This is a genomic window from Martinezella lusitana, assembly GCF_010668395.1.
In the GTDB taxonomy this organism is placed as follows: domain Bacteria; phylum Pseudomonadota; class Alphaproteobacteria; order Rhizobiales; family Rhizobiaceae; genus Rhizobium; species Rhizobium lusitanum_A.
On the sequence record NZ_WUEY01000004.1, the window covers coordinates 509,416 to 565,286 of the forward strand.

The 55,871-nt window shown below is 62.1% G+C and carries 56 protein-coding genes and 2 tRNA genes (2 of these 58 only partly in view); 23 read left to right on the plus strand and 35 right to left on the minus strand.

Annotated elements, in window-relative coordinates; translation table 11 throughout:
• The 3 genes from GR212_RS12470 to GR212_RS12480 form a co-directional block, all read right to left on the minus strand.
• Window positions 1-246: the 5' end (the start) of an ABC transporter substrate-binding protein gene (locus tag GR212_RS12470; RefSeq protein ID WP_163986870.1), read on the minus strand. Its footprint begins 1,071 nt before the window's first position; the window shows 246 of its 1,317 coding nt (coding positions 1-246); the start codon lies at window positions 244-246; its stop codon lies off the left edge, out of view.
• Window positions 247-392: 146 nt separating this feature from the next.
• On the minus strand, window positions 393-1,346 hold the full coding sequence (locus GR212_RS12475; RefSeq protein WP_163986871.1) for a sugar-binding transcriptional regulator: 954 nt from the start codon (window positions 1,344-1,346) through the stop codon (window positions 393-395).
• Between the two features lie 68 nt (window positions 1,347-1,414).
• Window positions 1,415-1,870: an RbsD/FucU family protein gene (locus tag GR212_RS12480; protein WP_163986872.1), complete on the minus strand. Its 456-nt coding sequence runs from the start codon at window positions 1,868-1,870 to the stop codon at window positions 1,415-1,417.
• A 225-nt stretch (window positions 1,871-2,095) separates the two neighbouring features.
• Here GR212_RS12480 and GR212_RS12485 point away from each other — a divergent pair, with 225 nt between their 5' ends.
• The 5 genes from GR212_RS12485 to GR212_RS12505 all read left to right on the plus strand — a co-directional run bounded on the left by GR212_RS12485 (window position 2,096) and on the right by GR212_RS12505 (window position 6,899).
• Window positions 2,096-2,755, plus strand: coding sequence for a response regulator (locus GR212_RS12485; RefSeq protein ID WP_163986873.1), 660 nt, complete (start codon window positions 2,096-2,098; stop codon window positions 2,753-2,755).
• Complete coding sequence (locus GR212_RS12490; RefSeq protein WP_163986874.1) at window positions 2,752-4,104, plus strand: ATP-binding protein; 1,353 nt, start codon at window positions 2,752-2,754, stop codon at window positions 4,102-4,104. Before GR212_RS12485 ends, GR212_RS12490 begins: the two co-directional genes overlap by 4 nt.
• 87 nt (window positions 4,105-4,191) lie before the next feature.
• Complete coding sequence (locus GR212_RS12495; protein WP_163986875.1) at window positions 4,192-5,118, plus strand: ROK family protein; 927 nt, start codon at window positions 4,192-4,194, stop codon at window positions 5,116-5,118.
• The gene (locus GR212_RS12500; RefSeq protein ID WP_163986876.1) at window positions 5,108-5,818 is read left to right on the plus strand and encodes a copper homeostasis protein CutC; all 711 of its coding nucleotides are present in this window, start codon (window positions 5,108-5,110) and stop codon (window positions 5,816-5,818) included. Before GR212_RS12495 ends, GR212_RS12500 begins: the two co-directional genes overlap by 11 nt.
• 214 nt (window positions 5,819-6,032) lie before the next feature.
• Window positions 6,033-6,899, plus strand: a complete 867-nt coding sequence (locus GR212_RS12505; RefSeq protein ID WP_246725742.1) for a DUF6030 family protein — start codon at window positions 6,033-6,035, stop codon at window positions 6,897-6,899.
• Here the strand turns inward: GR212_RS12505 and GR212_RS12510 are convergent.
• Window positions 6,896-7,054, minus strand: a complete 159-nt coding sequence (locus tag GR212_RS12510; RefSeq protein ID WP_163986878.1) for a hypothetical protein — start codon at window positions 7,052-7,054, stop codon at window positions 6,896-6,898. The two genes, GR212_RS12505 and GR212_RS12510, sit on opposite strands and share 4 nt — an antisense overlap.
• Window positions 7,055-7,109: 55 nt before the next feature.
• Between GR212_RS12510 and GR212_RS12515 the strand changes: the two genes are divergently transcribed.
• Window positions 7,110-8,561: a DHA2 family efflux MFS transporter permease subunit gene (locus GR212_RS12515; RefSeq protein WP_163986879.1), complete on the plus strand. Its 1,452-nt coding sequence runs from the start codon at window positions 7,110-7,112 to the stop codon at window positions 8,559-8,561.
• 13 nt (window positions 8,562-8,574) lie between these two features.
• Here GR212_RS12515 and GR212_RS12520 read toward each other — a convergent pair whose 3' ends face one another.
• Genes GR212_RS12520 through GR212_RS12530 form a run of 3 tightly spaced genes read right to left on the minus strand, consistent with a single transcriptional unit; the run spans window position 8,575 to window position 13,358 of the window.
• Complete coding sequence (locus GR212_RS12520; RefSeq protein ID WP_163986880.1) at window positions 8,575-10,125, minus strand: SpoVR family protein; 1,551 nt, start codon at window positions 10,123-10,125, stop codon at window positions 8,575-8,577.
• Complete coding sequence (locus GR212_RS12525; protein WP_163986881.1) at window positions 10,122-11,393, minus strand: YeaH/YhbH family protein; 1,272 nt, start codon at window positions 11,391-11,393, stop codon at window positions 10,122-10,124. The genes GR212_RS12520 and GR212_RS12525 overlap by 4 nt, the downstream gene beginning before the upstream one ends.
• A gap of 18 nt (window positions 11,394-11,411) precedes the next feature.
• Window positions 11,412-13,358 carry a PrkA family serine protein kinase gene (locus GR212_RS12530; RefSeq protein WP_163986882.1) on the minus strand — a complete coding sequence of 649 codons (1,947 nt, stop codon included), beginning with the start codon at window positions 13,356-13,358 and terminating at the stop codon, window positions 11,412-11,414.
• 452 nt (window positions 13,359-13,810) lie between these two features.
• Between GR212_RS12530 and GR212_RS12535 the strand changes: the two genes are divergently transcribed.
• The gene (locus tag GR212_RS12535; protein ID WP_163986954.1) at window positions 13,811-14,287 is read left to right on the plus strand and encodes a YbjQ family protein; all 477 of its coding nucleotides are present in this window, start codon (window positions 13,811-13,813) and stop codon (window positions 14,285-14,287) included.
• 67 nt (window positions 14,288-14,354) lie between these two features.
• On the opposite strand, the gene GR212_RS12540 is transcribed toward GR212_RS12535, so the two are convergent.
• The 10 genes from GR212_RS12540 to GR212_RS37600 form a co-directional block, all read right to left on the minus strand.
• Window positions 14,355-14,430, minus strand: a tRNA-Phe gene (locus tag GR212_RS12540).
• Between the two features lie 196 nt (window positions 14,431-14,626).
• A complete protein-coding gene (gene yacG, locus GR212_RS12545; RefSeq protein WP_163986883.1) occupies window positions 14,627-14,842 on the minus strand; it encodes a DNA gyrase inhibitor YacG in 216 nt (71 codons plus the stop codon).
• Window positions 14,843-14,847: 5 nt separating this feature from the next.
• Window positions 14,848-15,468 carry a Maf-like protein gene (locus GR212_RS12550; RefSeq protein WP_163986884.1) on the minus strand — a complete coding sequence of 207 codons (621 nt, stop codon included), beginning with the start codon at window positions 15,466-15,468 and terminating at the stop codon, window positions 14,848-14,850.
• 112 nt (window positions 15,469-15,580) lie between these two features.
• Window positions 15,581-15,799, minus strand: a complete 219-nt coding sequence (gene infA / locus GR212_RS12555) for a translation initiation factor IF-1 (protein WP_004117876.1) — start codon at window positions 15,797-15,799, stop codon at window positions 15,581-15,583.
• Window positions 15,800-15,941: 142 nt separating this feature from the next.
• Window positions 15,942-16,409: a low molecular weight phosphatase family protein gene (locus GR212_RS12560; protein ID WP_163986885.1), complete on the minus strand. Its 468-nt coding sequence runs from the start codon at window positions 16,407-16,409 to the stop codon at window positions 15,942-15,944.
• A gap of 5 nt (window positions 16,410-16,414) precedes the next feature.
• On the minus strand, window positions 16,415-16,888 hold the full coding sequence (locus GR212_RS12565; protein ID WP_163986886.1) for a UPF0262 family protein: 474 nt from the start codon (window positions 16,886-16,888) through the stop codon (window positions 16,415-16,417).
• Between the two features lie 3 nt (window positions 16,889-16,891).
• Window positions 16,892-18,190: a histidinol dehydrogenase gene (hisD, locus tag GR212_RS12570; RefSeq protein ID WP_163986887.1), complete on the minus strand. Its 1,299-nt coding sequence runs from the start codon at window positions 18,188-18,190 to the stop codon at window positions 16,892-16,894.
• Window positions 18,191-18,248: 58 nt separating this feature from the next.
• The gene (locus GR212_RS12575) at window positions 18,249-18,692 is read right to left on the minus strand and encodes a DUF2948 family protein (protein ID WP_163986888.1); all 444 of its coding nucleotides are present in this window, start codon (window positions 18,690-18,692) and stop codon (window positions 18,249-18,251) included.
• Window positions 18,693-18,926: 234 nt separating this feature from the next.
• Window positions 18,927-20,219: a UDP-N-acetylglucosamine 1-carboxyvinyltransferase gene (murA, locus tag GR212_RS12580; RefSeq protein ID WP_163986889.1), complete on the minus strand. Its 1,293-nt coding sequence runs from the start codon at window positions 20,217-20,219 to the stop codon at window positions 18,927-18,929.
• A gap of 128 nt (window positions 20,220-20,347) precedes the next feature.
• On the minus strand, window positions 20,348-20,527 hold the full coding sequence (locus tag GR212_RS37600) for a hypothetical protein (protein ID WP_163986955.1): 180 nt from the start codon (window positions 20,525-20,527) through the stop codon (window positions 20,348-20,350).
• Window positions 20,528-20,788: 261 nt separating this feature from the next.
• On the opposite strand from GR212_RS37600, the gene GR212_RS12590 reads away from it, so the two are divergent.
• Window positions 20,789-20,863, plus strand: a tRNA-Thr gene (locus GR212_RS12590).
• A gap of 32 nt (window positions 20,864-20,895) precedes the next feature.
• On the opposite strand, the gene GR212_RS12595 is transcribed toward GR212_RS12590, so the two are convergent.
• Window positions 20,896-21,441 (minus strand): hypothetical protein, encoded by a 546-nt coding sequence (locus GR212_RS12595; RefSeq protein ID WP_163986890.1) that lies wholly within the window; start codon window positions 21,439-21,441, stop codon window positions 20,896-20,898.
• A 21-nt stretch (window positions 21,442-21,462) separates the two neighbouring features.
• Window positions 21,463-22,125 carry a hypothetical protein gene (locus tag GR212_RS12600; protein WP_163986891.1) on the minus strand — a complete coding sequence of 221 codons (663 nt, stop codon included), beginning with the start codon at window positions 22,123-22,125 and terminating at the stop codon, window positions 21,463-21,465.
• A gap of 316 nt (window positions 22,126-22,441) precedes the next feature.
• Here GR212_RS12600 and GR212_RS12605 point away from each other — a divergent pair, with 316 nt between their 5' ends.
• Complete coding sequence (locus tag GR212_RS12605; RefSeq protein ID WP_163986892.1) at window positions 22,442-23,506, plus strand: D-alanine--D-alanine ligase family protein; 1,065 nt, start codon at window positions 22,442-22,444, stop codon at window positions 23,504-23,506.
• A gap of 28 nt (window positions 23,507-23,534) precedes the next feature.
• Here GR212_RS12605 and GR212_RS12610 read toward each other — a convergent pair whose 3' ends face one another.
• Window positions 23,535-23,882 (minus strand): hypothetical protein, encoded by a 348-nt coding sequence (locus GR212_RS12610; RefSeq protein ID WP_041677988.1) that lies wholly within the window; start codon window positions 23,880-23,882, stop codon window positions 23,535-23,537.
• Between the two features lie 488 nt (window positions 23,883-24,370).
• Here GR212_RS12610 and GR212_RS12615 point away from each other — a divergent pair, with 488 nt between their 5' ends.
• The 4 genes from GR212_RS12615 to GR212_RS12630 all read left to right on the plus strand — a co-directional run bounded on the left by GR212_RS12615 (window position 24,371) and on the right by GR212_RS12630 (window position 28,123).
• A complete protein-coding gene (locus tag GR212_RS12615) occupies window positions 24,371-25,552 on the plus strand; it encodes a four-carbon acid sugar kinase family protein (protein WP_163986893.1) in 1,182 nt (393 codons plus the stop codon).
• Window positions 25,549-26,562 carry a 4-hydroxythreonine-4-phosphate dehydrogenase PdxA gene (gene pdxA / locus GR212_RS12620; RefSeq protein ID WP_163986894.1) on the plus strand — a complete coding sequence of 338 codons (1,014 nt, stop codon included), beginning with the start codon at window positions 25,549-25,551 and terminating at the stop codon, window positions 26,560-26,562. The genes GR212_RS12615 and pdxA overlap by 4 nt, the downstream gene beginning before the upstream one ends.
• Window positions 26,563-26,672: 110 nt before the next feature.
• Complete coding sequence (locus tag GR212_RS12625; RefSeq protein WP_163986895.1) at window positions 26,673-27,146, plus strand: VOC family protein; 474 nt, start codon at window positions 26,673-26,675, stop codon at window positions 27,144-27,146.
• 233 nt (window positions 27,147-27,379) lie between these two features.
• The gene (locus GR212_RS12630; RefSeq protein ID WP_163986896.1) at window positions 27,380-28,123 is read left to right on the plus strand and encodes a metallophosphoesterase family protein; all 744 of its coding nucleotides are present in this window, start codon (window positions 27,380-27,382) and stop codon (window positions 28,121-28,123) included.
• Between the two features lie 41 nt (window positions 28,124-28,164).
• On the opposite strand, the gene dapF is transcribed toward GR212_RS12630, so the two are convergent.
• The 5 genes from dapF to GR212_RS12655 form a co-directional block, all read right to left on the minus strand.
• Window positions 28,165-28,983, minus strand: coding sequence for a diaminopimelate epimerase (gene dapF / locus GR212_RS12635; RefSeq protein WP_163986897.1), 819 nt, complete (start codon window positions 28,981-28,983; stop codon window positions 28,165-28,167).
• Between the two features lie 182 nt (window positions 28,984-29,165).
• A complete protein-coding gene (locus GR212_RS12640; RefSeq protein ID WP_163986898.1) occupies window positions 29,166-32,321 on the minus strand; it encodes an efflux RND transporter permease subunit in 3,156 nt (1,051 codons plus the stop codon).
• Between the two features lie 21 nt (window positions 32,322-32,342).
• Window positions 32,343-33,491, minus strand: a complete 1,149-nt coding sequence (locus GR212_RS12645; RefSeq protein ID WP_163986899.1) for an efflux RND transporter periplasmic adaptor subunit — start codon at window positions 33,489-33,491, stop codon at window positions 32,343-32,345.
• A 57-nt stretch (window positions 33,492-33,548) separates the two neighbouring features.
• The gene (locus tag GR212_RS12650; protein ID WP_163986900.1) at window positions 33,549-34,157 is read right to left on the minus strand and encodes a TetR family transcriptional regulator; all 609 of its coding nucleotides are present in this window, start codon (window positions 34,155-34,157) and stop codon (window positions 33,549-33,551) included.
• 221 nt (window positions 34,158-34,378) lie between these two features.
• Window positions 34,379-34,810 (minus strand): OsmC family protein, encoded by a 432-nt coding sequence (locus GR212_RS12655; protein WP_163986901.1) that lies wholly within the window; start codon window positions 34,808-34,810, stop codon window positions 34,379-34,381.
• Between the two features lie 366 nt (window positions 34,811-35,176).
• Between GR212_RS12655 and GR212_RS12660 the strand changes: the two genes are divergently transcribed.
• Both GR212_RS12660 and dgoD read left to right on the plus strand, forming a co-directional pair.
• Window positions 35,177-35,971 (plus strand): FCD domain-containing protein, encoded by a 795-nt coding sequence (locus tag GR212_RS12660; protein ID WP_163986902.1) that lies wholly within the window; start codon window positions 35,177-35,179, stop codon window positions 35,969-35,971.
• A gap of 31 nt (window positions 35,972-36,002) precedes the next feature.
• Window positions 36,003-37,151, plus strand: coding sequence for a galactonate dehydratase (gene dgoD / locus GR212_RS12665; RefSeq protein WP_163986903.1), 1,149 nt, complete (start codon window positions 36,003-36,005; stop codon window positions 37,149-37,151).
• A 412-nt stretch (window positions 37,152-37,563) separates the two neighbouring features.
• Here the strand turns inward: dgoD and GR212_RS12670 are convergent, their stop codons facing one another.
• The 6 genes from GR212_RS12670 to GR212_RS12695 form a co-directional block, all read right to left on the minus strand.
• Complete coding sequence (locus GR212_RS12670) at window positions 37,564-38,280, minus strand: Bax inhibitor-1/YccA family protein (RefSeq protein ID WP_163986904.1); 717 nt, start codon at window positions 38,278-38,280, stop codon at window positions 37,564-37,566.
• Window positions 38,281-38,302: 22 nt separating this feature from the next.
• Complete coding sequence (locus GR212_RS12675) at window positions 38,303-39,073, minus strand: anti-sigma factor family protein (protein ID WP_163986905.1); 771 nt, start codon at window positions 39,071-39,073, stop codon at window positions 38,303-38,305.
• Window positions 39,060-39,599 (minus strand): sigma-70 family RNA polymerase sigma factor, encoded by a 540-nt coding sequence (locus GR212_RS12680; protein WP_163986906.1) that lies wholly within the window; start codon window positions 39,597-39,599, stop codon window positions 39,060-39,062. Before GR212_RS12680 ends, GR212_RS12675 begins: the two co-directional genes overlap by 14 nt.
• A gap of 64 nt (window positions 39,600-39,663) precedes the next feature.
• Window positions 39,664-40,587, minus strand: a complete 924-nt coding sequence (locus GR212_RS12685; RefSeq protein ID WP_163986907.1) for a bestrophin family protein — start codon at window positions 40,585-40,587, stop codon at window positions 39,664-39,666.
• A gap of 122 nt (window positions 40,588-40,709) precedes the next feature.
• Window positions 40,710-41,462, minus strand: a complete 753-nt coding sequence (gene msrA, locus GR212_RS12690) for a peptide-methionine (S)-S-oxide reductase MsrA (protein WP_163986908.1) — start codon at window positions 41,460-41,462, stop codon at window positions 40,710-40,712.
• Between the two features lie 121 nt (window positions 41,463-41,583).
• Window positions 41,584-41,793, minus strand: coding sequence for a SlyX family protein (locus GR212_RS12695; protein WP_163986909.1), 210 nt, complete (start codon window positions 41,791-41,793; stop codon window positions 41,584-41,586).
• A gap of 230 nt (window positions 41,794-42,023) precedes the next feature.
• Between GR212_RS12695 and GR212_RS12700 the strand changes: the two genes are divergently transcribed.
• The 5 genes from GR212_RS12700 to GR212_RS12720 are packed head-to-tail and all read left to right on the plus strand — an operon-like array spanning window position 42,024 to window position 47,067.
• The gene (locus GR212_RS12700) at window positions 42,024-42,860 is read left to right on the plus strand and encodes a metallophosphoesterase family protein (protein ID WP_163986910.1); all 837 of its coding nucleotides are present in this window, start codon (window positions 42,024-42,026) and stop codon (window positions 42,858-42,860) included.
• On the plus strand, window positions 42,857-44,020 hold the full coding sequence (locus GR212_RS12705) for an ABC transporter ATP-binding protein (protein WP_163986911.1): 1,164 nt from the start codon (window positions 42,857-42,859) through the stop codon (window positions 44,018-44,020). Before GR212_RS12700 ends, GR212_RS12705 begins: the two co-directional genes overlap by 4 nt.
• A complete protein-coding gene (locus GR212_RS12710; protein WP_163986912.1) occupies window positions 44,013-44,936 on the plus strand; it encodes a carbohydrate ABC transporter permease in 924 nt (307 codons plus the stop codon). The genes GR212_RS12705 and GR212_RS12710 overlap by 8 nt, the downstream gene beginning before the upstream one ends.
• Window positions 44,933-45,769 (plus strand): carbohydrate ABC transporter permease, encoded by an 837-nt coding sequence (locus tag GR212_RS12715; protein WP_163986913.1) that lies wholly within the window; start codon window positions 44,933-44,935, stop codon window positions 45,767-45,769. The genes GR212_RS12710 and GR212_RS12715 overlap by 4 nt, the downstream gene beginning before the upstream one ends.
• 32 nt (window positions 45,770-45,801) lie before the next feature.
• Window positions 45,802-47,067: an ABC transporter substrate-binding protein gene (locus GR212_RS12720; protein WP_163986914.1), complete on the plus strand. Its 1,266-nt coding sequence runs from the start codon at window positions 45,802-45,804 to the stop codon at window positions 47,065-47,067.
• 70 nt (window positions 47,068-47,137) lie between these two features.
• Here GR212_RS12720 and GR212_RS12725 read toward each other — a convergent pair whose 3' ends face one another.
• On the minus strand, window positions 47,138-48,121 hold the full coding sequence (locus tag GR212_RS12725) for a LacI family DNA-binding transcriptional regulator (protein WP_163986915.1): 984 nt from the start codon (window positions 48,119-48,121) through the stop codon (window positions 47,138-47,140).
• Between the two features lie 264 nt (window positions 48,122-48,385).
• On the opposite strand from GR212_RS12725, the gene GR212_RS12730 reads away from it, so the two are divergent.
• On the plus strand, window positions 48,386-49,306 hold the full coding sequence (locus tag GR212_RS12730; RefSeq protein WP_163986916.1) for a YncE family protein: 921 nt from the start codon (window positions 48,386-48,388) through the stop codon (window positions 49,304-49,306).
• A 35-nt stretch (window positions 49,307-49,341) separates the two neighbouring features.
• Here the strand turns inward: GR212_RS12730 and GR212_RS12735 are convergent, their stop codons facing one another.
• On the minus strand, window positions 49,342-49,797 hold the full coding sequence (locus tag GR212_RS12735) for a MarR family winged helix-turn-helix transcriptional regulator (RefSeq protein WP_163986917.1): 456 nt from the start codon (window positions 49,795-49,797) through the stop codon (window positions 49,342-49,344).
• A gap of 74 nt (window positions 49,798-49,871) precedes the next feature.
• Here GR212_RS12735 and GR212_RS12740 point away from each other — a divergent pair, with 74 nt between their 5' ends.
• Window positions 49,872-51,032 (plus strand): FAD-dependent oxidoreductase, encoded by a 1,161-nt coding sequence (locus GR212_RS12740; protein ID WP_163986918.1) that lies wholly within the window; start codon window positions 49,872-49,874, stop codon window positions 51,030-51,032.
• 84 nt (window positions 51,033-51,116) lie between these two features.
• Here GR212_RS12740 and GR212_RS12745 read toward each other — a convergent pair whose 3' ends face one another.
• Window positions 51,117-52,703, minus strand: a complete 1,587-nt coding sequence (locus tag GR212_RS12745; RefSeq protein ID WP_163986919.1) for an aldehyde dehydrogenase (NADP(+)) — start codon at window positions 52,701-52,703, stop codon at window positions 51,117-51,119.
• 223 nt (window positions 52,704-52,926) lie between these two features.
• On the opposite strand from GR212_RS12745, the gene GR212_RS12750 reads away from it, so the two are divergent.
• On the plus strand, window positions 52,927-54,426 hold the full coding sequence (locus GR212_RS12750) for a mechanosensitive ion channel family protein (protein WP_163986920.1): 1,500 nt from the start codon (window positions 52,927-52,929) through the stop codon (window positions 54,424-54,426).
• Between the two features lie 8 nt (window positions 54,427-54,434).
• On the opposite strand, the gene GR212_RS12755 is transcribed toward GR212_RS12750, so the two are convergent.
• Window positions 54,435-55,871: the 3' portion of a S10 family peptidase gene (locus tag GR212_RS12755; RefSeq protein WP_163986921.1), read on the minus strand. The gene runs 96 nt beyond the window's last position; 1,437 of the gene's 1,533 nt are visible here — the last part of the coding sequence; its start codon lies off the right edge, out of view — the gene reads right to left on this strand; it ends in the stop codon at window positions 54,435-54,437.

Consider the following 55,871-nt stretch of genomic DNA (forward strand, 5'->3'; position numbering starts at 1 on the left):
CAACACGTCGTACTGGCCTGCCTTGGTGGCGATGTCGGTCGTAACCTTCTGGCGCAATACGTTTTCTTCAAGCGTGACCCATTGCAGGTCGATATCGGGATTCTTGGCTTTGAAATCGTCCGTAAGCTTCTGCATACGGATCATGTCGCCGTTGTTGACGGTTGCAATCGTGAGGGTTTCAGCGGATGCCAAGCCGGCAAACATCAGCGCCGAGCAGGCGCCCAGCAGTAAAGTTTTCAATTTCATATCTTCCTCCCAGAAGACCAAAGATGAGCATTCGCTTTGCTCATGGGCAATTACTCACTTCTTGCGACAAAATGTCAATGCGGAATCGTTGCTGCATTGCCGCGCAAACAATCTATCTATTTGTTTCTATTGTTTAAATTTTTTGCTCAAACCCTGAGCAAAAATTCGGCAACTGCCTCGTCCGTGATCAAACCATTGATCTGGTGCCCGACGACAGCGGCTTTGATGGCGTCGAATTTGCGCCGTCCCTTGGCGATTCCGATGACGGTACAGGTATCCCGCGACGGCAGGGGCGCGCTCGCGACGCGCTCGTTGACATCGTCGGGCATGAGCTTGCCGTTACCATCGAAAACCCAGCCGCAGATCTCGCCCGCGGCACCACGCTCCATCAGCGCAAGCATCTCGTCCTTTTCGAGGAAGCCGTCGAGACAGAGAGGCGCTTCGACTCCCATCTCGCCGATACCGACGAAGGTCACGTCGGCCTGCGCGCTGATATCGAGCGTTGAGCGCACCAGCGCCTGCGCATGCAGCAACTCGCGCTCCTCGGCTGATGACACCAGCACCGGCAGCGGCATCGGGAAGTGCCGTGCCTTGATGACGTCGGCCATGCTGAAAATGACGTTGTAATAGGCGGCCGAGCCGTCCGGGCCGATATTGCCGGTCAGCGACACCACCCGATGCTGCAAACATTCGATACCGGGCAACTGATCGACCGCGGCCTTGAGCGTACGGCCCGTGCCGATCGCCAGCACGATCGGATCGCTGCGTCGCAGCCAGCGCTCGATCTCTGCGGCGCCGGCTTCGGCAATGCCGATGGTGGAGGACGTGCTGTCCGGATCGCTCGGCACGACATCGACATGGCGCAGATTGAATTTCTGTTTCAGCGCTGCCGCATATTCCAGGCAGGCGGCGATCGGATGATCCAGCCGTACCTTGATCAGCCGCTCGGCGACGGCGAGCGACACCAGCCTCTGTGCCGACTGCCGGGAAATTCCCATCGCGACGGCGATCTCGTCCTGCGTCCGGCCGGCGACGTAATAGAGCCATCCGGCCCGTGCCGCATCGTCAAGCCGCCCCTGGGAATCCAGCTTCCTCGCCATCGCATTCCTTTACCGAAACAGTGCCCCGCGCAGCATTCCTGCCCGCCACCTGGACCATCCGTGCCGGGTCACTCAGTCTCCGGCGGGATGACGCCCTTGGTCAAGGTGAAACAACCGTAGAAGCGGCGTTCGCCCGTCTGAATCACACAATAGGCATCCTTGGCGCGCTCATAGAAGGCGAAGCGCTCGACCGGCGACAGCGGCCAGTGCTTGCCCTCGGCCTTGTCGATCGCGGCCTGCACTTCGCGCTGAACCTGCGGCAACTCCTCCGGGGCTCCAACCACTTCCATGCGCGTTGCGGCGTCGTCGATGAACGTATCGAGAGGCATCAGCGACAATATCGCCGCGATCGCCTCGGCGGCCGACACGTTGTCGATGCGCAGCAGCTCGCCCAGGACCGTCTGGCTCGCGATCGCCTCCGCCGGGAAATTGGTGTCGACCACGACGAGCATGTCCCCATGCCCCATCGATTGCAGCGCATAGAGCACGTCCGCATTCAGCAGCGGTGAAATTCCCTTCAGCATGATCGAAGCATCCTCCAGTAGCCTGATGCGGCCATGCCGGGCCGCTTCGTTCTCCGCGCAAACAAGTAACCATCGCGTTCCTGTCTGTCCATAGCCGCCGGGAACGTTTTCGGCAGACCGGCAGGCTGGGAACATGTGCATCCGGCTGCGGCTTATTTCGGCCGTTATTGACCCGATAGGTTCGTCGGCATTAACTGAAGCCCGGTCAATGGTTGAGAGGTGCAGGTGCGCATTCTTCTGGTGGAGGACGACGACACGATCGGCAGTGCGGTTCGCGACCATATCGCGGCAGGCCCCCACGCCGTCGACTGGGTGAAAAATCTGACAGACGCCGCCGAAGTCACGAGCGCCGTCAATTATGGCCTCATCCTGCTGGACCTGCAGCTCCCCGACGGCAGCGGCATTGATTTTCTCAAGCGGCTGCGTCGCAGGCCCGACGAGACTCCGGTCATCATCCTCACCGCGCGCGATCAGATCTCCGATCGCATCGAGGGGCTGAACAGCGGCGCCGACGATTATCTCGTCAAGCCGTTCAATCTCGGCGAACTCACCGCCCGCATCCTGGCGGTCGCCCGTCGCTATGCCGGCAGTCCGCAACCGACGCTCCGTATCGGCGACCTCGAAATCGACCAGCCGCAGCGCCGCGTTCGGCTGGGAAGCAAGGATGTGATCCTCACGGGACGCGAATGGGCGGTGCTCGACCTGCTGGTCACCCGGCCGGGCGCTATCGTCTCGAAGGACAAGATAGAGGAAGCGCTCTATGCCTTCGGCTCCGAGATCGAGAGCAACACGGTGGAAGTCTATGTCAGCCGCCTGCGCAAGAAGATCGGCAAGGACCGCATAAAGACGGCCCGCGGCGTCGGCTATTGCCTGGGTGAGCGATGACAGAAAGCAAAGAGCCAAGCCGCGCCAGCATTACCCGGCGCCTGATCACGGCCCTCACGGGCACCGTCGTCGTTTTCTGGCTGATTGCCGTGGGCATCGGCGTCTATGTGGTCAACAAGGAACTCTCCGAGACCTTCGATGGCGCATTGCAGGAAACCGCCGAACGGCTGCTGCCCCTGGTGCTCGACGATCTCGCCAATCGTGACCATTCGGGCGATCCGCAGAGCCTGGAGGAGCTCAACAGGGGGCTGAACCGCGAATATCTGACCTACCAGGTGCTGGATGCGAACGGAAAGGTCATCCTGCATTCCCACGATGCGCCGGCAACGGCCTATGACGTGCCGCTGAAGATCGGCTTCCACAACACGCCGCGATACCGGATCTATACGGAATCGTCGGCGGACGGCACGATCTTCCTGCACGTCGCCGATGCCTTCAAGAACCGTCGCGAAGCATCGCGCGAAAGCGGGGTCGCGCTGCTCTGGCCGCTGCTTGCCCTCATTCCCGCCAGCATCGTCGCCATCGGGGTCGTCGTCGGCCGCTCGCTACGGCCGATCGACCGCCTGCGCTCGCAGATCGCCACCAAGGACAGCGGCAACATGGTGCCGCTGGAAAGCGAAACGCTGCCGCGCGAACTGCAGCCGATCGCCCGCTCCGTCAACCTGCTGCTCGACCGCCTGCGCTCGGCACTCGAAGCCGAGCGGGAGTTCACCGCCAACAGCGCCCATGAGCTGCGCACCCCGATCGCGGGCGCGCTTGCCCAGACTCAGCGCCTGATCGCCGAACTGCCGCAGGGGCAGCTGACGGAGCGCGCAGGCCGCATCGAGACGTCACTCTCCAATCTCGGCCGGCTGGCGGAAAAGCTGCTGCAGCTCTCCCGCGCGCAGGCCGGTATCGGCGCGGGCGACAAGCCGATCGATCTCGTCGCGGTCATCGAAACCGTGATCGGCGACTACGACCGCGACACCGACACCGCCGGCCGCGTCTTGCTCGAGAATGGCACGACGGAAAAGCTGATCCGCAATTTCGATATCGATGCCTTCGCCATCGTCATGCGCAATCTGATCGAAAACGCCTTGATCCACGGCCCTGCCGATGACGAGGTAACCGTTGGCGTCGACGACCGGACCGTGCGCGTCATCAACGGCGGCCCTGCGCTTTCCGCCAATGAGCTTGTCGGCCTGAAGAAACGCTTCTGGCGCGGCAAGACCAAGGCGGCGGGCTCCGGCCTCGGGCTCTCCATCGTCGAGCGCATCGTCGAGCAGATCGGCGGACACCTCGACCTGCTGTCGCCGGCCACGGGCAGAACCGACGGCTTCGAAGCCAGGATCACGCTGCCGGCCGGCTGACGGCGTCAAGGTCCGCCAAAGGATTGATCTTGCAAAGACCCGCAAAGGGTGCGAGCAAGGCCGCATGTTTCCAGCAGGTCGGTATATATGATCGTTTCCTTCGACATCGGCGGCAGCGCCATCAAAGGCGGCATTGCCCGCTCCATGACGGATATCGTGCCGCTGGCGCGGCGCCCGACGCCGGGGCACGATTTTGCGCAATTCGTCGCAGTCCTGCGCGATGTCATCGCCGAAGCGGGCGAGAAGCCGGATTGCCTTTCCTTCTCCATTGCCGGCGTCGTCGATCCCGACACGCAGGCGCTCACCTGCGCCAACATCCCCTGCATTCACGGCCGGCGCCTTGCCGCCGACCTGGAAGCGGAACTCGGCTATCCCGTGCTGATCGCCAACGATGCCGATTGCTTCGCCATGGCCGAAGCCATGTCCGGTGCGGGCCGTGGCCATCGCATCGTGTTCGGCGCCATTCTCGGCACCGGCGTCGGCGGCGGTCTCGTCGCGGATGGCCGGCTGGTCAACGCGGCCGGCGGCTTTGCCGGGGAATGGGGACACGGCCCCATCATCGCGTCCTTCGCCGGCAACCCGCCGGCCGCCATTCCCGCCTATGCCTGCGGCTGCGGCCAGAAAGGCTGTGTCGATACGGTCGGCGGAGCCCGCGGCATCGAACGCCTGCACAAGACGCTGCACGGAGCGGCACTCTCCAGCGAAGACATCATCGGCCGGTGGCTGAAGGGTGACGAGGACGCTGAACGCACGATCGACGTCATGGTCGATCTGGTCGCCTCGCCGCTGGCGCTGACGATCAACATAACAGGGGCGACGATCGTCCCGGTCGGCGGTGGCCTCTCCAACGTCGAGCCGCTCCTGGCGCGTCTGGACGAGGTCGTGCGCACCCGCACCCTGCGCAAGTTCGGCCGGCCGCTCGTCGTGCCGAGCCAATGCAAGCTGGAGCCGGGCCTCATCGGCGCCGCCCTGCTGGGCCTGCAACATGCCGGAGACCGCAGCCATGCTGCTTGAGGTCTGCGTCGAGGATGTTGCCGGTCTCAAGGCTGCCGTCGCCGGCGGCGGCGACCGCATCGAGCTTTGCAGCGCGCTCCCGCTCGGCGGGCTGACGCCGAGCGCCGGGCTGATGGCCGCCGCGGCGAAGATGCCCGTTCCCGCCTATGCCATCATCCGTCCGCGCGCCGGCAGCTTCGCCTATTCCGCCGACGAGCTTGAGATCATGAAATCCGATATAGACGCGGCGCGCGACGCCGGATTGCCGGGCGTCGTCCTCGGCGCGTCATTGCCGGACGGACGGCTGGATTTCGACATGCTTGCGGCTCTTGCCGCCCGTGCCGAAGGTCTCGGCAAGACGCTGCATCGCGCCTTCGATCTTGTGCCTGACATCGAGGAGGCCGTGGAAATGGCGATTTCCCTCGGTTTCGAGCGCATCCTGACATCGGGCGGCGCCAAAACCGCCGCGGAAGGCGTCGTCGTGCTCGAACAGGCAATCACCATCGCCGCCGGCCGCATCTCCATCATGCCCGGCTCCGGCGTGACGCTGGCGACGGCCGGCCAGCTATGGCCGCGCCTCCAGATCAGCGAAATACATGCCTCCTGCTCCGCAACCGTCGCCGAGACGGACGAGCGCGTCGTCGCCCTCGGTTTTTCCACCCCCTCTGCACGCCGCACGGATGCCGCGACGGTCAAGGCGCTCAAGGCATATTTCGCCTGAGATGGGTTGCCCGGAAACGAGCCACGGAGATCGCGACGGGCTTTGGGCAAGATCATGAATCGACAAAGAAACTTTAGGATGCTCAATCGTTCATAAACGCATATGCTGTAGCCATGGATTGGCTGCGCAACATACAGTTATTGCAGCAGGGCAAGTTTCCTCGGGAGCAGCTGTGATCTGAACCATGTCGGTGGCGCCACCTCGCAAGAAAAGCATGGCTGTCTTCTGGATTGCGGCCGTTGTCATCGGCTCGATCATCCTGGCAACGGCACTTCTGGCCAACAACATGCGCAATCTCAGGGCGCTGGATGGCCGCTATCATCTCAATCTGTTTCCCCAGCCGGAACAGCAGCCGGCCCCTGTGCAGCCGAAACCTGCCCAGGCGCAGCAACCGGCACCTGCCGCTGCGGCAAACACGCCAGCCGAACAGGCGCCAATGACAGCAGCCGGAGCGCCGAGGCACGACCGCATAAAGCCGACGGGTGACGCCGCCACCCGACAATCGCCCGCAAAGAGATCCCACCTGCTGGACGCGCCGGTCGACGCTTTGCTGAGCGCTTTCGTGCGCAGCTGGCGGATATCAGGCCCGGTGCTCTGCGCCGATCTCGAAAAATTCGGCCTGTCCGTGGGGGAATGGCAGCAAAGCGAGCTGGGCGCCGGCACGTCGGAATGCAGCTACGCCCTCCAGAAAGGCGCCCCTGGCAACGCCAACGCGGCATCCTTCTTCATCATCGCCCGCGGCAAGCCGTCCGGCGAACTCGAGACTGTTCGCATTAAAGTGATCATGCCCGACAATGACGATGGAAAGGCCATCGCCGGAACCTTCGTCGATACCGTCGTCTTTCTGCTGAACGAAACGCATTGGCTGGACTTCCAGGCCTCGTTGGATGCGATCGGCGCATTGCAGGACGTGACCCTGCAGGCTTTCGGCGCAAAGCTCGCTTTTTTCAAGGAGTTCCAGAGCAACAACAGCTTCAACCTGCAGCTGGAATTGCGCAGAACGGCGCCCGAACAGATCCGCACGGCCATCGTCTTCGACAAGGCGCGCTGGACATTGCCCTCCCCCTCTTCCACCAACTAGGCCATGTGCTTCACTTGGGCGTCTGCGCGGCCCGGTTTTTGTTGCGCTGCGCCATGGATGGTGCTCATATAGGCGACGATTCCGAAGGTCGGCGGATCACCGGCCGGCAGCACCATGTTTCCCGAGAGCACGAGGCGGTTTCCGAAGGGATTCATGCAAATCGTTCAATACGCCCGCCCCCAGCCAGGCGTTGGAAAGCTATGACATCTAATGGATTCGACAAACCCCAATCCGCAGGGTCAGACGTTCGCGGTCGAACGTAACCCGAGCCTGCGCTATATCATTCCCGCCGTGGTCGCCGTGGCCTTCCTGATGGAACAGCTCGATTCGACTATCCTCATTACCGCCGTCCCCGATATTGCCAGAAGCCTCGGAACGACTCCGGTGCGCATGAACCTCGCGGTGACGACCTATATCCTGACGCTCGCCATGTTCATCCCAGTGAGCGGCTGGTTTGCAGATCGCTTCGGCGCGCGCCGCATCTTCACCCTCTCCCTCTTCATCTTCACGATCGGCTCGATCCTGTGCGGCCTGGCGACCAGCCTGCCCATGCTGATCGCGATGCGCGCGTTGCAGGGCTTCGGCGGCGCGATGATGACGCCGGTCGGGCGCCTTATCCTCATCCGCAGCTTCCCGCGCAGCCAGCTCGTGACCGCGATGACCTACATGACCCTGCCCGCCGTCATCGGCCCGGTGATCGGGCCGGTGCTCGGCGGCTTCCTGACAACCTATCTTTCCTGGCGCTGGATCTTCTGGGTGAACCTGCCCTTCGGCCTGATCGGCATGGCCATGGCGCTGCGCTATGTCGAGGATATCGAGCGCGACGCGACGATCAGGTTCGATTTTCCCGGCTTCGTCATGGTCGGCCTCGGCTGCGTGCTGCTGCAATACGGGATCGAGAATGTCGGCCGGCCGACAATCCCGATCTGGGCGATTTTCCTCGTTCTTGCCGCCGCCGGCCTGCTGCTGGTCGGCTTCATCCGCTATGCGAGGACGGCGGAATCTCCGGCCGTGGACCTCACCCTGTTCAAGCTGCGCACGTTCCGCATCGGCACGCTGGCCGGCGGCATCTGTCGCGTCGGGCTGAACGGCGTGCCCTTCCTGCTGCCGCTGATGCTGCAGGTCGGCTTCGGACTGAGCCCGATCGTCTCGGGCACGCTGACCTTCGTCAGCGCCCTCAGCGCGCTCGCCGTGCGGCCGGTGTCGGTAAAACTGCTGAAGCTATACGGATTCGACCGCATCCTGACCTGGAGCGCCGTTTTCGGGGCCGCCGTCGTTGCCGGCTTCGCCCTGATCACGCCCGACACGCCGCACTGGTTCATCATCGTCTACGTTTTCATCTTCGGGCTGGCGCGTGCGGCGCAGTTCATGACCTCCAACACCCTGTCATATTCCGATACGCCGGCCGCCCAGCTCAGTCGCGCGACCAGTCTCGGGGGCGTGCTGCAGCAATTGAGCGTCAGCTTCGGCGTTTCCGTCGCCGCCATGCTGCTCGGCGTTGTCACGCTGGATGGGTCATCGCTGACGCCGGAGAAATTCCACACGGCGTTCCTGCTGATGTCGGTGATCCCGCTGCTCGGCATACCCGCCTTCCTCAAGCTGCAGCCGGAGGACGGCGCGCAGGTGAGCGGGCACCAGCGCCGGCCCCAAAGATCGTCGTAGGTGATCGGGTCTTTTAAGCGGCGAGCGCCGAGGCGCGGGGATGAACGAGATGCTCGCGAAGCACCGTGCCGGAGCGATCGGCTTCCTGCATCAGCACGTCGTAGCTCCAGAGATCGGCCAGGTGCTGCAACACGCGCTTGGCATCCATATCGTCCAGCAGCGCGCCGTTCAGCACGGTATGCCTGACCAGAAGCCGCCTGTCGCCGGCAAGGTCGACATCGACGATCTCGATATGCGGATCGATCCAGCCGACATCGTATTGCCGCGACAGTTCCCGCCGGATGCGCAGATAGCCGCGCTCGTCGTGAATGGCCGCAACCCTTAGTCCCTCTTCCTCTTCGGGATCGTCCGTCAGCCGGAACATGCGCATCTTGCGCATCAGATGCGGGCTCAGGAACTGCGCGACGAAACTCTCGTCGCGATAATTCGCCCAGAGATCGCGCAGCACCGCCATGGCGTCTCCGGTGCCGGCGATCTCCGGGAACCACTGACGGTCCTCCTCCTTCGGCCTCGTCACGATGCGCTCGATATCCTGCATCATGGCAAAGCCGATCGCATAGGGGTTGAGGCCCGAATAGCGGGGATCGTTGAAGGTCGGCTGGAAGACCACGTTGGTATGCGATTTCAGGAACTCCAGAAAATCGCCGTCGCCGATGCCGCCGAGTTCGTGCAGCCGCGTCATGATGCGGTAATGCACGTAGGTCGCCGTACCCTCGTTCATCACCTTGGTCTGGCTCTGCGGGTAGAAATACTGCGCGACATGCCGCACGATGCGGATGATCTCGCGCTGCCAGGGCTTCAGGCGCGGCGCCATCTTTTCCAGGAAATAGAGGATGTTCTCCTGCGGCAGGCCGGCCAGCGAACGCCGCCGCTCCAGATCGAGGTCGAGGGTCTTCTTGCCATGTCCGGTGGGAACGGTGCGCCAAAGATCGTTGAAGATCTTCTCGTCATATTCGCGCCGCTCGCGCTCACGCTTCTCCTCGTCGCGCAGATCCGGCGTCTTCTTGCCGGCATAGCGGTGGACGCCGTGCGACATCAGTGCATGCGCGGCATCCAGCGTGCGCTCGACGGCGGCATGGCCGTAGCGTTCCTCGCAGCGCGCGACATAGCTCTTGGCGAAATTGAGATAGTCGAGAATGCCTTCGGCATCGGTCCAGAGCTTGAAGAGATAGTTGTTCTTGAAAAAGTGGTTGTGACCGAAGGCTGCATGCGCGATCACAAGCGCCTGCATCGTCGCCGTATTCTCCTCCATCAGGTAGGAGATGCAGGGCGAGCTGTTGATAACGATCTCATAGGCAAGGCCGCGCAGGCCCTTGCGATAGAACGCCTCGTGATGAGCGAAGTGCTTGCCGAAGGACCAGTGCCTGTAGAACAGCGGCATGCCGATCGAGGAATAGACGTCGAGCATCTGCTCGGCGGTAATGATCTCGATCTGATTGGGATAGACGTTGAGACCGAGCTCGTTGATGGCGATCTTCTCGCAGGCATTGTGGATCCGCTGGATGGTGGCGAAATCCCAGTCCGCACCCTCGAAAAGCCGTTCCATCGATGCCTTCGCCATCATCCGCTCCTTGTTTCCGCCGTCCGGCGCTGGAAGAGATCGTGAAAGACCGGATAGATCTGGCTGCGATCGCTGACACGCCGCATGGAAAGCACCGGCCAGGCCGCCTGGATCCGCTCGTAGAGCGACCAGATCGCCGAGCCTGACGAGATCGCGACGCTGCGCGATTCACCCACCTCGAGATAGGCGAAATATTGGCAGATCGGCAGGATATCGCTCGTCATGAGCGCTGCCGTCGTCGCATTGTCGGAATAGGCATTGTCGCCATCCGAAGCCTGTGCCGCATAGATGTTCCAGTCCGAGGCCGGGAAGCGATCGTGCACGATGCGCCGCATCGCCTCCAGCGCGCTCGAAACCTGCGTGCCGCCGGTCGCCGGGCTGCGGAAGAAGGTCTCCTCGTCCACCTCCTCGGCCACGTCGGTATGCCGGATGAAGACGATCTCGACACGGCGGTACTGCCGGGTCAGGAAGATGTAGAGCAGCATGTAGAAGCGCTTGGCGAGATCCTTCATGTGCTCGGTCATCGAGCCGGATACGTCCATGAGGCAGAACATGACGGCTTGCGCCACCGGTTTCGGCTCGTTCTCGAAACGCCGGTAGCGGATGTCGATCGGATCGATATAGGGGATGCGCCGGACCTTCGATTCCAGCATCTTGATCTCGGCTTCGAGCTGCGCGCGGCGCTTTTCGTCCGTGCACTGTTCCGCCTCTTCGATGAGCTTCTCGACCGTTTCCGGCTTCGGCCGATGCAGCGCCACGCGACGCATCATCGCCAGCCGCATGGTGCGGTTGATGGCAAGGTTGGCGGGCGATCCCGTCACCGAATAGCCTGAGCGTACCGGGTTGATCTGATCGGCCGATATCAGCCGCCGCTTGGCAAGGTCAGGCAGTTCGAGATCGTCGAGAAACAGATCGAGGAACTCGTCCCGCGTCAGGATGAAGCGGAAGGCATCCTCGCCGGTGCCGTCGCCGCCGGCTCGCGGCTTCCCGCCGCCGCTTTCAGGCCGCGGCAGGATGTCGCCTTCGATGAAGTCCTTGTTACCGGGAAGAATATGCTCCTTCAGGCCCTCCGGGCCGCGATGGAACCGGGGTTCCTCGGTTCCATCCAGGGGAATGCTGATTTCGCCACCTTTCAGAATGTCCTGAATGTCGCGTTTCTGAGAGGATTCATAAACCGCTCTCTGCACCAGCGCTTTTGCTCTTCGCAAAAATCGTTGACGATTCTCCAGACTTTTGCCGCCTGGGTTCAGGCGTCTGTCAACAATGTGCATTCCTTCTTCCTTGGTGGCTCATCCCGCCTGTTTCACACGCATGTACCATTCCACAAGCCGCCGAACCTGGCGCTCGGTATAGCTCCGCGCCATCATGCGCTCGACGAATTCACCATGTTTCTTTTCCGATTCGCCATCCTTCTTGGATCCGAACGAGATGACGGGCAGCAGATCCTCGACCTGGGAGAACATCCGCTTTTCGATGACTTCGCGGATCTTCTCGTAACTCGTCCAGGACGGGTTCTTGCCGCCGTGGCTCGCCCGCGCCCGCAGGCAGAACTTGACGATCTCGTTGCGGAAATCCTTCGGATTGGCGATACCGGCCGGCTTTTCGATCTTGGTGAGCTCCTGGTTCAGGAGTTCGCGGTCGAGAAGCTGGCCCGTGTCGGGATCCTTGAAATCCACATCCTCGATCCAGGCGTCGGCATAGTCGACATAGCGATCGAAGAGGTTCTGGCCGTAATCCGAATAGGATTCCAGATAGGCCTTCTGGATTTCGTTGCCGATGAACTCCGCATAGCGCGGCGCGAGTTCGCTCTTGATGAATTCGATATAGAGCTTCTCGGTTTCAAGCGGCAGCTGTTCCCGGCGGATCGCCTGCTCCAGCATGTACATCAGATGCACCGGATCGGCGCCGACCTCGGTCGTGTCGTAGTTGAAGGTCGCCGCCAGCACCTTGAAGGCAAAGCGGGTGGACGCGCCGTCCATGCCTTCGTCGACGCCGGCCGAATCGCGATATTCCTGCACGCTGCGCGCTCTCGGATCGGTCTCCTTCAGGCTCTCGCCGTCATAGACCCGAAGCTTGGAGAAAGCGGTGGAATTCTCGTGCTTGGAAAGTCGCGTCAGGACCGTGAAGCGGGCGAGCGTCTCCAGGGTCGACGGCGCGCAGGGCGCGTCGCTGAGCTCGGATTCCTCGATCAGCTTCTCGTAGATTTTCTGCTCCTCGGTGACCCGCAGGCAATAAGGCACTTTCACGACGCAGATGCGGTCGATGAACGCCTCATTGTTCTTGTTGGCCTTGAAGGTCTGCCACTCCGACTCGTTGGAGTGCGCCAGAATGATGCCCGAGAAGGGTATCGCACCGATGTTCTCGGTACCGATGTAATTGCCCTCCTGCGTCGCCGTCAGCAGCGGGTGCAGCATCTTGATCGGCGCCTTGAACATCTCGACGAACTCGAGAATGCCCTGGTTGGCGCGGTTCAGCGCACCGGAGTAGCTGTAGGCATCGGGGTCGTTCTGCGCCAGGCTTTCGAGCTTGCGGATATCCACCTTGCCGACCAGCGAGGAAATATCCTGGTTGTTCTCGTCACCCGGCTCCGTCTTGGCGACGGCAATCTGCCGTAGCCGCGAGGGCTGGATTCGAACGACCTTGAAGCGAGAAATATCGCCCTCGAATTCTTCGAGGCGCTTCAGGCACCACGGGCTCATGAGCCCGGTCAGCCGCCGGCGCGGAATGCCGTATCGCTCCTCGAGCATCGCCCCCGTGGTGACGGGATCGAACAGGCTCAACGGACTTTCGAAGACCGGGCTCAACTCGTTGCCGGCCTTGAGCACATAGACGGGATGCACCTCCATGAGCGATTTCAGCCGCTCGGCGAGCGAGGATTTGCCGCCGCCGACAGGCCCAAGCAGATAGAGGATCTGCTTGCGCTCTTCCAAACCCTGGGCTGCATGGCGGAAGAAGGCGACGATGCGTTCGATCGTCTCTTCCATGCCGAAAAAGCCAGCGAAGGCCGGATAAGTCCGGATGGTCCGGTTCATGAAGATACGTCCAAGGCGGGTATCCTTGGCCGTGTCGATCAGCACCGGCTCGCCCATCGCTGCCAGCAACCGCTCTGCCGCACTCGCGTACATGAGCGGGTCATCCCGGCACCCTTCCAGGTATTCGGAGAATGACATCTCGATTTCGCGCCGTGCTTCGAAAGAACGGGCGAACGTGTTGAATAGCACATCGTTGTTTAACATGGCGCCCCGTTAGCTTGCTATTGCAAATAAACGCTGGACTTAACGAGATCACTTATCCCGCTATATCTAAGGTGCGGTATGACTCGCTTCGAATCAATAGGTGATCTGTCAATAATTCGTACGCTTGATTCCGAATGTCATCAATATCTTGATGGGATCACGCACCGAATTAATGAAACGCAACCCTGGGATTGTTGTATAAAATATATACACGCAAAACGTAGCATGCCGCTGACAAGAATGTTTTGCGGGCATCCACACGAAATACCCGGTCTCAACGAAGATTTTTTTGAAGCCAGCGTGAGCTTCATTGTCCACGCGATTGGGGAGAAAAGATGGTAGCCGGAAGCGAAAAGTAGTTCGCCCCGCGAACAATCGACGCAAGGTTGCAAGACTGCCGGCGGTAGTGATAATCAGATCATTGATTTAATCAGGTATCGACGGTCTTGAAAATGGCGCTGTGCAAGGAATGTGGCGAGGAGAAGCCGGACGGCCAAGTTCAGCTGGGCGTATGCGACGATTGCTTCAAGTTCGGACCGCCGAACCAAGGGCGACCGAGGCCGAAAACAAGCTCTCTTCATTCGGAGCTGCCCGACATTATCCTGACGACCTCGATAGACGTTCCCAATCGTAAAATCGAAAGAGTCATTTCGATTGTGGCCACCGAAGTCGCTCTCGGCATGAATGTCTTCCGGGACATTGCCAACAATTGGCGGGATTTCCTTGGCGGTCGCTCGAGCGCCTCGCAGAAAGCTTTGGAAGAAGCACGTTCCGAATGCCTTGCCGAACTGAGGCGGAAGGCCGCCGCTGTAGGAGCCGAAGCGGTGATCGCGATTGATCTCGATTATAACCAGCTGTCGACACATGGCGGCGGCGGCATTCTTTTCGTCGCAGCAAGCGGCACGGCTGTGAAGCTGGCTCCAATGTAGAGCCTTCCGAACGACCGCACAGGAATTAGGCAAATTCCAAAAAAGCCGGCTTTTGGGGAGAGTTGAGTGGTGCCCAGAGCCGGAATCGAACCAGCGACACGCGGATTTTCAATCCGCTGCTCTACCAACTGAGCTATCTGGGCATCCGAGCTTCGCGTCGAAGGAAGAGCCTTGGGAGGCGCTGGGCGGTTGGTTCGCCCCGGAAGCGAGCGGGGTTATAGCATCTTGTTCGGCCATGTCCAGCAGCAAATGACTCTTTTTTGACAGGAAATCGAATTTTGACAATTCGCGAACAAAATGAATGAGTTCGTAAGATCGAACGGTTTTGGAAAACGGCATTCAGTCCTGGTCGGAGCCGTCGGCCTTCGTCTCATCCTCGGCCACGGGGATGGCATAGGAGCCGTTGAGCCACCGGGAGAGATCGACGGAGCGGCAGCGATCCGAGCAGAAGGGATAATGGTCACGCACCGAGGGACGGCCGCATTCCGGACAGGGTCGCGTCTTGCGCAGCGGCTCGACCTTGGAGCCCACCTTGATTTCCTCAGCCTTCGTCATGAGCGCTATCCTTCCTGCCATCCGGCGTGGACGTCGAATCCCTCGCCCGCGAGCAGCAGCATGGCTTCATAGAGCGGCAATCCGACGACATTGGTGTAGGAACCGACCAGCTTCTGCACGAAGGAGCCCGCAAGCCCCTGAATGCCATAGGCTCCCGCCTTGCCGCGCCACTGGCCGGAGGCAAGGTACATCTCGATATCGCGGCCGGAGAGCCGCTTGAAGCGCACCTTGGTTTCCACGACCTTCTGGCGGAGCTTCCGGTCCGGCGTAATCAGGCAGATGCCCGTATAGACGACATGGCCGCGCCCGGAGAGCAGATGCAGCGCCGCGGAGGCTTCGTCGACGAATTCCGCCTTCGGCAGAATGCGCCGTCCGACGGCGACGACCGTATCGGCGGAGAGGATATAGCTCCCCTGCCAGGCGGCATCACTCTTGATCGCCGCGAACGCCGCCTCGCCTTTCTCGGCCGAAAGCCGCCGCGCCAGCGAGCGCGGGTGCTCCGATTTCTTCGGCGTTTCGTCGATGTCCATGGGCATGAGACGCGCCGGCTCGATGCCTGACTGATGCAGGAGCTCGACGCGACGTGGCGATCCGGAGGCCAGTATGAGCTTGTGTTTCAACGCCATCAGACCTTGACCTGTCATGCGGGAATAAGAACCGGCTCCAGAGCACGATGCCGAAAAATGTCAGCGGCTTTCGGGCAACATCATGCTCTGCGTCTTTGATTCCAGAGCCGGACTACTTGAAACGATAGGTGATGCGGCCCTTGGTCAGGTCGTAAGGGGTCATTTCGACCAGCACCTTGTCGCCTGCCAGAACGCGGATACGGTTCTTGCGCATGCGGCCCGCGGTGTGGGCGATGATCTCGTGCTCGTTTTCCAGCTTCACGCGGAATGTCGCGTTCGGCAGGAGTTCGGTGACGACACCGGGAAATTCGAGGACTTCTTCTTTCGGCATTAAAGCTTCTTTTCCTGTCGGTTGAGGTCGGCGCCCATGGCAAAAAGCCGGGGGTCGCCGGAAATTGCGCGGAAACTACACAATCATCGCGGTTTTGTGAACCTCGTTGACAAGGGTTTCTGCATTTGTTTCGTTTGCAGCCCTAAAGCGAGCCGCGATGTTCCACCAGTCTGCCCTCGATCAGGCCGAGAAGATAGTCCCGCACCTCGCGATAGGCGTCCAGAACCTGGTCGCGCGTTCCGTCCGTCGCCGACGGATCCATCGTCGGCCAGTAGATGACGTCGATGGCATTGGCCCGCGTCAGTTCCAGCGCGGCATGATGCGCCTCGGGCGACAGGGTGATGATGACGTCGAAGAAATCGTCCTCCAGTTCTTCGAGAGTCTGAGGCTGCCGGCGGCCGAGCGAAAGCCCGATCTCGGAAAGCACGACATCGACGAAGGGATTGCGCTCGCCGGCCCGCACGCCCGCGGACGCGATATAGGTGCCCTGCGGCAGCATTCTGCGCGCGATCGCCTCGGCCATGGGCGACCGGATGGTATTGAGCCCGCACATGAAGAGAATGGCCCCTGGAGATTTGCCGGTATGCGCGATCGCCTGCGGATCTTCCATCCCGGTCACCCGCGCCAGTAGAGCACGCAGACGAGCGTGAAGAGCCGGCGCGCCGTGTCGAAATCCACGGTGATCTTGCCGTTCAGCCGGTCCATCAGCGTTTGGGAGCCTTCGTTGTGGATGCCGCGCCGGCCCATGTCTATGGCCTCGATACGGCTGGGCGTGGCGGAGCGGATCGCCTCGTAATAGCTCTCGCAGATCATGAAGTAATCCTTCACGATGCGGCGGAACGGGGTGAGCGACAGGATGTGGGTGGCGACGACGGCGCCGTCCTCCGTGCGGATGTCGAAGACCAGCTTCTGCTCGACCAGCGACAGGTTCAGGAGATAAGGCCCGCCCGCGTGCCCCGCCGGCTCGAAGCTGTTTTCCTCGATCAGGTCGAAGATGGCGACGGCGCGCTCATGCTCGACATCGGGCGTCGAGCGGCCGATCGTGTCGTCCAGGACCACATCGCTCAGCCGAAAGACGCCCTTGGCCATGCCTTACCCCTCGAGATTGAGGCGGATCGCAACCGACCGCGCATGTGCATCCAGCCCCTCGGAATTGGCAAGCGCGATCGCCGCCGGCCCGAGTGCGCGAAGCTGCTCCGGACCGAGCCGGAGGATCGAGGTGCGCTTGACGAAATCCAGCACGGAAAGGCCGGAGGAGAAGCGCGCGGAGCGGGCCGTCGGCAGCACATGGTTGGAACCGCCGACATAATCGCCGATCACCTCGGGCGTATGACGGCCGACGAAGATCGCGCCGGCATTGCGGATACCGGCCAGCAGCGGCTCCGGATCGTCGACCGCGAGCTCCAGATGCTCGGCCGCGATACGGTTGGCAAGCGGAATGGCTTTTTTCAGCTCGGAAACCAGGATGACCGCGCCGAAATCCCGCCAGCTCGTCGCCGCCGTCTGCGAGCGGCTGAGCCGCTTGAGCTGCCGCTCGACCGCCGCTTCGACAGACTTGCCGAATTCGGCGTCGTCGGTAATCAGGATCGATTGCGCGCTTTCGTCATGCTCGGCCTGCGCCAGCAGATCGGCGGCAATCCAGTCCGCATCGTTATTCTTGTCGGCAATCACCAGAACTTCCGAAGGGCCGGCGATCATGTCGATGCCGACGGTGCCGAACACATGGCGCTTGGCCGCGGCCACATAGGCATTGCCGGGGCCGGTGATCTTGGCGACGGGCTCGATCGTGTCCGTGCCGTAGGCGAGCGCGGCGATCGCCTGCGCGCCGCCGATGCGGTAGATCTCCTCGACGCCGGCCATGCGGGCGGCGGCAAGGACTGCCGGATTGATGGCGCCATCCTTGGCCGGCACGACGATGACGATGCGCTCGACGCCGGCGACCTTGGCCGGCACGGCGTTCATCAGCACCGAGCTCGGATAGCTCGCCGTGCCGCCGGGCACATAGAGGCCAACTGCCTCGATCGCCGTCCAGCGCGAGCCGAGGCCGACGCCGAGATCGTCCTCATAGATATCGTCCTTCGGCAATTGCCGGCGGTGATGCGATTCGATGCGGGTGGCGGCAACCTTCAGCGCGCCCAGAACCTCCGCCGGGACGGCGGCGATGGCCGCATCGATTTCCGCTGCGCTGACCCGCATCGGCGTCGCGGCAAAATCGACGCCGTCGAATTTCCTGGAGTAGTCGGCGAGGGCCGCATCGCCCCGCGCCCGCACATCGTCGATGATGCCTCGCACGACGGCATTCACATCCTCGGACACTTCCCGCTTCGTCGTCAGGAAAGCGGCGAACTGCTGCTCGAACCCTTCCGACGCCTGATCCAGCCAGATAGCCAAAACTGATATTCCCTTCCGTCGAGGCCGCCGTCAGCGGCCGTATGCAACCGTTACAAGCCTATTCGCCGGCATCCGGATGTCGAGGCTTGTGCGCCGTTTCCCACGCGCCGCCGATATCCGCAAGCTGGGCCTCGATGCATTCGACATCCAGCGCAATGGTGGCCTTGCCGGCAAGGGTCAGCTCGATCGTGCCGTCCGGCCCCTCGCCCTTCTGGTCGAAACGGATCGCCAGCAGCGACAGCACCTCGTCCCGGTTGCGCCGGTTGATGCCATTGGAGCGCACCGCCTGCACGCGCTTGAACACCAGCGCGGAACGGTGGCGTTCGTAAGGCTTGCTGCGCTGGTCCGATTGCTCCCAGACGAAGCGGTTGGCCGCGAGCGAAAACTGCTCCTGCTTCGGCGCATAGGACATGTCGCCGACCTTGAAGACGCTATCCTGCATATAGGCAGAAATGACATCCAGGTCCTCGGTGTCGAGTGCCATCAGCTTGAGATCGCTCATTCGTCCTTTATCCCCGATCGCGCCATTGGAACGCCAGGCAAAACACGATTGCCGACGTTTCTCCATTCTGGACATAGGATGCGAGCGCAAAAGACGCAACCGAAGAAAGCGGGCAGGCCCGCTCTCTTCACGACAAGAGATGGAATTGGAGCGTGTCGCGCAAAGCCGTGTCGCAGCTTTGCGACAACGGGATGCCCAAAACCGGGGAGCCGCTCCGCGAGACTAAGACAGGCCTTAGTCGCTGATGCGCTCGACCACCGCGCCGCAGCGCGTCAGCTTGTCTTCCAGCCGCTCGAAGCCGCGATCGAGGTGATAGATGCGCGACACCAGCGTCTCGCCTTCGGCGGCAAGGCCGGCGATGACCAGCGAGACGGAGGCGCGAAGGTCCGTCGCCATGACCGGCGCGCCCTTCAGCTTCTCGACGCCCTCGATGCGGGCGGTCTGGCCGGAAAGCGAGATCTTCGCGCCGAGACGGGCGAGCTCCTGCACATGCATGAAGCGGTTTTCGAAGATGGTCTCGGTAATGTGCGAAATGCCGCCGGAGCGGGTCATCAGCGCCATGAACTGCGCCTGAAGGTCGGTCGGAAAGCCGGGGAACGGATCCGTGACGATGTCGACGGGCCGGATGCCGCCGCCATTGCGCCTGACGCGGATGCCGCTTGCGGTCGGCGAAATATCCGCACCGGCGCGGCGCAGGCTTTCGAGCGCGGTGTCGAGCAGCGCGACATCGGTGTTTTCCAGCGTGACGTCGCCGCCGGCCATGGCGACGGCCATGGCGTAGGTGCCGGTCTCGATACGATCTGGCAGCACGCGATGGCGGGCGCCGGAAAGCGAGGTGACGCCCTCGATGGTGATCGTGCTGGTGCCGGCGCCGGAGATTTTGGCGCCCATGGCGATCAGGCAATTGGCGAGATCGACGATTTCGGGCTCGCGGGCCGCATTGCCGATGACCGTGGTGCCGCGGGCGAGCGTGGCGGCCATCATCATCACATGCGTCGCGCCGACGGAAACCTTCGGGAAGACATAGCGGGCGCCGATGAGGCCGCCCTTCGGCGCGGTGGCGTTGATATAGCCGCCGTCGATTTCCATGCTGGCGCCGAGCGCCTGCAGGCCCTCGATGAAGAGATCGACCGGACGCGTGCCGATGGCGCAGCCGCCCGGCAGCGAAACACGCGCCTGTCCCTCGCGGGCAAGCAGCGGCCCGATGACCCAGAAGCTCGCGCGCATCTTGGCGACCAGCTCGTAAGGCGCGGTCGTATCGACGATGGTGCGGCAGGTGAAATGGATCGTGCGGGAATAGCCGTCTTCCTGGCGCTCGCGCCGGCCGTTGACGGCGACATCGACGCCGTGATTGCCGAGAATGCGCATCAGCAGCTCGACATCGGCGAGATGCGGCACGTTTTCGAGCGTGAGGGTATCGCTGGTCAGAAGCGAGGCGATCATCAGCGGCAGGGCGGCATTCTTGGCGCCGGAGATCGGAATGATACCGTTGAGCTCGTTGCCGCCGACAATCCTGATACGATCCATATGTACAATACGGGCGAGGCCCGCCTTTCCTGAAGTTCCGTGCGCCAATTCCACGCGCTTGGGGGAAAAGGCGCTCTTTAGACGAAATAGATTAAGGCTTCAATTCGTTTGATGATGGGCGACATCAATCATTGCGATTCGTCCCTTTTTGCGGCGGATTGAGCACTATCCCCAGCCTTTGCGCCCGGCAGCCCATCCGTCTCGTCGGCGTGGCCGGCGCGCCGCGCCCGCACCTGCTGCTTGCGGCGGCCCAGATTTTCCCTGAGCTTTTGCGCCGCGCGCTCGCGGCGCCGATCCGCTTCCGTGATCTGCCTGGCATCCGCCCGCTCGCCCGCCTCGCCGCCGACCCCACTGGGGGCCGAACCACCCTGCAAAGCCTGCCCTTCACCGATTTTCGTCTTGTCCGCAGCCATGACTTCCTGATAGCCGAAAACCCCGCCCTTCAAAAGACCGACACATTTTTTCCAACGATCTTTCACAGAACTTGCAATTTGCGGCTTGCACTCCGCCCCGACCTATGGCAATAGCCGCCTCGCCCAATACGGCGCACCCACATCGCGCCACGGATTGCTGCTATAGCTCAGGGGTAGAGCACTCCCTTGGTAAGGGAGAGGCCGAGAGTTCAAATCTCTCTAGCAGCACCAGTTTTTCAGAGTTTAAATTTTCACGAAATTCTCTAGTTGTTCTTGAACACGGCACTTTTGATGTAATCCGCCCATGAGCGAGAAGACCCAAGCAGCTCACTGAGGAAAACAACCTTGCCACCGCGTTCTCGCGCTGTTTTAAGCGGCCCACTTTTCAACGGACCTTCGTTTGTGAGTACAACCCAACGCATAGACCGGGCGGCCAAAGCTACGTCCCCCTCGTTCTTTAGAAGGCGCTGACGGGGTCTGTTGGTCAACCTGATGCGGGATTTCTGATCATCGCTAAACTCAATTTCTTCTGGAGAGGCGAATCTGCCTTGATTAAAACCAGCGACACGCTGATCTCCAATACCAAAATTCGCTTCAGCAAAGCCAAAATAGGTGTCCACCGAAATATTACGCTCAACGATGGTGCGGTTAGTAAAATCCCGCTTTTCATCCGGCATTGTCAGAATCTCGATTTCACCCTCACGGGTAATACAGATTGAAAATTCCGGCTCCGGTAGCTCCAGCGATAGATCGATATCGTTGGCAAATAAATAGTCCCATACGTTGTTGTCTAAGTAGACCGTAATCATAGTGATGGGCCGCCCTTTGTCTTAGCCTGCTCGCATGAATCCGGGTTTCTTGAGGTCAATAAAGGCTAAAAAATCGCGACCACTATCGGTAAGCGATACATGACCGTCCTCAATAGCGACAAGCCCTTGCTCCAATAAGAACCGAGACCACTGATTAAAATCGAACTTTGCGTAAAGTTCGGAGTCAATTGGCTTTACATCCTCTTCAAAATATTTCTTTGCGTCCTCGATAGAAATTGATTCCAGTTTTAAACGCCTCAATGCTGCAATTTGGCTCCCGAAGATTATTCCCCATATGAATTCAAATTGGCGTTCAATCTGTGCTTCTGCCAAGCTAGCGACGAGCCTTTGAATCCGATCATCACTAGGTATATTAGCAAGTTGGTTATCTATTTTTTCGATAAGAGCCTGAACCGTAGCCAGAGGGTGCTTAGTTTCGGCCAATTCTGAACGTTTTGTCTCTGATAGTCCTGGTGGGGGCGTCGCTTCACCGATCTGCCGAGAGGGCTGTAGAACGGCGCCAGATGGCCCGACAGAAACAATGTCCTTGATTCGTTCACGCACCTCGCGACGAAACATCAGGACTACGAACAGTATTACCAAAGGCCACGCGACGCCTTTGAGAAGATCGAAAATCACTTTTGACCACTCAAGCCAATTGATGTTCGAGAACAATTCGACCATCCCTATACCTTCCTGGTTGAACATCAGTGCTATTGGTTCGGCTTAGCAATTTTGTAACGTGGCTTGTCAATTTTTCATATCCATCCTCGGCAATTACTTATGGGGTTCATAATAAACATGGCAAGTAATCATGGGAGAATGTAAGCCCGATGCGGCGACTACTTATATGAACAAATTATCAGCCAGCATCGATGTCTAATGCGAAAGTCGCAGTGGCATCTTTCATACCCCGCGCACCCCCTCCCCAATTCCGCTACAATCCCCCGTATAACCCCTTCTCCCATCACATCCTCTTTGGCCCGGGAGAAAAGCCTCCATGTCGAAACTACGCGTCGCCGTTCTGTTTGGCGGTCAGTCCAGCGAGCATGAGGTTTCCGTCATGTCGGCCCGCAATGTCGTCAAGGCGATCGATGGCGGCAGATATGAGATCGTGCCGATCCTGATCGACCGCGCCGGGCGCTGGCTGCTGGTGGAGGAAAAGGGTGGCGCGCTGCCGGAGCCGGTTGCCTATGAGGGCACTGAAGTCTGCCTGGTTCCGGGCGGCAAGGGGCGGCTGCTGGCGCTGGAAGGGACTGGTGGGCGCGAGCTGCCTGCGGTCGACGTGCTGTTTCCGGTGCTGCATGGGCTGAACGGCGAGGATGGCTCCATTCAGGGCCTAGCCCAGATCGTCGGACTGCCCCTCGTCGGCTGCGGCATTCTCGGCTCGGCCAATGCGATCGACAAGGACATGGCAAAGCGCCTGCTGCGCGAGGCCGGCCTGCCCGTCGCCCGCTCTGTCACGCTCACGCGCGGCGACAAGCCAAGTTTCGATGAGATCGCGGCCACGCTCGGCTCGCCCGTCTTCGTCAAGCCCACCCGCCAGGGCTCGTCGGTCGGCGTCAGCAAGGTGCAGGATGCCGCAGCCTTCGAGAGCGCGCTCACCGAAGCCTTCCGGCATGACCGCAAGGTGCTGGTAGAAGAATTCGTGCGCGCCCGCGAGATCGAATGCGCCGTGCTGGAAGAGCCTGACGGCTCGCTCTTCGTCTCCGTGCCGGGTGAGATCGCCACGGCCGCGACCCACGGTTTCTATTCCTACGAGGCGAAATATCTGGATCAGGATGGCGCCGTCGTCACCGTGCCGGCGGATATTCCGGCCGGGACGGCGGAGGTGCTGAAGCGCATGGCGGCGGATGGCTTTCGCGCGCTCGGATGCGAAGGGCTGGCGCGCGTCGATTTCTTCGTGCGGCCGGATCAGAGTATCGTCATCAACGAAATCAACACCATGCCCGGCTTCACCAATATCAGCATGTATCCCAAGGCCATGGGCGCCTCGGGCATTTCCTATCCGGAGCTCATCAGCCGCCTGATCGAACACGGGCTTGCGCGGGCGCGGCAGGCCTAGTTCATGCCAGGCTATACTGCCATAGCCCTCAGACCTTTTCCGTCTTCTTGACCTTCACCTTCGGCTCGACAGGCGCATCCGGCGTCGGCGCCAGCAGTTTTCTGAGCGAGGCGATCTTGTCCTTCACCAGCGGGCGGAAGCGGCTGGCGCGATAGGGCATGTCGGCGGCGCCGTAGCCTTCCGGCCCGTCGTCGTTGCCGCGATGGATCTCCTCGAGCTTGACGCCGATGAAGGTGCCGTCGACATAATGCGTGTATTCGCCGACCCAGCGGATGGTGTAGATCGTCCCCTTGCGGATCAGCTGATCGATGCTGACATGCTTGAACTTGTCGTCGATGCAGACGACCTTCTGGCCCACATGGAAATCGTAGCTCACCCTGCCCTCCTTGAAACGACGGAAGCAACCCGGCTGCGTCGTTGCCACAAGCATAGCCGCATATGCGTTGCCGAGTAAACGCGGGCTGAGGTCGCAGGCCGGATCGATGAAATGGCGGGACAGTTGCATATGGACATTTGGCCCCTCATCCGTCCTCTCACAGTTTCGTTTCGCTCAACTGTTCGAGTCCACCTTCTCCCCGCACGCGGGGCGAAGGGGTCGGGCGTTGCCCCCTCTCCCCGTCGAAACGGGGAGAGGGCTGGGGTGAGGGGCACTTTTTATTTCATATGGATTGGCTTGCTCCGATGGTGGAAGGGGTTGTGCGACAGCGATCCCATAGGCGGCGACCCCACATGACTCGGTGACAAAGCAACCCGTTGACATCCTTCATGGAAGGCTGAAGATTGCGCGCCGCAAGAGCAGCCACAAGGCCTTGCTTCCATGCCCCTGTCCGATACCCGCAAGGCCGCCGAAGGCTCGTCAAGTTCATGTCCACCCTCCGCCTCATCGCTGACGACCTGACCGGCGCACTCGATACCGCAGTCGAATTCGTCGGCGTTTACGGGCCGATCGAGGTGCAGCGCGACGATGCGCTTCCGGCAAGCCTGCCGGATTGTCTCGCGATCGATAGCGGCACCCGCGAAAAATCGGCCGCCGAGGCGGCGGCGATCGTCGGTCGCATCGCGCCGCTGCTGGAGGGGGCCGATCTTGCCTTCAAGAAGGTGGACAGCCTGTTTCGCGGGCCCTGGGCGGCGGAGCTCGCGGCCTGCTTTCGGCTGGGACACTGGCGTCAATGCATTCTCGCGCCGGCCTTTCCGCATCATGGGCGGCACACGAGGGGCGGGCGGCAGGTGCTGTTTGCCGGCAAGGACGCCTGGCGCGACGTGAGCGGCGATCTGGTCGCTCACCTGCAGGCGGAAGGGCTGCCGGCCTTCAACACGACATTCGCCCTGAACCCTGCCAAAGCCGGAAAGCGCCGGCCTGTTCCCGATGGCATCCATGTTTTCGATGCGCATTCGGACGACGATCTGGACGCCGTCATCGCATGGGCATCAACGCAGCTGCACGGACCGGTCCTATGGAGCGGCACCGGCGGGCTAGCCCGCGCCCTGGCGCGGAATATCGATCTGGCGACGCATCATCGCCCCCATGCAGAAAAGAACGCATCCGTCGTCCCCGTTTCGCGCCGGCTGCAAAGACCGGTGCTTGGCCTGTTCGGCTCGGATCAGCCGATCACGCTGGCGCAGCTCCAGGCCTGCGGCCCCTATTGGCTGAAGCTCTCGGAAGGCGCGAATGCCGATGCCGTCGAAAGCCAGATCCGGCAAGGCGGCGTCGCCATGGTCAGCCTCGACCTGCCGACGGGGCTCGAGCGCGACGATGCGGCAAGGCGGATCGAGGCGACCCTCGGCGGCATCGCCAGGGCCCTGCCGGCCCCGGCCACATTGATCGTCGCCGGCGGCGAAACCTTGCGCAATCTGTGCTCGGCGCTCGATGTCTCGGCCCTCAGCATCACCGGCCAGGCCGCACCCGGCCTGCCGCGCTCCACGATCATCGGCGGCCCCTGGAACGGGACGACGGTCATCTCCAAGTCGGGCGCCTTCGGAGGGCCCACTTTATGGCGCGATCTCTTGAATGAAAACGCGCTCATCGCCGGAGGAGAAGAACCATGACGCGGCACCTGGCAATCACCATGGGCGATCCCGCCGGCATCGGCCCGGAAATCATCGTCAAGGCCGCAGTCCGGCTGAAGGACAGGCTCGATGAAGGGGCCTTGAAACTGACGATCATCGGCAGCGGCCCTGCCCTGAGGCTGGCCGAACGGCAACTCGGCCTCGATATCGAGATCCCCGAAGCGCGGATGGAGGACGCCTGGCCGAACCTCTGCTTCATCCAGGCGGATGCCGAGGGCCAGCCGATCCTGCCCGGCCTTCTCTCCGCCGATGGCGGCCGCATGGCGTTCAAGGCCATCGAGAAGGGCGTTCAGCTGGCCATGGCCGGCAAGGTCGGCGGCATCGTCACGGCGCCGCTTAACAAGGAAGCGCTGAACAAGGCCGGTTTCCACTATGCCGGCCATACCGAACTGCTGGCCGAGCTCACCGGCGCACGCGGCTCGGTAATGATGCTCGCCCATGGCAACATGCGCGTCAGCCACGTCACCACGCATGTCGCACTGGAGGATGTGCCGAAGCGGCTGACGCCCGAACGGCTGCGCCTCGTCATCGACCTCACCGACAAGGCGCTCAGGCACCTCGGTATCGTAAGGCCGAAGATTGCCGTGGCGGCGCTCAATCCGCATGCCGGCGAAGGCGGTCTCTTCGGCCGGCAGGATATCGATATCTCCGCCCCCACCATCGCCAAGGCCGTGTCCGACGGGCTCGATATCGTCGGCCCGGTTCCCGGCGACACTGTTTTCGTCAAGCTGCGCGCCGGCCAGTATGATGCCGTCATCGCCATGTATCACGATCAGGGCCATATCCCGGTCAAGCTGCTCGGTTTCGAAATCGATCCGGCGACGGGGAAATGGATGGATCTTTCCGGCGTCAACATCACGCTCGGCCTGCCGATCGTGCGCACCTCGGTCGATCACGGCACCGCCTTCGACATCGCCGGCAAGGGCATTGCCAACGAGCGCAGCCTGATCGAGGCGATCGAATTCGCCGAAAGGCTCGCGGGCGACTGACATTCCGCCGCAATCCCCGTATCGGACGGCTGAAAAATTTCCGCAGCCCTGTCGGCCTTGCCGCTCTTCCTTCGTCCTTTGGGCATTCCAATTGGAGAGAGGAGCACCAAATGTCCAAGATTGCCCCATGCCTTTGGTTCGCACGGGAAGCCGAGGAAGCAGCGAATTTCTATGTTTCAATCTTCCCGGGCTCGCGGATCGACCATGTTCAGAAGAACATTGTCGACACCCCCTCCGGCAAGGCCGATCAGGTTCTGGTCGTCAACTTCACGCTCGCCGGCCAGCGCTTCATGGCGCTGAACGGCGGCAACCGTATCGAATTCACCCATGCGATTTCTCTGGAGGTGGATTGCGCCGATCAGGCCGAGGTCGACCGGCTCTGGAACGGGCTTGCCGCCGGCGGAACACCCGTGGCTTGCGGCTGGGTGACGGACCGCTATGGGGTTTCGTGGCAGATCGTGCCGACCGCGCTCGGCAAATATCTGTCCGATCCCGATGCAGCCAAGGCTGCCCGCGTCATGCAGGCCATGATGCAGATGGTCAAGCTCGATATCGCCGGGCTGGGGGCCGCCTATCGCGGCTGAACAGCCTGACCCTTCGGGAGGCTGCGATAAGCACGGCTTTCCCAGGGCAATGGCGAGGTTCCGGCCATTTCATCGATTTCGACCGCTGGTTGCCGCCGGTACGGCTTGCAGCGGACCGATGCTTGGAATACCGTCGTTCGCAAACTCGCCGAAAGCGGGTTTCTCGATATCATTTCAAGCAATTGGACTGTCGCGGTCGTTCAGGCACGGCCCGGCGGGAAACGGCCGATTTCATGCAGCATCAACGGGACCGCATCGCTCTCACCGCGCACGATTATGCCGCGATCTATGCGCTGAGCGATATCCATGGCTGTTACGATGACATGGTCGCGGCTGAAAGACGCATCGTCGAGGATGCCCGTAGCCTTCCCGGCAGAAAGCTGCTGATGTTTCTCGGCGACTATGTCGATCGCGGTCCGCGCTCCAGCGACGTCCTGGCGCATCTCTGCGCGCCGCCGCCGGAAGGCTTCGACCGCTATGCGCTTTGCGGCAATCACGACGATGTCTTCCTGCGCTTTCTGGAGGACCCCGACGCCAATAGCCACTGGCTCGAATTCGGCGCGCTGCCGACGCTCGCCTCCTATGGCATCGATGCCAGACATGTCCTTTTCGACCTCGGCTTTTCCGTCACGGAGTTGCGCGACCTGGCGCTCAAGGCCATTCCGGCGGCGCATGTCGATCTGCTGCGTTCGCTCGCAGGCGCGGTCACTCTCGGCTCGACCCTCTTCGTCCATGCCGGCATCAGGCCGGGCGTACCGTTACACGATCAGACCGACGAGGATCTCCTGTGGATCCGCGAGCCGTTCCTGTCGGAAGGGCCGCAACTGCCGCTTCTGGTCATCCACGGCCACACCCCGGGTTCTCACCCCGTTTTCGGCAAGGGCCGCATCGGTATCGATACGGCCGTCTCCATGGGCGGCACCCTGACGGTCCTCAAGATCGCCGACGGCAGGCCGATAATTCTGCCTCCAGGCTGAAGCGCTCAACCCGAAAAAGAGAAGAGGCCTGGCCGCGCGATCTAGGATTTCTGCAATGCGTCGTCGGACCAGACACCGCTGAAACTGGCTTCGACAGGCCCGGTGAGGAAGACGCTTCCGATACCATCCCATCTGACGTTGAAGCTGCCGCCATCGCAGACGACGTCCACCGAACCGCTCAGCAAGCCGCGCCGGATCCCGTTCACAGCCGCGCCGCAAGCGCATGATCCCGAACCCAGCGGAATACCGCCGCCGCGTTCCCATATGCGAAGCCGAATCCGCGTCGGATCGATTATCTGGACAAAATGCACGTTGGTCCTTTGCGGAAACAAGGGATGAGTTTCGATCTCAGGGCCAATTGCTTCGATCTCCACGTCTCGCACATCGTCGACAAAGAAGGTGCAGTGCGGATTGCCCATGCTGCAAACCGCGGGAGAACCCGGCAAGGAGACCGCCAACGTGTCCATCTCGCAGGCGATCGGGACATCCCGCCAATCCAGCGACGGCCTTCCCATGTCGACCGCTATGAGATCGCCCACGTCCTTGGAACAGGTCAGGAGCCCACGATTGGTCCTCACGATGACGGAGGAAGAGCCTGTTTCCCGCAACAGCTTCCAGGCAACGCCCCGCGTGGCGCTGCCGCAAACATCCAGCGTCGAACCATCCGGATTCCAGAATGCAAGGCGAACCGCCGCATCCTCGCAATCCGTCATGACCGCGAGCTGATTGAACCCGATCCCGCGGTTTCGGTCGCCCAGCCGCCGGACGATATCCCGGTCGATGAAATCGGCCTGGCCGCGCAGGTCGACGATGACGAAGTCGTCGCCATTCGCATGCATCTTCTGAAAATTGATTGTCATTGCCGCATTTCCATCCACTCGAATTCCGGGACGATCGATTGTCGAGAATGCGTCATGAGGATATGGCCGGCAAGGAAAACCGCCCGCAACTTTCATGTTGCGGACGGCTCGATATCATCCTGTCTTCATTCGGCGCTTCGGGTTGGCAGGGCCAGGGCCGGCATCTGCTTCCCTCCGGCGCCCTACTCCGCCGCCATCGCGGGAGGAAGCTGGAGGGTGTTCTGGTCGTCGTCGGCCTGATCCTTGGCCGGCGGTTCCGTCGACTTGTGCTTCGGCTCCCGGCCGAAGAACAAGGCATAGCCGGCGGGCAGCACGAAGATGGTCAGCACGGTCGCGACCAGAATGCCGCCCATCATGGCGTAGGCGAGCGGGCCCCAGAACACGCCGCGCGAGATCGGGATCAGCGCCAGCACGGCCGTCAGCGCCGTCAGCATGATCGGCCGGAAACGACGAACGGCCGAGCCGATGATCGCTTCCTTCCGGTCCATGCCCGCCGCGATATCCTGGTCGATCTGGTCGACGAGGATGATCGAGTTGCGGATGATGATGCCGAGCAGCGCGATGACGCCGAGGATCGCCACGAAGCCGAAGGGCGCACCGCTGATGAGCAGAGCTCCGGCGGCACCGATGATGCCGAGCGGACCGGTCGCCAGCACCAGCATCGCCTTGCCGAAATGCTGCAGCTGCGCCATCAGGAGCACGACGATGATGACGAGCATGATCGGCGCCTTGGCGGCGATCGAGGCCTGGCTTTCAGCACTGTCTTCGGCACCGCCCTGGATTTCGATCTTGTAGCCGGCCGGCAGGCTGTTTCTGAGATCCGCCATATCGTTATAGAGCTTGGCGGTCACGTCGTTCGACTGCACATCGTCGGGCAATGTCGCCCGCACGGTGATGGTCGGCAGGCGATCGCGGCGCCATTCGATGCTCTGCTCCATCACCGGCTCGATCTTGGCGACCTGCGACAGCGGCACGAACCCGCCGGTATCGGTCGGAATATAGATGGAGTTCACCGAGGTCAGCAGATGGCGGCTTGCCTCCGGCTCGCGGGCCACGATCCCGACCGTTTCCTCACCCTCGCGATAGTTGTCGAGGGTAGCGCCCGACATCGCAGCCTGCAGCATCTGGCGGATACGCTGCGAGGTGACGCCGAGAGCACGGGCGCGATCCTGATCGATCACCAGCTTCATGGCCGGCACCGGCTCGAGCCAGTCGTCGTGGATGGCGCCGAGCAGAGGATTCTGGGAGAAGCGCTGCTTCACCTCGTCGGCAATGTGACGAACCTCTTCCCGGTCCGGGCCCATGACGCGCAGCTGCACGGGCCAGCCTGTCGGCGGACCGAGGAACAGGCGGTCGACCTTGGCGCGAACGGAGGGGAAGTCTGCCGCGAGAATCCCGCGCATCTTGGTAATCAGACGCTCGCGTGCCGGCTCGTCCTTGGCCATGACCAGCATCTGGGCATAGTTCGGATTGGTGAGCTGCTGATCGAGCGGCAGGAAGAAGCGTGGCGCGCCCTGGCCGACATAGGTGGCGATGAAGCGCTTGTCCGGATCGTCGGCCATGCGCGCTTCCAGAGCCTGCGCCTGCCGCTCGACTTCCTTGATGCTGGTTCCCTCAGGCAGCCACAGATCGACCAGGATTTCCGGACGCGACGACTGCGGGAAGAAATTCTGCGGAATGAACTGGAAGGACCAGAGGCTGCCGACGAAGGCGGCCAGCGTCAGAAGCAGCACGATGACGCGGTGGCGCACGGCCCAGGTCACGGAGGACCGCAGGCGACGGTAGAAGCGCGTATCGAACACGTCATGATGCTCGCCGGCATGATGGCGCTGCTTGAGGATCATGTAGCCGAGCCATGGCGTGAAGTAGACGGCCACAAACCAGGAGACCACGAGCGCGATGCCGACGACGTAGAAGAGCGTGCGGACATATTCGCCCGCCGTCGATGCCGCGAAGCCGACGGGAATGAAGCCGGCGGTCGTGATCAGCGTGCCGGTCAGCATCGGGAAGGCGGTCGAGGAATAGGCGAAGCTGGCGGCATCGAGCTTCACCAGCCCCTCTTCCAGCTTGCGCTCCATCAGCTCGACCACGATCATCGCGTCATCCACCAGCAGGCCGAGCGCGATGATGAGCGCACCGAGCGAGATACGCTGCAGGTCGATGCCGAATTCGTACATGATGGCGAAGGTCGCGGCCAGCACCAGCGGAATGGCGATGGCGATCACCAGGCCCGAGCGCCAGCCGATCGACAGGAACGAGACGATCAGCACGATGACGAGAGCTTCGCCGAGCGCGTGCATGAACTCGCTGATCGCGTCGGTGACGACATCGGGCTGGTTGGCGATCTGGTCGACCTGCACGCCGACCGGCAGCGAGGTCTCGAAACGCTTGTAGGTTTCCTCCACGGAGGCACCGACGTCGGTCACCTTGTAGCCGCTCGCCATGACGACGCCAAGCTGCACGCTCGGATGACCATTGTAAAGGAACTTGGCGGTATAGGGATCTTGCAGCCCGGCAGTGACGGTGGCGATATCGCCGAGGCGGGTTACCTGGCCGCCGGCGGTCAGCCGCAAGTTCTTGATGTCCTCGACCTTGTTGACGTCGCCCTCGACCGAGATGCGCACCGAACGCGTCGTGGTATCGACGCTACCGGCCGGATCGACATTGTTCTGGCCGACGATGGCGTTCTTCAGGTCGTTGAGCGTCAGCCCGCGCTCGGCCAGGACCTTGGAGGAGACGTCGATATAGATCTGCTCCGCCTGGTCGCCGATGATGGTGGCCTTCTCGACGCCCGGCGTGGACAGCAGCATGTCTCGCGCCTGGATGGCGAACTTCTTCAGCTCCGGATAGCTGTAGCCATCGCCGCTGATCGAATGCAGCGTGATGAAGGTATCGCCGAATTCATCGTTGAAATAGGGACCGAGCAGGCCAGCCGGCAGCTCGTTGCCGATATCGCCGACCTTCTTGCGGATCTGGTAGAAGGCATCCTTCACCTGTTCGGTGTTGGTATCGCCCTTGATCTGGACCGTCGTGATGGCAAAGCCGGCACGGGTATAGGATTTGACCCAATCGAGATGCGGCGTTTCCTGCAGCTTGCGCTCGATCTTGTTGACCACCTGGTCTTCCATGTCCTGCAGCGAGGCGCCTGGCCAGACGGTCTGCACGACCATGACGCGGAAGGTGAAATCCGGATCTTCCTTCTGGCCCATATGCGTGAGGCCAAGCGCCCCCGCGATGATGATGAGACCGAAGAGGAACCGCGCGATGCTCGGGTGGCCGATCGCCCAGCGCGACAGGTTGAAACGCTGCTTCCCGCCGGAAGTGTTGTTGATGGACATGGTTTCGCCCTCTCGATCCGGTCAGCGCACGACGTCCGCCGAAGCGGCGCTGGTTTCTGCGGAGGCCTGCTGAGCTGAAGCAGCCGGAAGCTTGACCTTCATGTTCTCGGTCATGAATTGCGTGCCGGCGGCGACGACGATATCGCCGGTCTTGAGCCCGTCGGCAATGCGCACGCCGTCATCGGCGAAATCCGCCACCTTGATGGCGCGGGAATGCACGGTGCCGGCGCTGCGATCGACGAGCCAGACGATCTGCTGCCCGTCCTTCTGCGCAAGCGCGCTCAGCGGAATGGAAACATAGGGCTTCGTGTTGTCGGCAATCGCCTCGATCGTCGCCGTCATGCCGAGCAGAACCTGCGGATCGTTCGGCAGGCTCACGCGCACCGCAAAGGTGCGCGACTGATCGGCGCTGCCGGATACTTCCCGCACCTTTCCATCCAGCACGAGAGCCGTGTCGGACCAGAAGCGCGCCTTGACGTCCTTGCCGACCTTGAACTGGGCGATATCCATTTCCGGTACGGCGACCTGTACTTCCTTTTCGCCGTCGACGGCGACGGTGATGACGGGGGTGCCGGAGCTGACCACCTGGCCGACATCGGCATTGATTGCCGTGACGATGCCGTTCATGTCAGACGCGAGATCGGCGTAGGCCACCTGGTTCTTCGCCTCGGCGAGAGCCGATACCGCGGAATCCCGCGTCGACACGGCCTGCTCGTAGGAGAGCTCGGCCTGTTCGAGCTGCGACTTCGGCGAGACGTTCTTGTCGAAGAGCGTCTGGGCGCGGTTGCGGGCAAGCTCTGCCGTCTGCACCTGCTTTTCCGCGGCATCAAGATCGGCCTGCGAACGGCGGACGGCAAGCACATAGTCGGTCGCATCCATCCGGGCGAGCACATCGCCGGGCTTGACCCGCTGGCCGATATCCACATTGCGTTCGATAATCTTGCCGGCGACGCGGAAGCCGAGGTTCATTTCCGTCCGCGCCCGCACGGCGCCGGAATAATCGAGCTTGCGCGTCGTGTCCGCCTGGGCGATTTCGACCACCTTCACCGGCCGGATCACTTCCGCTGTCTCTTCTTTTTTCTCGTTGCAGCCGGAGAGCGTCAGCCCGAGGGCGGCAAGCAGCGCCGCCCCGGCAACGTTCCGTATGGTAGTGGTCGTCAGCGAAACCATGTCGCTCTCCTATGCGAACAAAAACTGGCGCGCACCGGCTATCCGGTGCGCAGGCTGCTATTTCTTCAAGGCTCGGATGGCGAACTCGATGAGTTCTTCAGGTCGGGCCTGGTATGTCTTGTTGAGGCCCTGGGCGACCATCTGCGGGTGGCAGAGGTCGACGGTAGCCGCGCCGAAGCACTTGGATGCCACATGGGGGTCCTGATCGACGAACTCGCCGGCGGCGATGCCCTCAGCGATGATCTCGGTAATCACCTCCTGGATGCGATAGATGTGTTCCTCGATGACATGCCATTCCCGTTCGATGGCAATGACGACCATCTCGTGAACCTTCTGTTCGTCGAGCATGGTCTCCAGCGTCATCTTGTACTGGGCCATGGTATAGGCCCGCAGCCGTTCGGATGCGCTGATGGGCTGATTGCGGACGGATAAGGCCATCTGGTAGCTCTGATCGAGCATGCGCCCGCAGAGCGCCTGATGAATGTCGGCCTTGGAACCGAAGAAACGATAGATATTCGCCGTGGACATGCCGAGATCGCGGGCGATGTCGGCCACGGTCGTCTTGCTGTAGCCGTAGTGACGAAACAGCCTTTCGGCTGTTTCGAGAATCCGCGTGATGTTTTCCTGACGGGCAGAATCGGCGCTAACGTCGGGGAGGTCGAGCATAAGCAGAGCCTGATGGTTTACGAGTGACGATTTTCAACTTTCGTCACTCGTAAACCATCAGAGTGTCGATGTCAAGAAAACCGCCCACAACCGTGGGCGGTTTTCGGATCCTATTGATTACACCGAGAATGCGCCGAACAACCTGAAACAAGGGTTAAATCATCGACAACGCATCATACGGACCGGTATCGACATGTTCGGCATTTTGTCGCAGAGGCGGTTTAGCCGGCGCGAACTTCCAGCGAGATCGGAACGGAGGTGAGCGCCTTGGAGACCGGGCACCCCGCCTTCGCCTTGTTGGCAAGTTCGGTGAAAGTCGCCTCGTCGGCGCCGGGAACCTTGCCCGTCAGCGTCAGGTGAATCGCGGTGATGGCGAAACCGCCTTCGACGCTCTCAAGCGTCACCTTGGCCGTCGTCTCCATGCTTTCGGCGGTGAAGCCGGCCTCGTTGAGGATCAGCGACAGTGCCATGGTGAAACAACCCGCATGCGCCGCTCCGATCAGCTCTTCCGGATTGGTGCCGGCAACGCCTTCGAAGCGGCTGGCAAAGCCGTAAGGATAGTGATTGAGCGCGCCGCTCTGCGTCGAGATCTGGCCTTTGCCGTCCTTCAAGCCACCGGACCATTGAGCCGAACCTGTGCGATTGATCTGCATGTCGTCCTCCTTGTCGTTGAATGAGCTTCGGGAGCGGAACCCGCTTTCCCGCGATGACCAGCAGCAAATGATTTTCATCACCCGCCGCGCGGCCACCATAGACTTTCTATCGGTCGAAGACGACGCCGCCATAACAACGGCAGCGCCGCCTTGAGAAGATGCGGCACGGCGGATTGTTCCCTTCCGCGATAAGATAATGCCATTTAATCATCATACAAAATACTTGCCAATGTATGATGATTGACGTATCTTGATGCCCATACGGAAAACGCTTGAAACGAAGCTGGCATTGGCTGCGCCAAAAGCCCGCATAGGTCCCCGTCACGAGATTTCGGGGAGCATGCAAAGCGGCGTGGAGGAGATAGGGTGAATTCTCTTGAAGGACAGGAGGACAGTTCCTCGGCTCAACCCGCGCGCCGTCCGCGCGTAAGAAAGAACGTCACCGCCTCGATCGCCGAAGACATCTGCGCCGAACGCTATCCCTCCGGCTCGACGCTGCCGCGCGAAAACGATCTTTGCCAGATCTATGGCGTCAGCCGCACGGTGATCCGCGAATCCCTCAAGGTGCTGGAATCGAAAGGGCTTGTGCGCGGCAAGCCGCGCATCGGCACCACTGTCTGCGATAGGGACGACTGGAACATTCTCGATCAGGACGTCCTGGAATGGATGGGCCCCTATATTGCCGATTTCGACATTCTCGGCTCCATCCTGGAAGCACGCCGCACCATAGAACCCGCCGCCGCCGAATATGCGGCGGAGCGCGCCACGGCCCGGGAAATTGCCGATCTGGAGCATGCGTGGCAGCAGATGCGCGACAGCGGCGATGATCCGGAGCGCTTCACCGAGGCCGACGTGACCTTTCACAAGGTACTGCTCGGCGCCAGCCACAACCAGGTCTTCCGCCGCCTGTCCAGCGCCATGCATGCCGGCTTGAAATATGCGCTCCATGCCTCCAACGTCGCCGCCCATAGCCGCGACGACGCGATCGCGGTTCACGGCGAACTTGTCGAGGCGCTGCGCCTTCGCGACCGCGCCGCCGCGCGTGACTGCGCCCATCGCATGCTCGATCTTGCCGTCCGCGACCTCGCGGTCGAACGGCAGTCCCGCGATGGCCGGAGACCCATTTCCGATACCCCGAAATCCGCGGCGCCGCGCCGCTGATACAATCCGAAGCCGAACTGGAAGCATTCCCATGAAGATCACGAAACTGACGACCTACATCGTTCCGCCGCGCTGGATGTTCCTGAAGATCGAAACCGACGAAGGCATCGTCGGCTGGGGCGAGCCCGTGGTCGAGGGTCGCGCGCTGACGGTGCAGGCGGCCGTCCACGAGCTGGAAGACTACCTGATCGGCAAGGACCCCTTCCTGATCGAGGACCATTGGACCGTCATGTACCGCGCCGGCTTCTATCGCGGCGGCGCCATCCACATGTCGGCGCTCGCCGGCATCGATCAGGCGCTGTGGGACATCAAGGGCAAGGCGCTGGGCCAGCCGATCCATTCGCTGCTCGGCGGCCAGGTGCGCGACAGGATCAAGGTCTATTCCTGGATCGGCGGCGACCGCCCCTCCGACGTCGCCAACAATGCCAAGGACGTCGTTGCCCGCGGCTTCAAGGCGATCAAGCTCAACGGCTGCGAGGAAATGCAGATCGTCGACACCTATGACAAGGTGGAAAAGGCGGTCGAGACCATCGCCACCATCCGCGAGGCGATCGGCCCCTATATCGGCATCGGCGTCGATTTCCACGGCCGCGTCCACCGGCCGATGGCCAAGGTGCTCGCCAAGGAGCTGGAACCCTACAAGCTGCTGTTCATCGAGGAGCCCGTTCTCTCCGAGAACCGCGAGGCGCTGAAGGAAATCGCCAACCATTGCTCGACGCCGATCGCGCTCGGCGAGCGCCTCTATTCGCGCTGGGACTTCAAGTCCGTGCTGTCGGACGGCTATGTCGATATTCTGCAGCCGGACCTCTCCCATGCCGGCGGCATCACCGAATGCCGCAAGATCGCGGCGATGGCGGAAGCCTATGACGTGGCGCTGGCGCCGCATTGTCCGCTCGGCCCGATCGCCCTTGCCGCCTGCCTGCAGGTCGATGCCGTCAGCTACAACGCCTTCATCCAGGAACAGAGCCTCGGCATCCACTACAACAAGGGCAACGACATCCTCGACTACATCTCCAACAAGGAGGTGTTCCAGTATGCCGACGGTTTCGTGTCGATCCCGCAGGGACCCGGCCTCGGCATCGAGGTGGATGAGGCCTATGTCATCGAGCGCGCCAAGGAAGGTCATCGCTGGCGCAATCCGGTCTGGCGTCACGAAGACGGCAGCGTCGCAGAGTGGTAGGATCGTGACCTTCTTCTGACGGAAGAAGGATATTGCATCCCCAAGGTTCAAGGGCCCGACAGCAGCACATCTGCGTTGTCGGGCCCTTTCTTTTGACCGATGCTCTCTTAATCCGGCACCTTTCCCCTTTGCCGCGCTGCGGCGAAGACGGTCGATGGGCGCCACGCCGTCAGATCCGGCGTCTCGTCTGCCGATGCTTCCGGCGATAGTCCGGCGCCATCGCGGCAAGTCCGCTTTCGCTCTGGGCCAGCGGCCGCACCCTTCAAAAAGTTGCGCCTGCAGTATCGGCGCAGATACTGCAGGCGCTTCATGCGTCTCAACAAGCCCCCAGGGAGACGCATTACCGGAGCATGGTCACCAAAGGCGTGGAGTGCCCTTTGGCTCGGACCATGCTCAAGCAGGCAATTTCAAACTACTCCCGCTCGCCGGTGAAATTGAGCAGCAGCTGGAAGATGTTGACGAAGTTCAGGTAGAGCGACAGGGCACCGAAGACGGCGAGCTTCTGCTGCGATTCCTGATCGTGGTTCTCGGCATACTGTTCCTTGATGTTCTGCGTATCCCAGGCGGTCAGGCCGACGAAGACGACGATGCCGATGATCGAGATGGCGAACTGCAGCGCGCTCGAACCCAGGAAGATGTTGACGATGCTGGCGATAACCACGCCGAACAGGCCCATCATCAGGAACGAGCCGATGTTGGAAAGATCACGCTTCGTCGTGTAGCCGTAAAGGCTGGTCGCGCCGAACATGGTCGCGGCGATGAAGAAGGTGCGGGCGATGCTCGTGCCGGTGAAGACCAGGAAAACCGAGGCCAGCGAGAGGCCCATGACCGCACAGAACGCCCAGAACATCGTCTGCGCCGTGCTGGCCGACATGGACTGGATGCGGAACGAGAAGAAGAGCACGAAGGCGAGCGGCGCCAGCATGACGACCCACTTCAGCGGGCTCTGGAAAATCGGCACGTAGAGCGCCGGCGTGGTGCCGACGATCAGCGCGACGATACCGGTCACGACAAGGCCGATGCCCATGTAGTTGTAGACGCGCAGCATGTGCTTGCGCAGACCTTCGTCGAAGAGCGCCTGCGAGCCGGCGGCGGCTCCGAAGCCGTATCGCGGATTGGTCGGATTCATGGTCGTTCTCCTTTAACTCAAACTAGTACAGGCTGCGGGCAAGCTTTTCGGCATCGCCGTCGAGCTGACCCGCCTGGCCATTGCCGATCAGCGCATAGGCGACCTCGCCGATCTGCCAGTAGGCAGCCTGGACGTCGTCACGCTTGATGTGACTGACCTCCTGCACGGCGAAATTGCCCGGACGGACGGCGAACAGTGACAGATGCCCGTCCTTGCCGGCATCGACCATCATTTCGACGCTCGGGCCAAACTCGGACGGATAGATCTGGGCATCGGTGACGCGCCAGTCGCCTGGCAGGTCCGGCAATACAATTGCCGTCGATGCGCGGATTTCTTCCGGATTGTAATTCTCCGCCACCGATTGCGGCTTGACCTCTTCGCGCACCGTGGTCGTCTTGTAGGCGCGCACCGCATCGTCGACGAACGCCGGCGCCGGCACGGACGCATTGACCTCGCTCGCCGTGAAGGCGCCGAAGGACGTATGCGCGACCCAACCGGTCATCACCAGCACGGCAACGGCGGCGACGCGCTGGAAAGAGCCCAGCATGCGGCCATAGACCAGCCCGCGCTCCAGCCGCCGCGCGGCTTCCCGCGTTTCTGCCCGGACCACATGGCTTTCCCCGGCCAAGGCCATGCGCAACTCGCCACGGATGCTCATGTCGGCCATCACCTTGGCGGCGATCTCAGGATGCTCCGAGAGGTAGGATTCCACCTCGACACGGCGGCCGAGAGTGAGCTCGCCATCGACATAGGCGTCGAGATCGGTATCGATGATCGGATCAACGATTTTCATTGCCGCCTCCCTCGATAAGCCGCAAATGGGAGACCTTGGAGGTCGCGTCTTCGAAATTTCTAAGGCTCGTCCTTGCCCGCGCGATGCGCGACATCAGCGTGCCGACAGGAATGCCAAGCGCCGATGCAGCCTCCTGATAGGAAAGATCCTCGATCGCCACCAGATGCAGCGCCTCGCGCTGCTCTTCGGGCAGGTTGAAAAAGGCCTCGCGAACCTGGCTCAGCCGCACCGTATGGTCCTGCGACGCCGGCAACGCCGTCTCCAGCTCTGCCGCCGCCTCTTCATGGCGACGGTTCAGCGACTTCTTGTGACGCAGGCGATCGATATGCACATTGTGCAGGATCGACAGCAGCCAGGTGCGCAGGTTGCCGTCGCGCCGGAAAGATGCCTTGCGCTCGTATGCCTTGACCAGCGCGTCATGCACCAGGTCTTCGGCCTCGTCCGCATTGCGCACGAGCGAGCGGGCATAGCGTCTCAGCGAACCGAGCTGCCCCAAAACATCGAATGTGCGTCCTTTGCGTTCCATACATCTATATACGGAAGCACTTCGGATTCTATTCCATGACTTGTCGAATATTTTTTGCCGATTTTCACATCAGCACGAAATCCTTCGGCTGCGGCAGCGGCGGCAGGTCGGTTTCCCCGAGCGCTTCGCGCAGATTGATCTCGATCGTATCGGCAAGGGCGCCGATGGCGAGCGCATTGGGGCGCTGGCCGAACGGGTCTTCCAGTTCGTCGCCGAGCGCATCGAGACCGAAGAAGGTGTAGGCGATCAATGCCGTGACGAAAGGAGAGCCCCAGCCGAGCGTATCGACATAGCCGAAGGGCAGCAGGAAGCAGAAGAGATAGGCGGTGCGGTGCAGCAGCAGCGTATAGCCGAACGGCAGCGGCGTGTTGCGGATGCGCTCGCATGCGGCCTGCACGGCTCCCATCTGGCCGATGCTGATATCCAGCATCTGGTATTGGATATCCGAGATCGCGCCTGCGGCCTTCGATCGCGCAAGATCGGCCGACATCAGGCGCAGGATGAGGTCCGCCCGGTTCCGGGCCGTGCGATAGAGATCGGCCTCGCCTGCCGTCAGCAAGCGCAGCACCTTGCTCTCATCGCTGCCCGGCCGCAGCTGGCAGACAAGCGCCTGCGCGAAAGCCATGGTCAGGCGCAGCAGGTTCTTGCGCATGTCGGCGCCCGCCTCGCCTTCCGCTTCAAGCACCAATGTCTGGCGGGCAAAGCCGCGGGCAACATAGACGAGCTGCCCCCAGTCGCGCCGTCCCTCCCACCAGCGGTCGTAGGCGGCATTGTTTCGGAAGCCGAGGAAGATCGAAAGCGCTATGCCGAGTAGGGAAAGTGACGAGCCGTTGAAGGAAACGACCAGGTTCGGGCTCTCCTCATGCCCCCAGACGATCAATGCCGACATCAGGAAGATGACGATGATCTGCGGCAGGATGCGCCGAATGATCGAACCGCGAACGATGAAAAAAAGCTGCAGAAGATTCGGCCGGTCGCGGACGATCATGGCGAAGCATACTCTCGATGACTATCTGGTGAGGCAGCAATACACCAGACGAGCCGGGAGTAACGAGCATTTCTTGCAAGGCGGCGGTGACCGGCGATCATCCCTCGCCGGTCACCGAGCCGTCAGTTCGCGCTGGCGCTCGCCGTCACCAGAACCGGGTCGGCGCGATAATCCTTGGGAAAGAGATGCTCCAGGTTCTTCACCTTCGGCAGGTCGTTGATGACGATATAGGGATAGCTCGGATGGGTCGTCAGGAAATCCTGATGATAGTCCTCCGCGGCATAGAATTGCCTGGATGGCTCGATCTTGGTGACGATTGCGGCATCGAAGACCTTGGCGTGATTGAGCTGGTCGATATAGGCGCGGGCGATATCGGCCTGTGACTGGCTGGTCGGGAAGATGGCCGAGCGATATTGCGTGCCGCTGTCCGGCCCCTGATAGTTCAGCTCGGTCGGATCATGGACAACGGAGAAGTAGATCTGCAGCAGGTGCCCATAGCTGATCTTGTGCGGATCGAAGACGACACGCACCGACTCAGCATGGCCGGTATCGCCCGTGCTCACCATTTCATAGTGAGCCGCATCCTTGTTGCCGCCGGCATAGCCTGAGGTCGCGCTGACGACGCCGTTGACATGCTGGAACACGCCCTGCACGCCCCAGAAGCAACCGCCGGCAAGCACGACCGTTTCCGTCCCTGCCGAAGCCGCCTTTTCATCTTGGCTCGGCGGGGGAATGACGCGCGCATCCTCGGCCGAAGCTCGGCCGACAAATTGCAGCGCAACTCCACCAAGCAACACCGCACCCGCCGCGAGACCGGCAAAGCGGGTGACGCGCGCCGAATACATGCGGATCATGTCCGTCGATAAAGTCTTCATGATGATTTCCTCTCGACCGAGATTGTAAATGCTCCGGTCACAAGGAAATACGGGAAGACAGGCCCTTTTGTTACACACGCCCGCGTGAAACACCGAAACGTGAACGAAGCGCCGGAAAGGATCAGTAATGCGGCGGCTTCGTAATGGCTGGCGCGTCGAGCGACTGCTCCTCCAGCGTCAGGAAGCGCTCCGTCAGCCGATCGAGCTTCTGGCGGGTCTGCTCGACGACCTTCCATTGCTCCGCGAGCTGGTCGGACAGTTCCTCGATGGTCTTCGCCTGATGGGCGACCGTTTCCTCGAGTTTGATGATGCGGCTCTGTTCGTCTGACATATCTGATCCCTTTCGCAACGATCTATAACACCGGGGCCGCCGCGTACAGTGCTCCCGCTCGGCGTGAAGCGGACGCCGGCGCCGTTTGACGGCGATGTGACAAAACTGAAAAACAGCTGAAAAGACCCGTTACCTAACTGACATGGGGGCCTTCTAAAGAAAGCGCAGAGACGCGCCGGTTGAAGGCAATCCCTTTGGCGCACCCTTTCTGAAGACTTCGGAGAAGCGCCTTGAAGATCATCCAGATCACCGACACCCATTTGAGCCCCAACAAGCCGCATTTCAACGGCAACTGGGAACCGCTGGCGAAATGGATCGAGGCAAGTGGCGCCGACCTCGTCGTCCATACCGGCGACTTGAGCGTCGATGGCGCCGACAAGGACGAAGATCTGATCTTCTCCATGGAGATGATGCGGCAGGTTTCCGTGCCGATGCTGATCGTGCCCGGCAACCACGATGTCGGCCACCTGCCCGGTTCCCATCAACCCGTCAATCCCGAGCGGCTGGACCGCTGGCGCCGGCTCGTCGGCCCGGATTACTGGGCGAAGGATGTCGACAACTGGCGGCTGATCGGCCTCAACAGCCTGCTGATGGGCTTCGAGGATGCCGAGGAGCAGAAGCAGTTCGACTGGCTGCAGCATATGCTCGAAAGCCGTGGCGACCGCCGCGTGGCCCTGTTCGCCCACAAGCCGCTGTTCGTCGATGCGCCCGACGAGGGCGATACCGGTTACTGGAGCGTGCGCCCGGCACAGCGCCGCCGGCTCTATGATCTGATCTCGGCCCATGACGTCGCCCTGTTCGGCAGCGGCCATCTGCACTGGACCTGGGAAGGCCGCTTCAACGACACCAACCTGGTCTGGGCACCGCCCGGCGCCTTCATCCTCGACAAGATGGAACGCGAAATGCCGGGCGAACGGCTGATCGGCGCCGCCGTCCACGCGCTTGGCGAGAACGCATCGACCGAAATCGTCGCCGTTCCCGGCATGACCGCCTACTTCCTCGACGACGTCGTGATGGAAGTCTATCCGCTGGCCGCCCCGAAGCTCCAGAAGGAGTCGACCGAATGAGCGCACTCTCGCTTCGCGGCATCGCCAAATCCTTCGGCGGCAACGCCATCCTCAAGGGTGTCGATCTCGACGTCGAGCCCGGCGAATTCATCGCCCTCGTCGGCCCGTCCGGCTGCGGCAAGAGCACGCTGCTGCGCATCCTCGCAGGACTCGACCATGCCGACAGCGGCGAAATCATCCTCGGCGGCAACGACGTTTCCGGCGTTGCGGCGGCAGACCGCAACATCGCCATGGTCTTCCAGTCCTACGCGCTCTATCCGCATCTGACGGCCTCGGAAAACATCGCCGTGCCGCTCGCCATGCGCCGGCTGACGCGCACGCAGCGCCTGCCCTTCATCGGCTCGCTGATCCCCGGCCAGCGCGCGGCGCGCTCCGGTATCATCCGCGACGTCCGCGAAATGGCGGTCTCGTTGAAGATCGACCACCTGCTCGACCGCAAGCCCGGCCAGATGTCCGGCGGCCAGCGCCAGCGCGTGGCGCTCGCCCGCGCCATGGTCCGCCGCCCCGCCGTCTTCCTCATGGACGAGCCGCTTTCCAATCTCGACGCCAATCTGCGCGTCCATGCCCGCGGCGAGATCGTCGACCTGCATCGCCGCGCCGGCGTTCCCACGGTCTACGTCACCCACGACCAGGCCGAGGCCCTGTCGATGGCCGATCGCGTCGCCGTGATGATCGGCGGGCAGTTGCTGCAGCTCGCCTCGCCGCAGACGATCTATGACGATCCCTCGCATATCGAGGTCGCCCGCTTCGTCGGCCAGCCGCGCATCAACCTTCTGCCGGCGCTGGCCGAAAACGGCGTCGTCGCCTTCGGCGGCATCCGGCTCGCGCTGGAAGACGGCAGCTTTGCCGGCAACACCATCACGCTCGGCATCCGCCCGGAATTCGTGACGCTCGCCCAGGGCCGGCAGGATGCGCTCGCAGCCCGCATCGAGCGAATGGAATTCCTAGGCTCCGAAGTCATCCTCCATGCCAGGCTCGACGCCATCGGCGAGACCATGATCGTCAAGCTCACCCCCGCCGAGGCCGCCGGCCTCTCGGCGGGCACGCCCGTCGCGCTGACGCTTGCGCCGGAGCAGGCCATGGTCTTTGCCGAGGACGGCCGCCGCCTGCGCACCGTTCCGCTCACCGTGGACGCCACGCGGGAGAAGGCGCATGGCTAGCATTGCCGCCACATCCCTGCCGATGCGGGCGGCGGCGGCACGCGAGCGCGGCGAAGCCCGCACGGCGCTGCTGTTCGCCCTGCCCGCCATCGTTCTCATCGTGCTGTTCATCCTGGTGCCGATCGTCGCCGTCGTCGTGCTCGGCTTCACGGATTTCCAGCTTGGCGACAACAGCCTGCGCTTCGTCGCCTTCGAAAACTATGCGCATCTGCTGAAAGACCGCACCTTTCTGAAATCGCTGTGGAACACGACGGTCTATACGGCAATCGTCGCACCCGTCTCGATCGTGCTCGGCCTCGGCGTCGCATTGCTGATCGAGAGCGAGGGCATCGGCCGCAGCTTCTTCCGCACCGCCTACTTCCTGCCCGTCGCCTCGCTGATCGTGGCGATGGCGACCGTCTGGCAATATCTCTTCCATCCCACCATCGGCCCGATCAACGCGCTTCTGGCGGAAATCGGCGTGCGCGGCCCGAACTGGCTCGGCTCCTCGGCGACGGCCCTTTATAGCCTGTCGATCATCGGCGTCTGGCAGTCGGTCGGCTTCAACATGGTGCTGTTTCTGGCCGGCCTCACCGCCATCCCGCGCGAGCTCTATGCCGCTGCCGAAGTGGATGGCGCAAAATCGGCATTCGACCGCTTCTGGCTCGTCACCTGGCCGATGCTCGGGCCGACGACGCTCTTCGTCACCACGATCAGCATCATCAACGCCGTGAAGGTCTTCGACACCGTCAAGGCATTGACCGACGGCGGCCCGAACCATGCTTCCGAAGTCCTGCTCTTCACCATCTACCAGGAAGGCTTCGTCTATCTGCGGGTCGGCTATGCCTCGGCGATGACCACGGTGTTTCTCGCCATCCTTGTGGTGCTGACCTTCCTGCAATATCGCGTCCAGGACCGGCAGGTGCACTACACATGACCTCCACAGGCTTCACTCCCGGCCGCATCCTGCGCCTCTCCCTGCTGATCCTCGGCTCGCTCGTCTTCCTGGCGCCCTACATCTTCATGATCTCGACGGCCGGCAAGGCGCAGGACGATATCTTCACCTCGGCGCTGAAGCTGATCCCGACGCATTTCTTCTACGTCGAGAACATCACCAAGGCGCTGAGCAAGGTGTCGATGGGCACGCTGCTGTTCAACGGCGTCGTCGTCTGCGGCCTGATCTTCTTCTTCCAGGTGCTGATCGCCATTCCCTGCGCCTATGCCATGGCCAAGCTGAAGTTCCCGGCCGCGCGCACCATGATGGTGCTGGTCATGCTCGGCCTGCTGATCCCGATCCACGCGACGGCGCTGCCGCTCTATGTCGGCTTCAACAGCCTGTCGCTCCTGAACAGCTACACGGCCCTGGTCGCGCCCTTCTCGATCTCGGTCTTCGCGATCTTCATGTTCCTGCAGTTCTTCCGTGCCATGCCGGACGATCTGATCCACGCCGCCCGCCTCGACGGCATGTCGGAACTCGGCATCGTCGCCCGCGTCATCGTGCCGAATGCGTGGCCGGCAGTCACGGCCTTCGCGATCTTCTCGGTCGTCGCGCACTGGAACGACCTCTACTGGCCGCTGATCGTCATCAGCAAGCAGGACTACGCCACGCCGCCGCTGGGCCTCATGTATTTCCGCGCCGCCGAAGCCGGCGACGACTACGGCGCGCTCATGGCGGCGACCCTCATCATCACCCTTCCCCTCGTCGTCGCATTCCTTCTGGCACAGAAGCGTTTCGTCGAGGGCATCACCATGACCGGTCTCAAGGGCTGACCGGTTCGAAATTTGAAAACGGAGAACGAGCGATGAAGCATATCACCCAGATTCTCGCCGCCGCGGCCATTTCGATGGTCGTGTCGGTCCCGGCCTATGCCGAAACCACCCTGACGGTTCACTATCCCATGCCGGGCTTCTTCAAGGACGTGATGGACACGATCTCGAAGAAGTTCATGGAACAGAATCCCGACATCAAGATCCAGTTCGCCGCCCCTTCGGCCACCTATGAGGAAGGCATCCAGACCATCCTTCGCCAGGCCGGCACCAGCGAGATGCCCGATGTCACCTTCATCGGCCTCAACCGCCTGCGCATGATGGACGAGCGCAATGTCGCCGTCGATCTCGGACCGCTCGTCCAGAAGGACGGCAACATGGCCGAGCAGGGCTTCTCCGACACCATCCTCAAGCTCGCCCAGGTCAAGGGCAAGCAGGTCGGCCTCGCCTTCGCGACCTCGAACCCGATCATGTATTACAATGCCGACCTGGTGAAGGCTGCCGGCGGCGACCCGGACAACCCGCCGAAGACCTGGGACGAAGTCCTAACGCTCGCCGGCAAGATCAAGGCGCTCGGCAACGGCGTCGACGGCATCGACTTCCGCTGGCAGGGTGACGACTGGATGTTCTCCGCCCTCCTCTTCGGCGCCGGCGGCAAGATGCTGAGCGACGATGAGACCAAGGTTGCCTTCAACAGCCCCGAGGGACAGAAGGCCGTCGACATGATCGAGCGCATGGTCAAGGAAGGCGGCATGCCGGTCTTCACCAAGGCTGCCGGCGAACAGGCCTTCGCGGCCGGCAAGGTCGGCTTCGAATTCCAGACCACCGGCGCGCTCATCAACACCATCAAGAATGTCGGCACCAAGTTCGACCTGCGCACCGCGAAGATCCCGCTGATCGATCCGGTCAACGGCCGCCTTCCCACGGGCGGCAACGCTGTCGTCATCCTGACGCATGACCCCGTCAAGGAAGACGCCGCCTGGAAGTTCGCCAAATTCGCCGCCGGCCCCTACGGCGCATCGGTCGTCGTTCCCGGCACCGGCTACGTTCCGAACAACGAACTCGCCGCCAAGTCTTCGGAATATCTCGGCGACTTCTACAAGAAGAACCCGCTGTTCCAGGCCAGCCTCAACCAGATGTCGGTGATGATCCCCTGGTATGCCTTCCCCGGTGCCAACGGCGTCAGGGTTACGCAGACCATCGTCGACAACCTCTCGCGCATCGTCGACGGCTCGGCCACGCCGAAGGAAGCCCTCGATGACGCCGCTGCCGACGTCGAAGGGATGCTGCCGCGCAGCTGATCTTTCGGCCGGCTTGAAAACATCGCGCCGCCTTCCTCGGGGAGGCGGCGTTTGCGTGTGCAGCGATGCGTCAGGACTGGATCGTGAGATTGCGCACCGTTCCGCCTGCACGCAGCCGGTAGGGCACGGTCAGGTGGCGCGGCGGCGCGGCATTTTCCGCCATGTCGAGCAGCAGCGAGGCCGCCGCCGCCCCCATGGTCCCATCCGGTATCTCGACCGTCGTCAGGGAAACCTCGGCCAGAAAGCCGAGCGAAATGCCGTCGAAGCCGGCGACCGAGATATCGCGCGGGATCGAAAGCCCCTGACGTCGGAGCGCCCCCATGACACCAAGCGCCAGAAGATCGTTGGAGGCGATGATCGCCGTCGGGCGCAGACGCGACACCGCATCCGAAAGATCGAGCTGCTCCAGGCTGCTGACGAAGGAAATCTCCAGCGCATCGAGAGGCGGCTGCCCCGCCGCTTCCATGGCCCTGACATAGCCGAGATAGCGTAGCTTCGCCCGATCCGATGCCGAGAAATGGCCTGATATGAACAGGATGCGGCTATGCCCCTTGTGCAGGAGATGATCGGCCAGATCCCGCCCCGCGCCGAAATTGTCGGTCGCGACGGCAGCGGTGAAGCGCGTGGTCGGCAGGTTGCCGAGCAGCACGGTCGGCGGCAGCGCGGAGGACAGGGCCAGGCTGCGTTCGGGGTCGCAGACGGTGAGGATGAGGCCGGTCGGCTGCTGCTGCAGCAGGGAAGCGACGGCATCGGCTTCCTGCGCCGGATCGTAGTTCGACTGCGCGATCAGCACGCTGTGACCGGCATGGAGCGCCCTGTTCTGGATGCTGGAGAGCGAAGCCGCAAAGACCGGATTGGTGATGCTGGGAATGAGCACGCCGATCGCCGGCCGCGCCTGGCCGTTGCGGCTGCCGGCCCGATAGCCGAGCTCCGCCGCCGCCCGGCGCACGCGCCGCACCATCTCGTCGCTCACCGGGCCGTTGCGGTTCAGCACCCGGCTGGCGGTCGCGACCGAGCAACCGGCACGAAAAGCGACCTGCTGGAGCGTCGACATGATATCAAGCACCTCCGGCTTCGGATTTCGGCCCAGGGCCGATATGTCCGCAAGGATTGACCCAAAGGGCCTGGCGCGGATTTATATCAAGCGGATGACAGTTATTTGACGATGCCTTGTTCCGTCCGAGACAACTGCGCTCTTGATCTTTGCTGCAACGCAACAGATCATCGTCATGATCCCAGGCGAATGATGCTGTCATCAACCGATGTCATGATGGCCGCGCTGTGATCCGCAGATCCGACCCTTTGAAAGGACGCTCTCATGTCTGAAGCAGAAGCACGGACGCCTGCCACCTCCGCCGACAAGACCGAAAGGCTGTTCTTCCTCGATATCAACGACGGACGAATTCTTTCCTCTGCCATCGACGGCACCGATCTCAAGCTCATCGTCCAGCGCTCGGGCCGCAGCCCGGACGGCATTCTCGTCGACAGCGAGAACGGCTGGATCTACTGGACGGAGATGGGCAACGACTACAACGCCCATGACGGCTCGATCGAGCGCATGGACCTCGACGGCGGCAATCATGTCACGCTGATCCCGCCGGGCAGCACGCTGGTCACGCCGAAGCAGATCCAGCTCGACCGCGACAACGGCAAGCTCTACTGGTGCGACCGCGAAGGCATGCGCGTCATGCGCGCCAATATCGACGGCAGCGATATCGAAACCCTGGTGCAGAACGGCGACAGTCCGTCAGACAGCGCCGATATCGAACGCTGGTGCGTCGGCATCGCCCTCGACCTGCCGCTCGGACAAATCTACTGGACCCAGAAGGGACCGCCGGATGCCGGCCTCGGCCGCATCCTTCGCGCCGGCATCGACATACCGGCGGGCGAAACCGCAACGAACCGCGGCGACATCGAAACATTGCTCGACAAGCTGCCTGAGCCGATCGATCTCGAACTGGATCTGGCCACCCGCACGATCTACTGGACCGACCGCGGCAATCTCCCGCGTGGCAACACCGTCAATCGCGCCCAGATGGACGATATCGCCGCAACCTCGGACGTCGTTCTCGAAGGCCTCGACGAAGGCATCGGCCTGTCGCTCGATCTGCCCAACAATCGCATGTTCTTCACCGATATCGGCGGCAATCTCTATTCCGCGAGCCTCGACGGTTCGAGCGAACGGGAACTCCTGCACCATGCCGGCTCGTTCACCGGCATCGTCTACGCCGAAATCTGAACGCTGAGATCGTGGGCGCGCGGACAAAAGCGCGCCTACGAGCCGTCCTCCTCGGCAACCATCCGGTCGAGATTCTGGTTCAGCCGGCGCATGAGTTGAACCAGCGTTTGAACTTCATCGGCACTGAAGCCCGCGAGAACCGCCTCGCGCCCCTCTTCCAGGGCCTGACGCGCGGTCGGAAGCCTGGCAATCGCCGCATCGGTCAGGGATATGAGGCTGCTGCGCCCATCCGCCGGATCGGGCGTGCGCCGGATCAGCCCGTCGCGCTCCATGCGCGCCAGCATCTGCGCCATCGACGGCTGCTCGATCTTCGCAAACTTCGCCAGATCCTTCTGTGACATCTGCGCCCCGTTCCGAAGCAGATACAGCACCGGCAGCTGGCCGATGCTGAAGCCAAGCGCCTTCACCCGCCGCTCACCGAGACGCGAAAAGGCGCGGGACGCCATGTTGATGAGCGGCGCCGGCGTATCGAACAAATCCCAATCCGTCATTTCCCCACCACTTGCATAGGTACCTATGTTGATTTATATAGGTACCTATGTACGAAATTGCGAGAACCCTGTCCATGAAATCCTATCCCCGCATCGCCATCATCGGCGCCGGCCCCGGCGGCCTGACGCTGGCCCGCATCCTTCATCAGGCGGGCATGCCGACCACAGTCTTCGAACGTGAAGAACACGCGCTTTCCCGGCCGCAGGGTGGCACGCTCGACCTGCACCTGGACTCTGGCCAGCTCGCGCTGCGCCGTGCCGGTCTCTACGAAGAATTCCGGACGATCGCCCGCTACGAGGACCAGGGAAGCCGGCTTTACGACAAGGACGGCACACTGCTCTTTGCCGACGACGATGCCGATGAATCCGAAAGGCCGGAAGTGGACCGCACCGCACTGCGGAATATCCTGCTGGCCTCCGTGCCGGAAGAAATCATCCGCTGGAACCACGGCCTGCGCGAGGTGCGTCCGCGCGACGACGGCACCTATGATCTGGTTTTCGACAGCGGAACGGTCGGTCCTTTCGATCTCGTCGTCGGCGCCGATGGCAGCTGGTCCAAGGTGAGACCCCTCGTATCGTCCTACCGCCCGCAATACACCGGCATCACCTTCATCGAATTCGGCATCGACGACGTCGATACCAGCCATCCCGCTCTCGCAGCGCTCGTCGGCCGTGGCAAGATCGGCGTCGAGGCGGAGGCAAGAGGCCTGATCGTCCAGCGCAACGGCAACGCCCATCTGCGCGGCTACGCCATCTTTCGCGTTCCCGCCGACTGGGCGGACAAGACCTTCGACTTCACGGTCCCGGCGAAGGCCCGCGCCCGGCTGGCGGCCGAATTCGAGGGCTGGGCGCCGACTATCGTCGCTCTCATCGAAGCTGGCAGCGACCATATCGTTTCGCGACCGATCCATGCGCTGCCGGTCGGACATCACTGGCGGAACCGCATCGGCATAACGCTGCTCGGCGATGCCGCGCATGTCATGTCGCCCTTCGGCGGCGAAGGCGTGAACGCGGCAATGCTGGACGCAGCCGAACTCGCCCGTCAGCTCCTCGAAAACGACGACTGGAGGCACGCCGTCAAGACCTATGAAGCCGAGATGTTCGAACGCGTCGTGGAACCGGCGGAACATGCCGCCGAGGCGGTCGCCACCGAGCTATCCCACCTTGGAGCGGAACTCTCGCTCCAGCACTACAAGGCCCACCTCGAAGCCCGCGGGCACGGGGGGGCGGCTTAGATTTAAAACCAGACAGGAAGCGGGCGAACACGGCCCGCTTCCAAAAACGCATATCCCTCTGTTCCGTGGGAATATCCGCTCGGCCTAATGACCCTTGCGCACGCCATCGAGGAGATGTGGCAGCGCGCTGACGCCGTCGTCGCGAAGCTCGGTCGGCAGCAGCCCTTCCGGGAGATCCTGATAGGAAACCGGCCGCAGAAAGCGGCGGATGGCAAGCGTGCCGACCGACGTCGTGCGGCTGTCCGACGTTGCCGGGAAAGGCCCGCCATGCACCATGGCGTGGGAGACTTCGACGCCGGTCGGCCAGCCGTTGGCGAGAATGCGCCCGGCCTTGCGCTCCAGCACCGGCACCAGCTTGGCGGCCGTGGCATGGTCACCCGCCTCGATCTGCAGGGTTGCCGTCAACTGGCCCTCGAGCTTCTCCGCAACCGCGATCATCTGGTCGATGTCCTTGCAGCGCACCAGAAGGCTCGCGGCGCCGAAAACCTCATGCCCCAGGCGCTCGTCGGCGAGGAACTGCTCCACATCCGTCTCGAAAAAGATGCCGGGACTGCGATTGACGCCTTCGGCCGGCGCGCCATGGGCGACGGTCTTGACGGCCTCATGTTCGGCCAGCGCCGCAACGCCCTTGTCGAATGCGGCGTGAATGCCCGGCGTCAGCATCGGAGCCGGAGCGCGGCCGGTCAGGGCATCGCCGGCAGCCTGGACGAAACGGTCGAGATCAGGGCTCTCGATGGCGAAGAGCAGGCCCGGATTGGTGCAGAATTGCCCTGCGCCAAGCGTCAGCGAGTCGATGAAGCCCGTGCCGATCGCCTCGGCGCGCGCGGCAAGCGCTGCCGGGAAGAGGAAAACGGGGTTGACGCTGCTCATCTCGGCATAGACCGGGATCGGCTCCGGCCGGGCTGCCGCAATGGCGCCAAGCGCCAGGCCGCCGCCACGCGAACCGGTGAAGCCGACCGCCTTGATGCGGGGATCGCGCACCAGCGCCGCACCGGTTTCGTTGGCGCCGGTCAGCAGCGAGAACGTTCCCTCCGGAAGATCGCAAGCGGCAACGGCGGCGCGGATGGCGCGGCCGACAAGCTCGCCCGTGCCCGGATGGGCAAGGTGACCCTTGACGACGACCGGGCAGCCGGCGGCAAGCGCCGACGCCGTGTCACCACCGGCAACCGAGAAGGCAAGCGGGAAGTTGCTGGCGCCGAAGACGGCGACCGGGCCAAGCGGGATCTGGCGCAGGCGCAGGTCCGGGCGTGGCAGCGGCTTGCGCTCCGGCAAGGCCGGATCGACCCGCAGGTCCAGCCACTCGCCGGAACGGACCACCTGCGCGAACAGCCGCAGCTGGCCGACCGTGCGGGCGCGCTCGCCCTGCAGGCGCGCCACCGGCAGGCCGGTCTCTTCCGTCGCCCGCTCGATCAGCGCGTCGCCGATCTCCATGATGTTGTCGGCAATCTTTTCGATGAACGCCGCACGCTGCTCCGGGCTGGTCGCACGATAGGCATCGAAAGCCTGCGCCGCCAGTTCGCAGGCCCTTGCCACATCGGCCTCGCCGGCAATCGCAAAGGCCGGTTCCAGATGTGCGCCGGTTGCCGGATTGATGGCACGCGCGGTTCTGTTGTCGCCGGTCGAATCCGTGCCGATCAGCAAATCGCCGTTAATCACAAAAGACTGTGTCATGGGTATTCCTTGATGATGTCGGAGCGCGAAGCTCCACGCCTCGAAAGCAGATAACAGGATGGGATGACAGATGTAAGATGATAATCGTCATCTAATTATCAAGGCGCGCCGGAGGGGTAGCGGTTCCGGCTGCGTTTCACCTTGTTTCGTCCCCATATGGCGTCCCGGCGTCTTTCGTGCCAATTTAGCGTCCATCCGAAAGACCGAGTGCGGCCAAACCCCTATGTCCATTGCACTTCTTGGTGATCCGATCGTCCAGTTCTGTATCCTGGTTGTCGTCGGCACATTCGTCAGCCGCATCATGCTGCGCCGTCAGCGCGCCGGTCGCCTGATCAGCCAGATCATATTCTTCGTCTCTCTGACGGTCCTGTTGCTCTATCACGGCATCGTCCCTTACGAGCCGAGTCCGCCTGAGAACTCGGTCGCGCTGCGCACCTTCACCGGTGTTGCCAAGATCATCTGGTGGGTCAACGGCGCCTGGGTGCTGATCGCCTTCGTGCGTCTCTTCCTGATCTTCGAACGCAAGCCGCGCGAAGGCCGGCTCATACAGGATCTGGTTGTCGGCATCATCTATCTCGGCGCCATTCTCTCCATCGTCGGTGACGTTTTCAGCGTCCCGATCGGCACGTTGATCGCCACATCGGGCGTCTTCGCCATCATTCTCGGTCTCGCCTTGCAAAGCACCCTGAGCGACGTCTTCTCCGGCATCGCGCTCAATCTCGGCCGCCCCTATTCCGTCGGCGACTGGATCGTGCTCGAAAACGATATCCAGGGCCGTGTCGTCGAAACCAACTGGCGCGCGACGCAATTGCTGAGCGGCACCAATGACCTGGTGGTCATTCCAAACAGCGTTCTCGCCAAGACGCGGCTCACCAACTACTCGTCGCCCGACGAGAGCCATGGCGTCACCGTCACAGTGAGAATTCAGCCGACAACGCAGCCAAGCATCGTCGCCGATGTCATGCAGAACGTACTGATCAGCTGCAATTTCATCCAGAAGACGCCCGAGCCCACGGTCGCGATCGACTCCATCGATGAACAGGCGATCGAGCTGCAGCTTTCTTTCCGCGTGCGCGATATGTCCCAGACGACGGCCGCCAAGAACGAGATCTACGATCTTCTCTACCGCCACGTCAAAGCAGCCGGCCTGAAATTCGCCGGGGCTCCCGGGGCAATCACGTTTCCGACGGACTACAAGAGCGACGCTACGGGCCGGCAGCAAAACCCCGGCACGCCATGGCGATTGCTCAACAACATCCCCCTCTTCTCGTCGCTCACCGAAGACGAAAAAGAGCATCTTGCAACGCATATGCAGCGGCGCACCTATCACAAGGATGCCGTCATCGCCGAGCAGGACGCGCGGCTGCGCTCACTCACGATCATGCGGTCAGGGGTCGTCAGCGTCACCCGCCGCGAGGGCCATCGCCAGATCGAACTGACGCGACTGGCCCCCGGCGATTACTTCGGCGAAAACGGCCTGCTGATGGGCAATGGCGAAGTGGGAACCGTCCGCGCCCTCACCTTCGTCGTCACCTATGAAATCGGCGAGGATTGCCTGTCACCGCTGTTGCATGACAGGCCAGCTCTTGCCGAAGAGCTGGGTGCGATCATGGCGAAACGCATCGAGGCGGAGCGGCATCTGTTTGCCAGCGCCGATATGCTGGTCAACGGCGCACCCGTCTCGACGCTGAGTTCGCGCATCAAGCACCTGTTCCAGCTGTAGCGAGGCAATCAGTTCGATTTTGTCGCCGGCGGGATCTGAACCTGCCCGCCGTAGAATACCCTGGCATCCGCCGTAAACTGCTCGCGCGAGGCCGGCCGCGTGTAGAACATGTGGCCGCCGCGATAGAGCTTCAGCGCCACGCGATCGGCGAAGGCCGACGGCATATGATCGAGCACATACTTGTTGACGCCGAAGGGAATGACGAGATCGCTATAGCCCTGCCCCACCATCAGCCGGAAGGATGGCGACAGCGACAGCAGCTCCTTGAGATCATCGCCGACACCGGCGCTCAGACGCGAGCCGCCATTGCGCCCGCCCCATTTCCACTCCCTGTTCACGGAAGTCGACAGCAGCGTGTAGGTCATGTCGGTGCGAAAACCCAGCTCGTCACGGACATAGCCCGAAAAGGCGCCGCCATAGGCACGGACGAACCCATCGAGAACCGGGTCGCCGCCATGCTCGGCCTCGGATTGCGGGTAAGGGTCGGGAGCAAGAAAGGCCGCATCGTAGGCGCTGGCTACATCGTTGCCTCCGCCATCGACATGCTTCTGATAGACGTTGCCAAGAAAGCCCTGGTTTCTGGCGACCACCGCCTCGGGAATGCCGGTCAGCTTCGCCACGCGACCATAGAAGGCGTTGGCGGCATCGCCCGAAGGCGGCGGCCCGGCGAGAACGGGCAGATATTCGTTCAAGGCGAAAGCCTCGGCGTCCTGAACGGCCCTCTCGTCAAAGGCATTCTTCCGTTCCAGTTCGGCAGCAGCCAGGGAGGGCAGTTCCAGAGCGGCGCCTAGCGCATCTCCGCTGCCGCCGAAAACCAGCCGGCCCTCCAGCAGGGGCGAGAGCATGACGATGCCCGAAATCAGAATACCCTGATCCTCGCGCAGGCTGTCGGCAACCTTCACGGAGCGGAAGCCGCCATAGCTTTCCCCGAGAATATATTTCGGCGACGCGGCCCGGCTGTTATGAGAAACGTAAAGAGCGATCGCCTTGGCCAGGCTTTCGGCATCGCCGCTCACGCTGTAGAAATCATTCTGGTCGTCCGGCTTGACGGTGCGGCTCCAGCCGGTGCCGATCGGATCGATCAATACGAGATCGGTAAATTCGAGCCAGCTTTGCGGATTGTCGACCAGCTTGGCATTGGCGCCATCGCGGCCATCGGGGCCGAAATCGACAATACGCGGCCCGACGAGCCCGAGGTTGAGGAAGGCCGAGGCGGCGCCTGGGCCACCATTGAACACAAAGGTCACTGGCCGGTTCGCATCCCGGTTCTTCGCGACATAGGCGGTATAGAAGATCGCGCCGCTACGCTGGCCGTCCTGACCGAAAAGATCGAGCGTTCCGGCCGTCGCCGTATAGGGCATGGCCTTGCCGTCCGCGTTCAGCACATGGTCGCTCACCGCATCGGGCGGCAGGAGCGAGAGCACGCCGCCTCCGCCACCGGCGGG

Coding starts and splice junctions, on each gene's coding strand:
- GR212_RS12475 (WP_163986871.1), bottom strand. CDS start 1,346: ATGGCGAGGAAGCTGGATTCCCAGGGGCGGCTTGACGATGCGGCACGG.
- GR212_RS12480 (WP_163986872.1), bottom strand. CDS start 1,870: ATGCTGAAGGGAATTTCACCGCTGCTGAATGCGGACGTGCTCTATGCG.
- GR212_RS12490 (WP_163986874.1), top strand. CDS start 2,752: ATGACAGAAAGCAAAGAGCCAAGCCGCGCCAGCATTACCCGGCGCCTG.
- GR212_RS12495 (WP_163986875.1), top strand. CDS start 4,192: ATGATCGTTTCCTTCGACATCGGCGGCAGCGCCATCAAAGGCGGCATT.
- GR212_RS12500 (WP_163986876.1), top strand. CDS start 5,108: ATGCTGCTTGAGGTCTGCGTCGAGGATGTTGCCGGTCTCAAGGCTGCC.
- GR212_RS12505 (WP_246725742.1), top strand. CDS start 6,033: ATGGCTGTCTTCTGGATTGCGGCCGTTGTCATCGGCTCGATCATCCTG.
- GR212_RS12510 (WP_163986878.1), bottom strand. CDS start 7,054: ATGAATCCCTTCGGAAACCGCCTCGTGCTCTCGGGAAACATGGTGCTG.
- GR212_RS12515 (WP_163986879.1), top strand. CDS start 7,110: ATGGATTCGACAAACCCCAATCCGCAGGGTCAGACGTTCGCGGTCGAA.
- GR212_RS12520 (WP_163986880.1), bottom strand. CDS start 10,125: ATGATGGCGAAGGCATCGATGGAACGGCTTTTCGAGGGTGCGGACTGG.
- GR212_RS12525 (WP_163986881.1), bottom strand. CDS start 11,393: ATGCACATTGTTGACAGACGCCTGAACCCAGGCGGCAAAAGTCTGGAG.
- GR212_RS12530 (WP_163986882.1), bottom strand. CDS start 13,358: ATGTTAAACAACGATGTGCTATTCAACACGTTCGCCCGTTCTTTCGAA.
- GR212_RS12535 (WP_163986954.1), top strand. CDS start 13,811: ATGGCGCTGTGCAAGGAATGTGGCGAGGAGAAGCCGGACGGCCAAGTT.
- yacG (WP_163986883.1), bottom strand. CDS start 14,842: ATGACGAAGGCTGAGGAAATCAAGGTGGGCTCCAAGGTCGAGCCGCTG.
- GR212_RS12550 (WP_163986884.1), bottom strand. CDS start 15,468: ATGGCGTTGAAACACAAGCTCATACTGGCCTCCGGATCGCCACGTCGC.
- infA (WP_004117876.1), bottom strand. CDS start 15,799: ATGCCGAAAGAAGAAGTCCTCGAATTTCCCGGTGTCGTCACCGAACTC.
- GR212_RS12560 (WP_163986885.1), bottom strand. CDS start 16,409: ATGGAAGATCCGCAGGCGATCGCGCATACCGGCAAATCTCCAGGGGCC.
- GR212_RS12565 (WP_163986886.1), bottom strand. CDS start 16,888: ATGGCCAAGGGCGTCTTTCGGCTGAGCGATGTGGTCCTGGACGACACG.
- GR212_RS12575 (WP_163986888.1), bottom strand. CDS start 18,692: ATGAGCGATCTCAAGCTGATGGCACTCGACACCGAGGACCTGGATGTC.
- murA (WP_163986889.1), bottom strand. CDS start 20,219: ATGGATCGTATCAGGATTGTCGGCGGCAACGAGCTCAACGGTATCATT.
- GR212_RS12595 (WP_163986890.1), bottom strand. CDS start 21,441: ATGATTACGGTCTACTTAGACAACAACGTATGGGACTATTTATTTGCC.
- GR212_RS12600 (WP_163986891.1), bottom strand. CDS start 22,125: ATGGTCGAATTGTTCTCGAACATCAATTGGCTTGAGTGGTCAAAAGTG.
- GR212_RS12605 (WP_163986892.1), top strand. CDS start 22,442: ATGTCGAAACTACGCGTCGCCGTTCTGTTTGGCGGTCAGTCCAGCGAG.
- GR212_RS12615 (WP_163986893.1), top strand. CDS start 24,371: ATGTCCACCCTCCGCCTCATCGCTGACGACCTGACCGGCGCACTCGAT.
- pdxA (WP_163986894.1), top strand. CDS start 25,549: ATGACGCGGCACCTGGCAATCACCATGGGCGATCCCGCCGGCATCGGC.
- GR212_RS12625 (WP_163986895.1), top strand. CDS start 26,673: ATGTCCAAGATTGCCCCATGCCTTTGGTTCGCACGGGAAGCCGAGGAA.
- GR212_RS12630 (WP_163986896.1), top strand. CDS start 27,380: ATGCAGCATCAACGGGACCGCATCGCTCTCACCGCGCACGATTATGCC.
- dapF (WP_163986897.1), bottom strand. CDS start 28,983: ATGACAATCAATTTTCAGAAGATGCATGCGAATGGCGACGACTTCGTC.
- GR212_RS12640 (WP_163986898.1), bottom strand. CDS start 32,321: ATGTCCATCAACAACACTTCCGGCGGGAAGCAGCGTTTCAACCTGTCG.
- GR212_RS12645 (WP_163986899.1), bottom strand. CDS start 33,491: ATGGTTTCGCTGACGACCACTACCATACGGAACGTTGCCGGGGCGGCG.
- GR212_RS12650 (WP_163986900.1), bottom strand. CDS start 34,157: ATGCTCGACCTCCCCGACGTTAGCGCCGATTCTGCCCGTCAGGAAAAC.
- GR212_RS12655 (WP_163986901.1), bottom strand. CDS start 34,810: ATGCAGATCAATCGCACAGGTTCGGCTCAATGGTCCGGTGGCTTGAAG.
- dgoD (WP_163986903.1), top strand. CDS start 36,003: ATGAAGATCACGAAACTGACGACCTACATCGTTCCGCCGCGCTGGATG.
- GR212_RS12670 (WP_163986904.1), bottom strand. CDS start 38,280: ATGAATCCGACCAATCCGCGATACGGCTTCGGAGCCGCCGCCGGCTCG.
- GR212_RS12675 (WP_163986905.1), bottom strand. CDS start 39,073: ATGAAAATCGTTGATCCGATCATCGATACCGATCTCGACGCCTATGTC.
- GR212_RS12680 (WP_163986906.1), bottom strand. CDS start 39,599: ATGGAACGCAAAGGACGCACATTCGATGTTTTGGGGCAGCTCGGTTCG.
- GR212_RS12685 (WP_163986907.1), bottom strand. CDS start 40,587: ATGATCGTCCGCGACCGGCCGAATCTTCTGCAGCTTTTTTTCATCGTT.
- msrA (WP_163986908.1), bottom strand. CDS start 41,462: ATGAAGACTTTATCGACGGACATGATCCGCATGTATTCGGCGCGCGTC.
- GR212_RS12695 (WP_163986909.1), bottom strand. CDS start 41,793: ATGTCAGACGAACAGAGCCGCATCATCAAACTCGAGGAAACGGTCGCC.
- GR212_RS12705 (WP_163986911.1), top strand. CDS start 42,857: ATGAGCGCACTCTCGCTTCGCGGCATCGCCAAATCCTTCGGCGGCAAC.
- GR212_RS12710 (WP_163986912.1), top strand. CDS start 44,013: ATGGCTAGCATTGCCGCCACATCCCTGCCGATGCGGGCGGCGGCGGCA.
- GR212_RS12715 (WP_163986913.1), top strand. CDS start 44,933: ATGACCTCCACAGGCTTCACTCCCGGCCGCATCCTGCGCCTCTCCCTG.
- GR212_RS12720 (WP_163986914.1), top strand. CDS start 45,802: ATGAAGCATATCACCCAGATTCTCGCCGCCGCGGCCATTTCGATGGTC.
- GR212_RS12725 (WP_163986915.1), bottom strand. CDS start 48,121: ATGTCGACGCTCCAGCAGGTCGCTTTTCGTGCCGGTTGCTCGGTCGCG.
- GR212_RS12730 (WP_163986916.1), top strand. CDS start 48,386: ATGTCTGAAGCAGAAGCACGGACGCCTGCCACCTCCGCCGACAAGACC.
- GR212_RS12735 (WP_163986917.1), bottom strand. CDS start 49,797: ATGACGGATTGGGATTTGTTCGATACGCCGGCGCCGCTCATCAACATG.
- GR212_RS12740 (WP_163986918.1), top strand. CDS start 49,872: ATGAAATCCTATCCCCGCATCGCCATCATCGGCGCCGGCCCCGGCGGC.
- GR212_RS12745 (WP_163986919.1), bottom strand. CDS start 52,703: ATGACACAGTCTTTTGTGATTAACGGCGATTTGCTGATCGGCACGGAT.
- GR212_RS12750 (WP_163986920.1), top strand. CDS start 52,927: ATGTCCATTGCACTTCTTGGTGATCCGATCGTCCAGTTCTGTATCCTG.